The sequence below is a fragment of the Streptomyces sp. NPDC021096 genome, assembly GCF_040641275.1.
Lineage (GTDB): Bacteria > Actinomycetota > Actinomycetes > Streptomycetales > Streptomycetaceae > Streptomyces.
This window is the reverse complement of the sequence record NZ_JBFADG010000013.1, coordinates 112,052-154,186: the sequence shown is the minus strand read 5'-3', so window position 1 is coordinate 154,186 and position 42,135 is coordinate 112,052. Positions and strand designations below refer to the sequence as shown.

The following is a 42,135-nucleotide window of genomic DNA, read 5'->3' as shown; positions in this document are numbered from 1 at the left end:
GTGCGGTAGCCGGCTTCCTCCAGCGTCCAGGCGATCCACGACGCCCATCGCTCGTCGGCCGGTGAGGACACAGCACAGCCAGCCCGTCCGGCGATTGAGGACCGGGGTCCGGGGCGGAGCCCCGGTTACTTCTTCAGCGCCTTGACGATGTCGTCGATGACGACCTGGCTGGCCAGCGGACCGCCCCGCGTGGACCAGACCGAACCGTTCACGGTCACGGCGTGGTTCTTCTTGACCGCGTTCAGGTCCTTGTACGCCGGCTTCTCCTGGACGTCCTTCAGGGCCTTCTCGCCGTCCGAGGTGAGCGTGGAGAGGAAGAGCCAGTCACCGTCGATCTCGTTGATCTTCTCCAGGCTGAGCGCCGGGGTGTGGGCGTTGCCGTCCTTGTCCTGGGCCTTGGGGCGCTTGAGGCCCATGTCCAGGGCGACGCCGCTGGCGAACTGCTTCTTCTCCATCCAGCTGGGGCCGTCCGGGTTCCAGCGGACGATGCTGACCTCGGCGCCCTTGTTCTCGCCGAGCTCCTCGCCGGCCTTCTTGGCCTTGGCCTCGTACTCGGTGATGACCTTGTTGGCCTTGTCGAGGCCGTTGACCGCGTTGGCGATCCCCCGGAAGGAGAGCTTCCAGTCGTCGGTCGGGGCCATCGTGACCACCGTGGCCGGGGTGATCTCACGGAGCTGCTTGAGGACCTGCTGGTCCTGCATGTCACCGGCGAGGATGAGGTCGGGCTTGGCGGCGATGACCTTGTCCATCACCGGCTGCAGCAGGTTGCCGACGACGTTGATTCCCTTGACCTTGTCCTCGAGGTAGGCCGGCGGCTTGTTCATACCCTGGCCGTTGGTGATGCCGACCGGCTTGAGGCCGAGCGCGAGCACCGCGTCCAGGTCCTCCTGGGTGAGCGTCACGATGCGCTTGGGGTTGGCGGGAACCTTGACCGCCGTGCCCGTCGCGTCCTTGACCGTACGCGTCTCGCCGCCGCCGGACGCCGACTCGCCCTTCGCCTTGTCGGAGCCGGAGTCCGAGTCGGAACCGCAACCGGTCAGGAGGAGGGCGGCCGCACCCACAGCGGCGAGAGCCTGGGCCGCACGGCGCGGCGCGGACAGGAGGAAGCGGTCGGGCGAGGTCATCGAAGGCTCCGGGCGTTGAAAAGAACTCAAAAAGAACAGGACAGGCCATCCGTGGGGATCGCTCCCACACCGGACGCTGCGAATATTAGGTTAGCCTTACCTTAAAGTCACCCCACAGGGGGGCTCCCTTTCCTCCGCTTCCTCCGCCGCCCCGCCCGGAGCGGCCCGCCGGGGAGGCGGGCCCTTGGGCGACGGAATCCGGGACGGCGGCTACTTCTGACGGAGGAACAACAACCGGGCGAGCACTTTCGGCCGACGCGACACGGGCCGGACCTCCGCCACCGGATCCCCCGGAGCATCGGTGCGCTCCTCGACGATGACGGGGGCGGGCTCCGGCTCGGGAGCGGGACGGTGGATGCGATAGGCCTCGGCGCGCACATAGGCGCCGAGTGCGCGCGCTGGATCGATGCGCATGATGTAACTCCTGCTGTCGTACCTGCTGGCGTGCCGGGAAAAACGACGACGTCCCGCCCCTGGGACAGGGGCGGGACGCGGTCCCGGTCAGCAGCGCAGGACGGAATGGTGCGCGCGGTCGGTGGCGGCGGCATCGCCGCCCGGCCGGGACGGCGCCTGCCGGCAGGAGGACCCCCCGGCCCCTCCTGCGACAGGCGCCAGGGCCGGCGGGCAGGCGCGCCTGCCGGTCGGCCGCCCCACCCTCCCCGGACGTGGAACCCGCTGCTCGGCCGTACACGCGGCGCACTCGTCGGAGGACCCGTCAGCCAAGGGAGCGGAGGCGGGGACCTCCTCCCGGACGGATGCGAGCTCCATCCCCTCGGACGCCGCGGCGGAGAGCACGAGCAGCACGGAGGTCAGCACGGCGACCACAGCCCGCACCACGGGCTGCAGCAATGCCCCACGACCCCACATCGACACACACCAAGCGTAGGCGCTTGATTACCTTGGGTGCATTCCGTCGAACGAGTGAGATTCCGGGCCCGGGCGCACCCACACGGCCGCCTTCCGTCCGATGAAACGACTGGCCGGAAAGGGTTCCTCCCCTCGAAGGCCCGTCAACGGCGCAGCCCTTGACGGAGTCCAGGGGGGTGCACACGGATCCTTCTGACAGAGAGGCAGTGCGTGATGGGATTACGGACAGTACGCGCGGCGCTGGTGGGTGCGGTGGCGGCCGCGCTGGCCGCCACGGGCCTGGCGACGGCGACCGCGGCCGGCAGCGGACAGGGCGGCGGAGGGCACGGCGCCACCCGGGCGGTCATGGAGGCCGAGGTGAAGGCCGGAATGCCGGGAGTCCTGGGGCAGGTTCAGGACGACCACGGCACCTGGAACGGATCGGCCGGCGTGGCCGACCTCGCCACCCAGCGCCAGCGTCTGCCCCAGGACCGCTTCCGCATCGGCAGCATCAGCAAGGCGTTCGTCTCCACCGTCCTCCTCCAGCTCGAGGCCGAGGGCAGACTCGACCTCGACGACACGGTCGAGCGCAGGCTGCCGGGGGTGGTCCGGGGCAACGGCCACGACGGCAGCCGGATCACCGTCCGCCAACTGCTCAACCACACCAGTGGGGTCTTCAACTACACCGACGACCCCGGCATCGTCGAGAAGCTCACCACGGGCTTCCCCGAGCACCGCTACGACACCTACACGCCCCGGCAGCTGGTCGCGGTCGCCATGAAGCACCGGCCCGACTTCCGGCCGGGCCAGGGCTGGCACTACTCCAACACCAACTACGTCCTCGCCGGAATGATCGTGGAGAAGGTGACCGGCCGCACCTACGCCGCCGAGATCGAAAAGCGCGTCATCGACAGGCTGGGCCTGCGCGCCACCACCCTGCCCGGCACCTCGCCTCGCATGCCGTCCCCGCACGGCCGCGCCTACAGCAAGCTCTCCACGGCGCCGGACGCCCGGATCCACGACACCACCGAGCTCAACCCCTCCTGGGGCGGCGCGGCCGGCGAGATCATCTCCACCACCGGTGACCTCAACCGGTTCTACCGCGCGCTGCTGGGCGGCAAGCTGCTGCCCGAGCGTCAGCAGAAGGAACTGCTCACCACCGTCCCCGTGCGGGACGGCGGCGGCTACGGCCTGGGCATCTCCTCGGCCACGCTGTCGTGCGGCACGACCGTCTGGCTCCACGACGGCGGCATCCACGGCTCCATCTCCCTGGCCGTGTCCACGGCGGACGGACGCCACACCTCCGCCTTCAACCACAACGGCGACTGGACGGAGGGCGACCTCCCCGGACTGGTGGAAGCCGAGTACTGCGGCGTGAAACCGGACGGAGCGGCTCCGAAGACCGGCAGCGCCCTGGCGGCCGTCACCTCCCTGCGCTGACGGACGGCCCGGTCAGCGAACGCACCTGACCGCGTCCGCCGCGCGCGCCCGGGTGGCACGGACTGCGCCATACCCGGGCGCGCGCCGGCAGGCGTGAGGTGTAATACGTGCAGACCTTGCCCGGACGCGAGATCCCGGGCCAAGCGGTTGTCCGAGGTGAGGAGCGCACCGTGGAGAAGCCGGAACGGGAACGGGCGGAGTCGGCGGCCCGGCAGGCCGCCGCGCAGCTCACCGCGCAGGACATCCGCGGCGTCGCCCTCACCTGGGTGGACAACGCCGGCATCTCCCGCGTCAAGGCCGTCCCCACCGGCCGGCTCGCGCACACCGCCCGCCGGGGCGTGGGCGCCTCGCCCTGCTTCGACGTCTACCTCGTCGACGACTCCAGCGTCGGCAGCCGTCACATCGGCGGCCCCGACGGCGATCTGCGGCTGTTCCCCGACCTGGACCGGCTGACCGTCCTGGCCGCACAGCCCGGCTGGGCCTGGGCCCCGGTGGACCGGTACGAGCAGGACGACACGCCCTACGTCGCCTGCCAGCGGCAGTTCGCCCGCCGGATGGCGGAGGCGGCCGCGGCCCGCGGGGTGCGGCTGAGCATGGGATTCGAGACCGAGTGGGTCGTCACCCACGCCGACGGGCACGAGCCGCCGCGCTACGCCTGCTCCGGCCCCGCCTACGGCATGACGCGGGTGATCGAGCTGTCGGACTATCTGCGCGAGGTGCTGGACGCGCTCACCGCACAGCGTGTCGACGTCCTGCAGATCCATCCCGAGTACTCCCCCGGCCAGTTCGAGGTGTCGGTCGCCCCTTCGGACCCGGTCGGCGCGGCCGACCTGTCGGTCCTGGTCCGGGAGACGATCCGCGCGGTGTCGGTACGGCACGGCCTCGACGCCTCCTTCGCCCCCGTCGTGGAGCCGGGCGGCGTCGGCAACGGCGCGCATCTGCACCTGAGCCTGTGGCGGGACGAGCGGAACCTGTGCCGCGGCGGCGACGGCCCGTACGGCATGACGGCCGAGTGCGAGGCGTTCCTGGCCGGGGTGCTGCGGGAACTGCCCGCGCTCCTCGCCCTGGGCGCGCCCACGCCCGCCAGCTATCTGCGGCTGGAGCCCTCGCGCTGGGCGGGGGTCTTCCAGTGCTGGGGCCTGGAGGCGCGGGAGGCCGCGCTCCGCTTCATCACCGGCGCGCCGGACGACGCCGGGGGCGCCAACGCCGAGGTCAAGTGCTTCGACGGGGCGGCCAATCCGTACCTGGTGGCGGGCGGCGTCGTGGCCGCCGGGCTGGCGGGCCTGGACGAAGGGCTGCGGCTGCCGCCCCCGGCGGCCGGCGACCCGGCCGTCACCGGCGGCCAGGAGCGCCTGCCCACCTCCCTCGCCGAGGCGCTGGAGCACTTCCGGGGCTCGGCCCTGCTGCGCACCGCGCTCGGCGATCCGCTGTTCGAGGCGATCGCCGCGGTCCGCGCGGGCGAGGTGAAGCTGTTCGAGGGCCTCGCACCGAAGGACATCGCGGCCGCGACGCGCGGACGGTACTGACATGAGCGGCCTGCCGATTCCCCCGCTGGTGGACCACCACTGCCACGGCGTGGCCCGCTCCGGGCTCTCCGCGCAGGCCTTCGAGTCCTTTCTCACCGAGTCCGACGCGCCCGCCGCGCCCGGCACCTCCTTCTTCGACACCCAGCCCGGCTTCGCCGTGCGCCGCTGGTGCGCACCGCTCCTGGACCTCGAACCGCACTGCCCGCCCGAGGCCTACCTCGCCCGCCGGGCCGAGCTCGGCCCGGCCGAGGCCACCCGGCGCCTGCTCGGCTCCTGCGGCATCTCCGACTTCCTGGTCGACACGGGGCTGCCCGGCGACCTGACGAGCCCCCAGGAGCTGGCGGCCGCCGGAGACGCCGCCTGTCACGAGATCATCCGACTCGAACACCTGGCGGAACGGATCGCCGACGGCGCCGACAGTCCCGCCGCGTTCCTCGACGGTCTGGGCGACGCCGTACGGGACGGCGCCCGCACCGCCGCCGGCTTCAAGTCGGTGGTCGCCTACCGCTACGGCCTGGACTTCGAACCCGGCCCGCCCCGCCCGGCCGAGGTACGGACCGCCGCCGACCGCTGGCTCACCGCCCGTACGCCGGGCACCCGGCTGGCCGAGCCCGCGCTGCTGCGGCATCTGCTGTGGAGCGCCGCCGAGACCGGCGCACCGCTCTAGTTGCACACCGGTTTCGGCGACCCGGACCTGCGGCTGGACCGCTGCGACCCACTGCTGCTCACCGACTTCGCGCGGGCGGTGCGCCCGACCGGCTGCACGCTGGTGCTGCTGCACTGCTACCCCTACCACCGGGGCGCCGGCTATCTCGCCCACGCCTTCCCCCACGTCTACGCCGACATGGGGCTCGCCCTGACCCACACCGGGGCGCGTGCGGGGGCCGTCCTGGCCGAGATGCTGGAACTGGCCCCGTTCGGAAAGCTCCTGTTCTCCACCGACGCCTACGGTCTGCCGGAGCTCTACGTCGTGGGCGCCGCGCTCTTCCGGCAGGCCCTCGGCCGGCTGCTGACGGGATGGGTGGAGGAGGGCGCCTGGTCGGCCGGGGATGCGGAGCGGGTGGCCGCCCTGGTCGCGGCGGACAACGCCCGCCGCGTCTACGGCCTGGGCCCGGCCAAGGCCACGCCGTCCGGCCCCGCTGCCCCACCCGCGCCCCTTTCATCGTTCGGGTGAAGCCGCCCGCCATCCGGTCCTGCGCTCCGGTGGCCTCCGCGAGCATTGCGGAACATGCGACACCCGATCCGCACGCTCGGCGCCATGGCTCTCACAGGACTGCTCACCCTCACCGCGCCGCCCTCCGCGCAGGCGGCCACGGGAACGTTCGTCTACTCCACGCCCCAGGGGGCCGAACGGCACGGGCTGACCAATCCGGTCGACGGCCACTGCTACCCCGTCGGCCACGCCCAGGGCGTCACCGGCAATGAGACGGACCGCAACGCCTACCTCTACGACACACCCGACTGCCGGGGTGCGGCGGCGTACTTCCCGGCCGGGTTCTACGGCCAGCAGTCTTTCCACAGCGTCGTCTTCATGCGGTAGGGCGCACCCCGCGCGGCGTCACTCCTGTGGCGTGACGCGGCCCCATGGGTTCCGCTGATACGGAGGGAACAAGTTCGCTACTCTGGGCGGTCGAGCCGCCGACGCGGGGAGGACCCATGAGCACCGGCACGGTGTGGAGCATCGAGCGCATTCGCGACGTTCTCGGCAGCCCCGACCTCTCGCGGCGCTTCAGCGACGAGATCGGCCGGGCCCCCGCGCACACGGTGCCGGCCGTGTTCGCCAAGTGGCAGGCCATCGCCGAACGGACGCTCGCCTCCGTCGAACGGGGACGGCAGGCGGCGGCCGCCGAGGCCGCGGGCGGCGAGGTGCCGGGCGAGTGGATCGACATCACCCAGAAGGTGCAGGAGGACGCTGCCCTCATTCGCGCCCACGGAGCCCCCTGGAGCTGACACCCTGAGTCGGTGTACGCGCTCAAGTACGATGCGACGATAGCGGCCGTCTGGGACTCCCTTCCGGCCTCGGTGAGCGGGCAGCTCAGCGACGTCCTCGCCGCGGCCTGCGCGAGCCCCCTCTCGGTGACCGTCCCGTACGGCGAGGACGACGGAATCATGAGGATGCTGGTGCTCGACGACGTCTTCGCCGTCATCTATCTGGGGCACCAGACGAAGACGCTGCACATCTACCAGATCGACTACCTCGGCTGAGCCGGCCGCGCGAGGCCGGTCAGCACGCCGACGGCCCGGTCGAGCTCCTCCTCGGTGTTGTAGTAGTGCGGCGAGAGTCTCACCAGCGGGTGGACGCCGCGGTCCTCGGTGTCGAACTGCGACTGCTCGGGGGCCGTGGTGGTCACGTTGATGCCCCGGCCGGCCAGCGCGGCCTTGACCTCGTCCGCGGGCACCCCGTCGACCTTGGCGGTCACGATGGCGCACCGCTGAAGCCCCAGGTCGTACGTGCGCACGCCCGGCACCGCGGCGAGCCGCTCGCGCAGGGCGGCCCCCAGGGCGACGGCCCGCTCGCCGATGGCGTCCAGGCCGAGGTCCAGGGCCTGGCGCACGGCGCTGCCCAGGCCGAGCACGTTGGAGTAGCTCATCTCCCACGTGGCGAAGCGCCGGGCGCCCGGCTGCCAGGTGAAGCCGCGCTTGCCGTCCCAGACCGAGGCGGCGGTCTCGTTGACGTAGGGGTCGAGGCGGTCCAGGATCCCGGTGCGCACCCACAGGAAGCCCGTGCCGCGCGGCCCCCGCAGGAACTTGCGGCCCGTCGCGGTGAGCATGTCGCAGCCGATCTCCTGGACGTCGACGGGGAACTGGCCGACCGACTGCGTGGCGTCCAGCAGGAACGGCACCCCCGCCCGGCGGGTGATGCGGCCGATCTCGGCGGCGGGGTTGACCAGGCCGCCGCTGGTGGGGACGTGGCTGACGCCGACCAGCTTGACGCGCTCGTCGAGGAGGGCGGCCAGCGCCGCGGTGTCGAGGCGGCCGTGGGCGTCGTTGGGGACGACGACGACCTCGGCGCCGGTGCGCTGGGCGACCTGCAGATAGGCCAGCACGTTGCTGCCGTACTCGGAGCGGCCGGTCAGGATCCGGTCGCCGGGCCGGAAGGCGAGGGAGTAGAACGCGGCGTCCCAGGCGTGGGTGGCGTTGTCGAACAGCGCCACCTCCTCGGGTCGCCCGCCGAGGAGTTCGGCGATGGCGGTGTAGACCGCCTCGATGGCCTCCAGGCGCTCGGTCGCGGCCTCGTAGCCGCCGATGCGGGCCTCGAGTTCGAGGTGGCCGGTCATCGTCTCGAGGGTGCGGCGGGAGAGGAGGGCGGCGCCCGCGTTGTTCAGGTGCACGCGGTGCGCGCAGCCCGGGGTGGCCTCGCGCAGTGCGGCGATGTCCATAAGGTGCGCTCCTGGTATCAGAGTTGAGGTGCGTACAGGTGGTGTCCGGGTCGACTCCACGACTCGACCATGCCCATATGCCGGTGGCCGGATGCCGCCCGGCACTCCTGACGCGGGCCCGGGGGTGGTCCCAGTGCCACCCCCGGAACGGAACCCAGCGGGATCGATCACGACGGCGCGAAACGGAAGCATCAGTGATGCAACCGCAATCGCGCAGGAGGATCGATGTTCACGTTCGGGAAGTCACGACGGCCGGCGTCCGCTCTGTCGGGCGTCGTGGCGGCGGCCATAGCCGCCGCCGTCCTTCCGGCGTCCGCCGCCCTGGCCCAGCCGTCCGTACCGGCCCGCTACGCACAGCAGCACCTGGACTGGCAGCAGTGCGAGAAGGACTCGCCGCTGGAGTGCGCGGCCATGACCGTGCCCCGCGACTGGCACCACGCGGACGCCGGGGCGGACATCACCGTGGAGGTCTCGCGGCATCGGGCGAGCGACCCCGCCAAGCGGCGCGGGGTGCTGATGATGGCGGCGGGCGGGCCGGGGGGCAAGGGGCTGATGAGGCCGGCGCGGCTGGTGAAGGAGTCGCCGTCGGTGGCCGCCGCCTATGACGTGGTCGGCTTCGACCAGCGGGGAGTGGGGCGCAGCACGCGGGCGGTGTGCGAGAACGAAGCGGAGTTCGCCGACTTCCTGGACGGGGACTTCCGCGACCGCTCCCCGGCGGCGCTGCGGCGGGTGGTGGACCGTTCGCGGAAGTTCGTGGAGAGCTGCCGGACCCGCAGCGGTGACCTGCTGCCGTACCTGAACACCGATCAGACGGCCCGGGACATGGACCTCTTCCGGTCCCTGCTGGGGGAACGCAAGATCTCCTACTACGGTCCGTCCTACGCCACGATGATCGGCGCCTATTACGCGACGCTCTTCCCGCAGCGCGTCGAGCGGGCCGTGCTGGACAGCAACATCGCCTTCGACGGCTCCTGGGAGAGCTTCTTGAAGGGCCAGCCGATGAGCTTCCAGCGCCGCTTCGAGAAGGACTTCCTGCCGTGGCTCGCACAGTACGACGGCGTCTACCACTACGGCCGTACCGCCGCCGAGGCGAAGGCGAAGTGGGAGCGGCGGCGCGGTGAGCTGGGGCAGCGGCCGGTGACCGTCGACGGGGTCGTCGTCGGCCCCAACCAGCTGGACAGCGGGGCGATCCAGGCGATGTACAACGCCGGCCAGGGCTTCCGGCCGCTGGCGGCGGCGCTCGCGGCGCTCGATCACTGGGACGTCGCGAAGCCGGAGGAGAAGGCCACGGTGCGGCAGCTGTTCGGGGGCTACGCCGACTCCTCCTTCTTCGCCCAGTACTTCTCGGTGACGTGCAACGACACCCCGTGGACCCGGGACATGAACCACTGGATCCGGCGCAGCGGCGAGGACACCCGCGAGCGGCCGCTGGCGGGGGCGCGCGAGCTGGCGTTCGCCTCGGTGTGCGCGGCCTGGCCCACGTCGCCGGCGCCGAAGGTGAAGGTCACCGGTGCCGGCCTGCCGGCCACGCTCATGCTCAACTCGGTGCACGACCCGGCCACTTATTACGAGGCGGCACAGCGGGCCCACCGTGCCCTGCGCGGCTCGCGCCTGGTGACGGTCACGGGCGGGGGCGACCACGGGCAGTACCTGGTGGGCAACGCCTGTGTGGACGGCATCGTCGACGCCTATCTGCTCGCGGGGACGGTGCCCGCGGGCGACACGTCCTGCGCCGCCGGTCCCCTGCCGGTGCCCGAGGGGGCGCGGGCGGCGGCGTCGGCAGCGAAGTAGGCGCGTGCCGTATCCGGTCCGGGTGCCCTGTCGTTGATGCGACAGGGCGGCAGGAAGGTCGGGGACATGCGCATCCAGATCATCACAGCGGGCACGATGGGCTCCGTCGCCCCGTACACGGGCCTCGGGCACCGGCTGTTCGCCGAGGGCCATGACGTGGAGATCGCCGCACACGCGCGGTTCACGGACGTGGTGGCCTGCTGCGGTCTGCGGATGCGGGCGCTGGAGGCCGACCCGTTCGAGGAGCTGCTGGGCGCGCACAGCCGCTTCCGGCGCGCGGTCCGTTCGCCGGCGGCCGTGCTGCGCGTGGTGCGCGCCACCGAGCAGGCGGCCCTCGCGCTCGTGGACGGGATCCTCGCCGCCGTCGACCCCAAGGCGGACGTGGTCCTGCTGTCGTCGATCGCCGCGCCGATCGGCCGGGTCGTGGCGCGCTACCACGACATTCCGAGCATGGGCGTCTTCCTCCAGCCCGACACCCCCACGGCCGCGTTCTCGCCGTGCACGATGCCCTGGAAGCCCCCCGGGTTCGCCAACCGGCTGCGGGGGCATGCCGCGAACGCCGTTCTGGACGCGCTGTACGCCACCGCCAACCGGAGTCTGCACGCCAGGCTCGGGCTCGCCTACCGCAGCGGTCACCGGCTGCGCGTCGAGCGGGAGCGCGGCGGCTGGCCCATCTGGCACGGCTACAGCCCCTCGGTGGTGCCGCTGCCGGCGGACTGGCGTCCCGGGCTGGGCGTCGCGGGGTACTGGTGGCCGCACGAGTGCGCCGACTGGGAGCCGCCCGCGCTGGTCACCGACTTCCTGGCGGCCGGCCCGCCGCCGGTGTTCGTGGGCTTCGGCAGCATGATGCCCGGTGACCCCGGGCGGCTCGCCGACGTCACGGCGCGGGCCCTGCGGGCCTCGGGGCTGCGCGGCATCGTGCAGTCGGGCTGGGCGGGGCTGTCCGTGATGAACGACGACGTCATCACGGTCGGCCCGATCCCGCACGGCTGGCTCATGCCGCGTACGGCCGCGGTGGTGCACCACGCGGGGGCCGGGACCACGGCGGCCGGTCTGCGGGCCGGGGTGCCCGCGGTTCCCGTGCCCGTCCTCACCGATCAGCCGTGGTGGGCCGAGCGGCTGGCGCGCCTCGGCGTGAGCCCGGGGGTGCTGCCGTACGCGGAGCTGACCGCCGGCCGGCTGGCCGAGGCGCTGCGGCGGGCCACGGGCGAGCCCCGCTTCGCCCGGCGGGCCACGCAGCTGGCCGCCCGGCTGGGGCTGGAGGACGGGGCGGGGGCGGTCGCCCGGGCGATCGCGGACATGCCCTGCTGAGGATGTGCCGGGCCGTCGGCACGGCCCGTTCCGGAGAACCGCTGAGACCAGGACGTAAGGACTCCCTGTGACCCCCCACCCGTCCCTGCCCGAACTCGCTTCCTCCGGCCGGACCGCCGAGCGGCCGGCCGCCTTCGCCATGCCCCCGCTGGACGCCTGGCTGTACCGGCACCAGAGCAGTGGGGCGGTGTGCATGACCGCCGGGGTCCTCGCCCGGTTCGAGGGCCCCGCACCGTCGTTGCCGGGCCTGCGGGAGCTGGCGCGGCGCCGGTGGGGGGCGTACGAGCGGCTGCGCTGGACGCCGGGGGCGCCGGCGACCGGGTCCGGTGCGTGGCCGCACTGGACGCCGGGGGCGGAGTTCGACCCCGGGCAGCACATTCCCGACTCGCCCTCGCCGGCCGCGCTGGAGGCCCGTACCGCCCAGTTGCTCGCCCATCCGCTCGGCCCGGCCCGCCCACCGTGGCAGCTGCACCTGCTGCCGGCTCCCGACGGGTTCGCCCTGTTGCTGCGTGCCCATCACGCCCTGCTCGACGGGGTGTCGTTCGTGACGCTGCTGCGCGATCTGCTCGACGCGCCGGCCGCCGTTCCGGGCCAGCGGATGCGGCCCGGTGCCGGGGAGCCGGCCGGGCCGCCCCGGCTCGCGCTGGCCCGGGCCCTGGCGGACCTGCTGCCGAGGGCGCGGCCGCTGCCGTTCCACGGGCCGGTGGACTCCCGGCGGGCGGTGGCGTGGAGCCGGGTGTCGGCGGCGGAGCTGAGCGCGGCCCGGGACGCCCTGCCGTCGGGGCGGGCGTCCGCCAACGCGGTGTTCCTCGCCGCGGCGGCCGGTGCGCTGCGCACCGCGGGCGTCACGGGGCGGCTGCCGGGGCTGCCGGGGCTGTGCGCGATGGTCCCCGTGGACGTGCGCGCCGACGACGAGGGGGCGGTGCTGGGCAACCGCTATGCCACGGTGCGGGTGCCGCTGCCCGCGGGCGGCGGCCCGCAGCGGCGGCTGGCGGCCGTGGACGGCTTCACGCGGCGCGCGGCGCTCAAGCAGCGGGCGCGTGCGCAGGCGCTGTTCGTGTCGTCGCGGCCGCGGCGGTACGGGCTGGTGGGCGAGGTGCTGGGCCGTTACGCGGACTCCCCGCTCTACTCCTCCCTGCTGTGCAGCAGCATGGCGACCCATGCGGGCCCGCTCGCGCTGGGCCCGGCGCGGCTCACCGGCATCGCCGCGCTGCCGCCGCTCAGCCCGGGGCATCCGGTGGCGATGACGATGGCCGTGCACGACACGAGCGCGACGGTGACGGTGACGACCGACCACGCCCACCGGCACCTGGGGGCGCGGCTGTCCGCCCTCGTCCGCGAGGAGATCCTCGCGTTGGTCGTCTGAGGGCCGTGCGCTCGGACGGGCGACGGCCATATGGGCAGTAACGTCCCGCCTCGGTTCTCGTTCCCCCTGGTGAAGTCCCCCCACGAAACGGAGACCGGCCGTGCCGACGCGTACCGCACTCCTTGAAGAGGTCATTCCGCTCACGCTCGACGGTTACGCGTACAGCGGCCGGGTCGTGCACCAGCCGAACGCCAGAATGGCGCCCATCGTCCTCGTGGGCGGGGCGTTCCAGCACCAGAACGCCTGGGGCCGGCTGGAGCAGGGTTTCCTCGAGGCCGCGAGCGTCATCACCGTGGACCTGCCGGGCTGGGGCGGCGCGGACCGGCTGCCGGCGCGGTACGGCTTCGACTTCCTCGCCGAGGCCCTCGACCAGCTGCTGTCCAAGGTCGCTCCGGCCCCGGTCAACGTCCTCGGCGGGTCGTACGGCACGGCCGTGGCCTATCAGTGGGTGCGCGACCACCCCGGGCGGGCCGAGCGGATGGCGCTGGTCGGCACGATGTCCCACCTGGCGGACCATGTGCGCGCCCGCGTCGAGCGGACGCTGCTCATGGCGGAGACGGGCCGGCGCGCGGAGTTCGTCGAGTGCGTCGTCGAGACCATGGTGTGCACCTCGCCGGGTGTCACCGTGGTCCGCCGGCCGTCGATCATCCGGTGCCTGAACCGGGCGCTGCACGACATGACGGCGGACGACATCGCCAAGTACCAGGACAATTCCGAGCGGCTGCTGGCGTCCCCCCGGCTGCCGGGCGGTCCGGCCGTGCGCGTGCCGGCCCTGGTGACGACGGGCGAGCACGATCCCTTGAGCACCCCGGCGCTGAGCCGCGAGGCGGCCACCCGGCTGCCGGACGCCCGCTTCACCACGTTCAAGGACGCCGATCACCTCGTCCACCTCGAAAGGCCGGCGGAGGTGGTGGACCTGATGACCCGTTTCTTCGCCGACGAGCCGCTGGTCGGCCTGGAGTACTGCCATCCGGTCGAGCACGTCCGGCAGCGGCCGATGACCACGCTCCCCTCGCCCCGCCCGGCGGGCGATCGCTGAGGGGGTCCGGCCTCTCCGGGAGGCCGGACCGGTGGGACGGGGTCAGTCCTCGTGGGCGCCGGAGGGCAGATGGCGCAGCTTCATGGCGGTGCGGGTGCGGAAGGCGTAGTCCAGCATCTTCGCGGCGTCCGGGTAACGGCCGGCGGCGTCGTTGAGGATGACGCCGACGACCTTGCGGGAGCCGCGCTGGGCGGCGAAGACCAGGCAGGGGCCCGCTGCCTGTGTCGACCCGGTCTTGAGCCCGATGACGCCCTGGTAGGAACCGAGCAGCTTGTTGGTGTTGTACCAGGTGTAGAGGCGGTTGACGTTGGCCGCCTTCTGCTGGGTGCTCGTCGCCTTCATCACCGTGGCGAGGGTGCCGCTGCTCAGGGCGTGCCGGGCGAGCTTGGCCAGGTCGCGGGGGGTGCTGTAATTGCCGCCCTGGGACGAGATGCCGTCGAACGAGTCGTAGCGGGTGTTGCGCAGCCCCAGTTCGCGGGCCTTGTCGTTCATCGTGGCGACGAAGGAGTCGGTGCGCTCCGCTTCGGTGCCGCCGCTGCCGAAGGTGTCGGCGAGCGCGTAGGCCGCGTCGCATCCGGAGGGCAGCATCAGGGCGTAGAGCAGCTGCCGGACGGTCAGTTTGTCGCCCGTGCGCAGGTCGGCCGTGCTGGCCTGCTTGCGGGTCACCCAGTCGCGGTAGGACTGCTTGACGGCGATCTGCCGGTCGAGCTCTCCGGCGTGGTCGTCGAGGACCACGACGGCGGTCATGATCTTGGTGGTGCTGGCCATCGGCCGCTTGGTGTCCGCCGCCTTGCCCCACGGCTTGCCGTCGGGGCCGCTGTCGAGGTAGGCGCCCTTGGCGCCGATCTCCCCGGGGCCGGCCGCGGCTTCGGCGGTGGCCGTCGGGAGGGCGACCGCGACGGCCGCGGTGGATGCGGTCAGCGCCGTTCCCCAGCGGCGGACCACCCCCCGGCGGAGCCGCACGTCGACACTTCCCCCACATCGCTGCATGGATTCTCCAGATTTCCTCGCTGGTCGGGTTGGGGCGAGCGCATGGTTGCACCCGATGCCGCGCGAGATGAAATCCCTTCACTAATGAGTGAAGACAGTCGGATAATTCCCCGATATTCGAACGCATTTATATGGACGAAAAGGGGAGTGCCCGTACCGGTGTGGTACGGGCACTCCCCCGCTTGCGTTCCGCGCAAACCCGCGGTGGCGCCGGGCTCAGGCCGAGCAGACGCCGCGCGCGTGGTCGAACGTGGCGCCCGCCTGCGAGTACGTCCAGGCGGGGTCGAGCAGCTTGGCCTCCAGCTGCTTGGCGGCTTCCGGGCTCTCCACGATGTAGCCGAAGTCCTGCAGCCACGAGGGGTAGAGGTTCTTGGAGCCGATGTAGAAGGCGGAGCTGTCCACGGACACCATCTTGTGGTGCAGCGCGTACGGCTTGCCGTCGGCCCAGGTGGCGCCCGGCGAGCTGCGGAAGGTGGCGAGCTGGAGGGTGGAGCACATCGCGGCCTTGGCCTTCTGCTGGTCGCCGGTGACCAGGGCGAGGCGGCCGCGGAGGGTGTCGCTGATCTCCGCCAGGGACTTGATCTGCGAGTAGCCGCCGCTGCCGACCGCGCCGCGGTTGGCGGGGTCGCTGACGACGATGCGGACCTTCACACCGGCCGCCATCTTCGCCGCGAGGGCGTCGTAGAGGCGGATGTCGTAGCGGGCGATGGGCGGGCAGGTGGCGTTGAGGTCCTGCTGGGAGATCACGATCTGGCGGTCCGCGCTGGCCACCAGGGCCCGCAGGGCGCTCTCCTCGGGGTTGACCGTGTCGTAGTCACGGTCGGCGTTGGTCTTGTCGGGCAGGCCGACGACGCACTTGGTGTCCGGGGCGGTCGGCAGCTGCGGGGTGAACTTCGAGGCGGGGTCGGAGTCCTTGATGCCCACGCCGAGTCCGCCGACGGCGATCACGGGGACGTCGCCCGTCGGGGCGGCGGGGGTGGGGTTGGCGTCCTTCTCCATCGTGGGCATGCACTCGCCGCCCGAGCCGGCGAACCAGACGCTGGCGATGTTGCTCTTGTTCCGGCACGTCCAGGTCCAGAGCGTGTCCAGGTAGCGTCCCGCGGTGCTCGCGGCCGGGCCGGTGAGGGCCATGTCGACGTCCGTCACCGGGTGCGCGGTGTCGAGGTAGTCGCCCTTCCAGCTGTTGATGCCGCCGGTGATGGCCGACTCGCCGTCCACGACGAGGAGCTTGGAGTGGTTCCAGGAGAAGCTGGTCTTCGACGTGGTCATCGACGCGACGTTCAGCGTGATGCTGTCGGCGGCCTTGCCGAGACGGGCCTTGAGGTCGTCCCGGTACTTCGTGGGCAGCACGTTCATGTGGTAGACCGGCGCGGCGCCGACCAGGACGCGTACGCGCAGCTTGTTCCCGGACTCCACCGAGGCCTTGAGGCCGGCGGCTATCGCGTCCTGGAACGCGCCGTCGGGGAAGGGCGCGAGGGTGGAGATGTCGACCGTGCGCTTCGCCTTGGAGATGTTCTCCGTCATCTTCGCGAGCAGCCGCTTGGTGCCGGGCCGGTCCGCGCACGTGGCGTCGCCCCAGCAACCGGGGCTCTGCAGGAGCCAGTCGGAGGGGTCCGCGGCGGAGGCGTCCAGCTTGTTCCCGGCGGTGCGCTGCCAGATGTCACCTTCGAGACCGGGCGAGACCTGACGCAGCGTCTTCTCGACGGCGTCGAGGTGCGGGGTCGGCGAGGAGCTCGCGAAGGCGGGGGCCGCGGGGAGCGCGGCGAGGACGACGGCCGAGACCGTGGCACTGCGGGTGAGACGGCGTAAACGGCGGAGCCGGTGGCGGAGCAATTGTGCATCCTTAAACGAAGGAACGATTCCGCGAACGGAAGATCAACGCGGAGAAGCTATCAGCTGTCGAACAGTTGAACAGGACACATCGGTCCCCACCGGCGGATTCAGGTCAGCGGCCCCTCCAGAGGGCGCCCTCCGGTCCGCACCGCGCCGTACGTCTCGCGTATGACCCTCCGCCCTGCCACCAGCCCACAGAGGTACGGCAGACCGCCTGATGGATGGACGTCCGGCCCCGCCCCACGGCCATAGCTTCGTGATGAGCTTCTTGATCACATCCGTCAGGAAGACCGGAAGTCCGTCACGACGGAGGCAGACATGTACGGCAAGGCATTTGCCCCCGAGTACCGCGGCGCGCTGGGCGAGCTGTCGGTCAACTCCTCGCTGGAGGAGGTATTGGACAAGGCCGTGGAACAGCGGCGCAGGGCCGAGCTGCGCGGTGTCGCCCTGGAGTCGGCGCACGCGTCGCTGGCCGTCGCCGAGGCCAGCCGCCGCCTGGGCCGGATCGCCGAGGCCGAGCAGGCGTGGAAGGCCAGCTACCGGGCGGCCCGGCAGGCCGGCGACGAGGGCGCGATGGCGTGGGCGGTGTGGAGCGGCGGCACCCTGGCCCGCCAGCGCGGCGACCTCGCCCTGGCCCGGCGGTGGCTGGCCATCGCCGCCGAACTGGCCGAGCGCGGCGGCGACGTCGTCGCCCGCGGCTACTCCCTGGCCGGGCTCGCCGAGACGGGCCGCATCCAGGGCGACTACCGTGCCGTCGGCGAGCTGCACGAGAAGCTGCTGGCCGAGGCCAGACGGCGGGGCGAGGCCCGGCACACGGTGTGGGCGCTGGAGGGCATCGCGCAGATGCACCGCAACACCGGCTCGTACGACACGGCCCTGGCCATGTTCGAGGAGGCCGCCCTGATAGCGGCGCGGGCCGACGACGCCCGCGGCCGGGCGTGGGCGCTGCGCGGCATAGCCGACGTGCTGTCCCTGCGCGGGGAGACCGGCCGGGCCCTGGAGCTGTTGTCCGAGGCCGAGCGGGCCTGCCGCGACATGCGGCTCGTCAGCGCGCTGGCCTACAACCACAAGATGCGGGGCAACGTGCTCTTCCGCGCCGGCCGCTACGAGGAGGCGCGGGCGACCTACAGCGGGGCCCTGGAGGAGTTCCGTGCGATGGGCGAGCCGCGGGGCACGGCGCTCGCCACGCTCGGCCTGGTCAAGGCCCGGGCCCGCCTGGGGCGCGACGTGGCCGGTACCGCCGCCGACCTCGACGCGCTGCACACCACGCTCGGCGGCCTGGGCCTGCTGCACGCCCGGGAGATGGTCGACCGGGCGCGGGCCGAACTCGGGATCGCGCCCGTGCCGGCGGCCTCGGCGCCCTGAGATGGCCGCCGCCTTCGCGGCCGTGCCCACCGCCCCCGCATCCCACCGGACGAGAGAAGCCCCCGCCATGACGTCACAGACCGGCCTGCAGGTGCCCCCGATATCCCCGCACCATGTGCTCGAGCGCTGCCGGGAGCTGGTCGAACCAGCCTTGAGGGAGGCCGTGCAGGGCCTGCACCCCTGGCCGCGGCTGATGGCCTCGTTCTCGCTCGGCTGGTGCGACGCCGAGGGCACGCCGGGCGCCTTCGCCGGCGGCAAGGGGATGCGGCAGGCCCTGGCCGTCGTGGGGGCCGAGGCCGCGGGCGCGCCCGTGGGGGCGGGGGTCGCGGGGGCGGTCGCGGTGGAGTTGGTGCACACCTTCTCGCTGGTGCACGACGACATCATGGACCGCGACGAGCGGCGGCGGCACGGCGCCAGCGCCTGGAAGGCGTTCGGCACGGGCCCCGCGGTGCTGGCCGGCGACGCGTTGTTCGCCCTCGCCGTCGAGACGCTGGCGGCGGCGGACGGCGGGCAGAGCGCGGCGGCCCTGCGGTATCTGGCCGGGGCGCTGCGGGAACTGGTGGCGGGCCAGGCCGACGACCTCCTCTTCGAGGCCCGGCCGTGGACAGGCCCCGATGCCGTGGACCTGAAGGAGTACGAGGCCATGGCGGCCGGCAAGACCGGTTCCCTGCTCGGCTGCGCGCTGGCGCTGGGCCCGGTGCTCGCCGGGGCCTCGCCGCTCGTGGTGGACGCGCTCGCGCGGGCGGGCCGGCATCTGGGGGCGGCGTTCCAGGCGGTGGACGACCTGCTGGGGATCTGGGGCGACCCGGGCGCGACGGGAAAGCCGGTCCACGGGGACCTGCTCCGGGGGAAGAAGACCCTGCCGGTGCTCACGGCCCTGGCCACGGATTCCCCGGCCGGCCGGCGGCTCGCGGACCTGCTGGGCCCGGCCGTCCCGCTGGACGCCGCGGGCGCGCGCCGCGCGGCCGGGCTCGTCGAGCGGGCCGGGGGCCGGGATGCCGCCCTGGCGCAGGCCCGCCGCCATGCGGCCGCCGCGCGCGAGTGCCTGTACGGGGTGCCGCTGGCACCGCGTGCGACGGACGAACTTCTCGCGCTCACCGGCTTCCTGGTGGAGCGGCGGCTGTGACGGGGGCGGGCCCTGCCGGGCGGGGTGCTCAGGCGGTGCGGTTCACGACGACGCTGCCCGCCGCCTTGTCGTGGAAGCACTGACGGAAGGGCTTGTCCCAGCAGCAGGACAGCACGTTGATCAGGCCGCCGAGCGGGATGAAGCCGATCAGGAGGTAGACCAGCCACCGACCGAACGCGGCGCCGAGGGTCAGGTTCTGGCCGTCGGAGAGCCGGGCGACGCGCAGACCGCAGATGCGCTTGCCGAACGTGGCGCCGTACTTCCAGGTCAGCACCGGCTCGTAGCACAGGACCATGAGGATGCCGGCGATGCCGAGGACGGCTCCGATGGCGGGTGTGGCGCCGGACGCCTCCATCAGCGCCACGTTGATCAGGCTCACGACGAGCATGGGCACGACCATGAAGATGATGTCGAGAACGCGGGCGCCCAGGCGGGCGCCCTGGTTGGCGAGGGCCTGCTCGGGCGGGCCGGCGGGGCCCATCGGCGGCATGGACGGCGGGTAGTACTGGGGCGGCGGGGCGTTGTAACCGTAGGGGTTCTGGACGCCGGGCTGCTGCTGGTATTGACTCACACAACTGATCCAATAGGAGAGGCGGCCGATCGTACAAATCGATGATTGCGCGTCAGATATTCAATTCCGCATCGGTGGCCTTTGCAGGTTTATGCGGAGCGTCGGCGGATGACGACACCGTGCGCGGTCGCCGGCCACGGTCCATTTCCTTCCATTCCGGTCGCAGGGCGGCCAGATTGGTCGTACAGAAATACGCCGCCGCCCCGGCCAGGAGCACCGGCATCAGCCCGAGCGATGCCACGGCGGCGCCCGCCAGCAATCCTCCGAGAGGAATACCGGCCCAGGCGCATGAATCCCCCAGGGCCCGTACGCGGCCCAGGAGTTGACGCGGCACGCGCTCGAAGGAGATCGCGCCCAGGATCGGATTGAGAAAACCCGCGCCGAATCCGGAGAGCGCGAACACCGCCACCACCGCCCACACCGGGGCCCCCGAGGCGAGGATCAGCCAGCGCGGCGCACCGGCCAGCAGGAATCCGGCGAAGAACACCAGCCGGCGCGGCAACCGGTGGGCCACGGCGGCGGCGATGAGGCTGCCGCAGACCGCCGCGATCCCGGCCGTGGCGGCGGTCAGCCCGATCACCGCCGGCCCGCCGCCGCTCTCCCGCGCCCAGACCGGCACCAGCACGGCGTTGAACGCCGCGTCCAGCAGGTTGGTGATGCCCACCATGACGATGATGGTGAGCAGCAGGCGTTCACCGCGCAGGAACGTGAAGCCCTCGCCGAGGCGCCGCCAGTAGCCGGCCCCTCCCCCGCCGTCGACGGACGCGGCGTCGTCGCCTACGGGCCGGCCCATGCCGCGCGGCAGGACCAGCGCGATGACGACCGACCCGAGGGCGAACGACACGGCGTTGACGACCAGGCCGGTCAGCGGGCCGATGAAGGCCACCAGCGCGCCGCCGGCCGCCGGGCCCACCGTGGAGGCCAGGCGCTCGGTGACGCCCGCCAGGCCGGTGGCCCTCTCCAGCGGCACCCGGCTGCGGTCGGCCGCCTCCGGGACCATGATCTCCTTGGCCAGGTCTCCGGGGCCGCGCACCGCACCCACCACCGCGACCAGCGTCAGCAGCAGCCAGAAGGGCAGCACGTGCAGACTGTGCGTCAGCGGGATCAGCAGGACGGCCACCGCGCTGACCAGGTCGGTGCTCCAGGACACGACCCGGGGGCCGACGCGGTCGACGAGCGGGCCCGTGAGGGCCTTGACCAGGACGTAGGGGGCCATCTCGCAGAAGGCGACCAGTCCGGTGAGGGTGGCGCTGCCGGTGGTGACGAGGACGAACCACGGCAGGGCGATCGCCGAGACGCGCGTACCGGTCAGGGACACGGCCGTGGCGGCCAGGACGCCGGCCAGTGGGCGGAGGCGGTGCGGGCCGGTCTTCCGTACGGGGTCGATCTCGTCGGCTATGCGGCCCGTGTGGTGAGGAGGGGGCGGTCCGTCGCCCGGTCTGTTGCGATCTGCCATGCCCTTGACATTAGACGGCCGTTTCGTGGCCGCAGAAAGCGTTTTTCGGCTAGCTGACGGCCGCGTACGTGCCCAGGGCGATTTCCGCGAAGTGGCGCAGCGAGCCCGTGCCGGGGGCGAAGTAGTCGCTGTGGCCGTGGGCTCCGTCGGACGGGACGAGTCGGGCGCCGAAGTCCGGCGACGTGGGGTCGGCGCCGTGGCCGAGGCCGAAGAGCCGGAGGTGGGGCACCCTGCCGATCCAGTCGGCGGCGTTGCGGCGCGTCGCCCACACCCGGGCGCCGGTGTGCAGCGCGGAAGCCGAGTCGGCGCGCATGCCGGGGCTGCCGAGGGCGACGACGTCGGCGACCTCGGCGCCGTCCAGCCCCCGGGCGGCCAGCCCGCAGACGACCGAGCCGTAGCTGTGGCAGAAGACGGCGGGCGGTGCGGCGGGGGCGAGGGCGGAGAGGCCGGCGAGGAAGCGGTCCAGGCGTGCGGCACCCGCTTCGGCGAGGCGGCCGGTGGCGGCGTCGAGGCCGACGCCGACCGGGGTGGTGTACCCGGCCCACGCGATCACGGCGGCAGGGGTGTCCGGCGCCTGCCGGGTCATCTCGGCCAGCAGTGAACGTGCCATTCCGGCGGGGGTGCCGAACCGGTCCTTCGTACGGTCGAAGGAGGCCAGGTCGATGTCCGAGCCGGGGACGACGACGGCGGTGCGGCGGGCCGCCGCCCAGTCGCCGTAGACCTCGGCGAGCTGCCCGCGCCCGCGCGGGTCGAAGGCGAGGATCTGCCGGCCCGGCGCCAGCAGACGCTCGTACCGGCCGGCGAGCTCACCGGCCCGCTCGCGCTCGTGGGCGGGGAGCAGCCGGTCGGCCGCCCGGGCCCGCTCGCGCTCGCGCTCGGCGGTGAGGGCCAGTCTGTTGGCCTCGTACCGCAGGGGTATGGGGGTGCCGTCGAGGTTGCCGACGACCAGCGGGTGACGAGCCGCCAGGTCGTGCCGGCGCGTGTCGTCGAGGACGGCGAAGAAGCGCGCCACCTCGCGCGGGGTGGCGGTGGCCGGATCCGGCAGCGGGCGGTGCAGGAAGTGGTCCGCGCGCCACGCGGCGGCGCCGGCCGGGGGGCCGGTCACGGCGGTCTGCTCGCCGCCGACGGCCCAGCCGGCCGTGCCCGCCATCACGGTCGTCGTGAGTGCTGCGGCGACCAGTGTGCGCTTGAAGCGGCGCATGCGTGAATTCCCCTCGTCTGCTGCGGTGACGAGGGGAAACGTAGGAAGCAGGTGTGTGGCGCGGCGTCACACCACGGGGCCAACCGAGGGGTGATACCGGGGTATGAGAAGCGCCCGGTCCAAGGTCAGGAGGGTTCTACCGTAGGGGAATGATCACTGACGACCGCTCGCACACCATCGCTCCGGGCATCCTGCTGCGCCCGGTGACCACGGACGACGCCGAGGCCCTCGCCCGGGCCTACCGCGCCAACCGCGCACATCTGCGGCCCTGGGAGCCACGGCGCGACGAGGCGTTCTTCACCGCCGAGGGACAGGCGGAGCGGCTGCGCGACCTGGCCCAGCTGCGGCGGGCCGGGCGGGCGATGCCCTGGGTGCTGGTGGCCGGTGACGGCGGCGAGGTGGTGGGGGTGATGAACCTGTCCAACATCGTGCAGGGGGCCTTCCGCAGCACCAACCTCGGGTACTGGATCGCCGCCGGCCATACGGGCAAGGGCCTGGCCAGTGCCGCCGTCAGCGCCGTGTGCCAGGACGCCGGCGAACGGCTGGGACTGCACCGGATCGAGGCCGGGACGGTCGTCAGCAACTCCGCTTCCCAGCGGGTGTTGGCCAAGTGCGGCTTCGAACTGATCGGCACGGCACGGAACTACCTGCACATCGACGGGCAGTGGCGGGACCACCTCCTCTTCCACCGGATCCTCAACGACCGCGACCTGTCTGCCCCTGCCTGACCCGGGCGGAGCCGGCCGGACCCGCGCGGCGAGGCCGGGCCGGGCCTCGCCGCGCTCCTGCTCCTAGGCCCAGTTCTGGCGCTGCAGCCAGAGGTTGCGCTCGGGTCCGGAGCCCTGGGTGAAGACATAGAGCAACCCCACCCGGTTCATGATCACCGGACTGACGTGGACGTCCCCGATCTCGCCGTCGAGCGACCGGAACTCCTCATAGGCAGCGCCGTTCGCCGACGTCTGCACCGTGACCAGCAGCGTCCTGTCCGTACCCTTGGCGAGGACGGTGATGCGGCCGTCCTGCCCTAGGCACGCGGTCGGCCGGTCGGTTATCTGCCCCTTGAGCGAGGCCGAGCGCTGCCAGTTGTCGTAGTCGTCGCTCTGCCCCACGCGCCAGGCCGAGCCGTCGGACCCCCGGTAGAAGATGTGGACCCGCGACGCGGCGTCCGCGATCGCCGAGGGGCGGCTGGTGACCCCGGTGGTCTGTCGCTGGAACGCGTCCCAGGCGTCGGCGGCGTTCGACGCCTTCTGCTGAATGGTGTGCAGCGTGTCGTCGGCGCCCCTGACGGCCACGACGATCCGTCCGGAGCCGTCGAGAACGGGCGAGGGGGTCGCGAAGATCGCGCCGCCCAGCGAGGCGGGGGCCGTGTACGACTCATAGCTCAGCGCCTGGTTGCGCGTGTACCACAGGGCGCCGTCGGTGCCCCGGAAGAAGATCTGCAGGCGTCCGTCGGAGTTGAGCGCGGCGGCCGGGTCGCCCCCGATGTTGGTGACGATGCGCTGCGGCGGGGCGAAGCCACCGTTGACGACGCCCTGGGTGACCGCTTCCAGATGGCCGTCCGGGGTGCGGTAGAAGACGCGGATCCGTCCGTCCCTGCCGCGGATCGCGCTGGGCGCGCCCGCGATCCGCGTGCCTTCGTGCCGCAGCCACGAGGACCAGCCCCGGTCGCGCGTCTCCCATATCGTCCACAGCGAGTTGCCCCCGCCCTGCACGAAGGCCTGGACGCGGTTGTCGGAGTTGAGGGCCGCCGAGGGCTCGCCGTGTACGGAGCCCTGCAGGTTGGTCCAGTTGCCCCACTTGGTGCCGGGAGCGGTGGAGACAGGCATGCAAACTCCTCGATCGTCGATGTGCCGAGTTGTCGCGCCGGGCTCCAACTTAGCCACGCCCGGCAGGAAGGCCACAGAGCGGAATGAGCTGGCGCGATATCGGCCGTGCCGGCGCCGTCAGCGACGGCTGCGGGCCTCGGCCCGCCCGGCGGCGTCCGAGGCCAGGACGAGGGCCACGCCCAGCACCACGAGCACCCCGCCGGCGTATATCTCGTGGCCGTGGAGGAAGCCCAGGTGGCGGAGGAGGCCGAAGTCCCGGAACCAGCCGGTGGTGTCGTGGAGGATGCCGGCCAGGCCCTGCAGCGCGAGGAGGACGCCGAGGCCCTCGAAGAGTTTCTTCATGCCGCCATCGTGGTCCGGCCACCCGGCCCCGGTCGTCGGCCGGAGGGCTGTACGGCCGCGACGGAAGGAGCCACGCAGCCGGGTGGCCCGCGTCCAAAGTCTCGACCTCCCCGACTTTGGTCGACGGTCACCCCGTGACGGGCCGGCGGAGGACGTCCGGTCCGTAGATTGATGGCATGAGCAGCGGAAAGACGACCGGGGATGCGGGGCGCGCGGCGGGCCAGGAGTACGGATGGCTGCTGCCGTCCGCCGTCGCGGACCCCGCGGGGAGCGGCGCGGCCGCGGGCCGCTCCCGGCGCACGGTGCGCGACTGGGCCGTCGACATCCTCTGCCTCGCCGTGGCCGCGGTGGTGGGGCTGCTCGCCGCCGAGCCGCTGCGCGCGGATCCGCACACCTCCGCCTCGGTGTTCCTCGCCGATCAGATCGTCGGCGCCCTCGCGGTCACGGCGTTGTGGACGCGCCGGCGGTGGCCCGTGGGGCTGGCCGTGGCGCTGGCGGCGGTGAACGCCGTCTCTCCGCCCTCGGCCGGCGCGATGCTGGTGGCGGTCTTCACCGTCGCCGTCCACCGGCCCTTCAAGGTGACCGCGTCGGTGGGCGCGCTCGCGCTGGTGAGCACCCTGGTCTCGGCCGTCGTGCGCCCCGACCGCGATCTGACGTTCATGGCGTCGGCGGTCATCGGGACGCTGCTGGTGCTGACCCCGATCGGCTGGGGCATGTTCGTACGCTCCCGGCGGCAGTTGCTGCTGTCGCTGCGCGAGCGGGCGCAGCGCGCCGAGGAGGAGGCGGCGCTGCGCGCCGAGCGGGCGCAGCGGCAGGCGCGGGAGCGCATCGCACGGGAGATGCACGACGTGCTGGCGCACCGGCTGTCGCTGCTGTGCGTGCACGCGGGAGCGCTGGAGTTCCGGGCGGACGCCAGCCCCGTGGAGGTGGCGCGGGTCGCGGGGGTGATCCGCGCCAGCGCGCATCAGGCGCTGCAGGAGCTGCGGGAGGTGATCGGTGTGCTGCGGGCACCCACCGGTGCCGACGCCGGCGATCCGGGCCGGCCCCAGCCCACGCTCACGGCGTTGGAGGGGCTGGTCGAGGAGTCACGGCAGGCGGGGGCGGCGGTCGTCTTCGAGCAGCGGGTCGCCGATCCGGCGGCCGTGCCGGCCGCGACGGGCCGCACCGTCTACCGGATCGTGCAGGAGGGTCTGACCAACGCCCGCAAGCACGCGCCCGGTTGCGAGGTCACGGTTGTCGTCGAAGGTTCCCCGGAAAGAGGGCTGACGGTCGAGGTGGGCAACCCCGCAAGCGTGGCGGCGAAGGACGGGGCCCCGGCCGTCCCCGGTTCCGGACAAGGCTTGATCGGGCTTGCCGAACGGGCCGCCCTGGCGGGTGGACGGCTGGAACACGGCCCCGCCCCCGGCGGCGGTTTCCTGCTCCGGGGCTGGATACCGTGGCGGCCATGAACGCGTCACCGCCACCGCAGTCTCCCGCAGGGTCCGGGGCCCCGCCCGAGGCGCAGTCCCCGCCGATCCGTGTGCTCCTGGTCGACGACGATCCGCTCGTGCGGGCCGGGCTGTCGTTCATGATGGGCGGGCTCGCGGACATCCGGATCGTGGGCGAGGGCGCGGACGGCAGCGAGGTCGCCGCGCTCGTCGACCGGCTCGAGCCCGATGTGGTGCTGATGGACATCCGCATGCCGTCGATGGACGGGCTGGCCGCCACCGAGCGGTTGCGCGGGCGCGACCGGGCCCCGGAGGTGATCGTCCTGACCACCTTCCACGCGGACGAGCTCGTGCTGAGGGCGCTGCGTGCCGGCGCGGCGGGCTATGTGCTCAAGGACACCCCGCCCGCCGAGATCGTGGAGGCGGTGCGCCGCGTGGCGGCCGGTGCCCCGGTCCTCTCCCCCACCGTGACCCGCCGGCTCATCGCCCAGGTCACGGAGCGGGGGCAGGACGCCCGCGGCAGCCGGGCGCGGGCCCGGCTGGCCGGGCTGGGCGAGCGTGAGCGGGAGGTCGCGGTGGCCGTGGGCCGCGGGCAGTCCAACGCGGACATCGCCGCCGCGCTGTACATGAGCGTGGCGACGGTCAAGGCGCATGTCTCCCGCATCCTGACCAAGCTCGGTCTGAACAACCGTGTGCAGATCGCCCTGCTCGTCCATGACGCGGGGGAGCTGGACGACGCCGAGGACTGAGCCGCCCGACACCGCACGCCCCACCAGCGGGACCCGTCGTAACCCACGGTAGTGACCCCACAGCACCGGGCATCGCGTTGCCTGATCGCCTGGGAATCTATGCCTCGCCGTGGCACGGCTGTTACACGACCGCAGGGAAACAGGGGGTTGCGGATCATAAGATCGAACTCTTGATCAGCGGGCGATTAAGTGCTAATCGCCCGCTTCCGCGTACTACCGCGCTCACTTGGCGCAGGGGATGGGAGATACGCCTGTGCCAGGGCGAATACCGCGTCGGCGCATGCTCCAAGCGGCCGGTGGCGGCCTGGTCGTCGGAACGGGCGCGGTGGGTGCCTGGCAGTGGCTGGCCCCCGACGCACAGGGGGGCCGCAGCTCCAAGGAGTTCTCGGCGCGGCCGGCGAAGGCCGCGCTCTCCGAGTCGTTCGTCCACATCATGGCCCACGCCGACGACTCCCTGTACTTCATGAACCCGGAGCTGGAGCAGGCCATACGCAGCGGCGCCCCCGCCGTGACCGTCTGCATGACCGGCGGCGAGTCCGACGGCCGCAACGCCCTCAGCCGCAGCCCCGGTTACGCCCAGCTGCCCGAGAAGCGCGCCGAGTTCGTCCGCGCGCGGATCAACGGCCTGCGTGAGGCGACCGCCCACATGGCCACCGGCGACTGGCTCAGCCCGTGGACGGTGGAGAAGACGACGCTCCTGCCCGGCTTCGAGGTCGAGCTGCAGACCCTCAAGGCCGCTCCGCAGGTCCAGTTGATCTTCATGGAGCTCGTCGAGGCGCGGGTGATGCGGGCGCCGCGCAAGGACAGCCTGCGCGGTCTGTGGCTCGGGGCCACCCCGGGCCTCACCACGCTCGTGCCCGCCGCGAGCCCGGTCGAGCGCACCTTCCAGTACAGCCGTCAGCAGGTCGTCGACTCCCTGACGGCCGTGCTGGAGCGCTACCAGCCGACGGTCGTACGGACCCTCGACCCGAACCCCACGCACCTGCCGAAGCAGCCGCACTACGCCGACACCCCGCCCGTCCTGCAGGGCATATCCACCCACGACCACCAGGACCACACGGCCTCCGCCCACTTCGCGCAGGCCGCCCTGGCCCAGTACTGGGGCCGCAAGCACGCGCGGCCCACGGCCGTGGACAGCTACGTCGGCTACGAGGTGGCGACGCTGCCCAACAGCCTCGACGCGGCCACCACCGCCCACAAGGTCGAGATACTCGACATCTACGGCTGGGCCGACGGCAGGGACTGCGGCGACCCGGCCGGCTGCGGCGACCGCAAGGTGGGCAACCGCTCGAAGGACACCCGCTGGTCGGACAACCTCCGCCACCGGGCCACCGGAACCCAGCGGTGGGTGCAGCCGCTCACCGACGGCCGGCTCGCGGCCTTCGCGATCCTCGACGGCCAGGCGCAGTGCTGGACCGAGACCAGGGCCGGCAACGGCATCTGGTCCAAGGCCGTGCCGGCCGGCGGCTCCATGCTCGAAGGCCAGATCCAGGCTCTGCGCCGCGCCGACGGCACGCTGCGGCTGTTCTCGGTGCGGACGGTCCTGCCGACGCCGGACTCGGCGCACCGGCGCGAGATCGTGACCGCGGCCCAGACCGGCGCGACGCCGGGCGGTGCCCCGTCCTTCGGCTCCTGGGAGTCGCTCGGTGCGCCCGAGGACGAGCCCGGGCGGTCGATGGAGATGGGCTACCCCGTCGCGGTGGAGGAGCAGGACGGCACCGTCCACGTCTTCGTCAAGAACTGGGCCGGCGGCGTGAGTGTGCGCTCCGGCGCGGGCGGCCGGGACTGGACGGAGTGGGAGGAACTGGCCACCGACACGGACCGGCCGGTACGGGTGGAGGACGGCCTGGACGCCGTGGTCGACGCCAAGGGCCGCGTCCACGTGGTCGCCGCCGACACCAAGACCGTCCACCACTGGATGTCCGCCGGACCCGGCGCGCCGCTGGAGCCGGCCGGCCCGACCCGGCTGCCCGCCGCCACCGGACCGCTGACCCTGGCCCCGCTCTCCGGCGGGGGCGTGCGCCTGGCCGTGCGCCAGCCGACCACCGCCCGTGTGGTGATCGCCGACCGGCAGGCGGAGGGCGGCTGGCGGGTGACCGCCCAGGGCCGGTCCATCGCGGGCTACGGCCGGGTCGCGCTGGCCCAGGTGGGCGGCACCACGGTGCTCGCCGCCCGCGACGGCAAGGGCATGATGCGGCTGTCCGCCGGCGCGGGCCGCCCGGGCCCCTGGCAGGACGGGGGCGTGCCGCACCGCGGGACGGCCGGCATCGCCCAGGACGCCAAGGGGCGCCCGGTCGTGGTCGTGCTCGGCATGGACGGCCGGCTCAGCAGCGCCCGCGGCAGGGGCACGGGCGCGTCGGCCTTCACGGACTGGGTCGCGCACGACGGCAGCGTCCTGAGCGATCTGCAGACGTCGTAAGCACGTCGGCCGCCGTCCGCCGTCCCGCCCGGTCGCGTACCGGGCGGGACGGCGGACGCGTTCGTCAGGAAGCCGAGACGTCCTGCTGGATGATGCGCTCGATGTTGCGCTCCGCCAGGGCCGTGATGGTCACGAAGGGGTTCACGCCGATGGAGCCCGGGATGAGGGACCCGTCCGTCACATAGAGGTTGCGGTATCCGGAGACCCGGCCGTAGAGGTCCGTGGCCTTGCCGAGGACGCAGCCGCCGAGCGGGTGGTAGCAGAAGTCGTCGGCGAAGTTCTTGAGCTTGGCGCCGAAGAGGTCGTACCGGTACATCGTCGTGTTGGCCTTGTTGATCCGGTCGAAGAGCGACTTGGCGGCGTTGACCGCGGGGGTGTTCTGGTCGCGGGTCCACCGCAGGTTCGCCCGGTCGTTGGCGCTGTCGTACACGAAGGTGCCGCGCTCGGGGTTCTTGGTGATCGCCAGGTAGAGGCTGACCCAGGTCTCCAGGCCGGCCGGCATGGGGGCGATCTCGGCGAAGACGGGGGCGGCGGCGTTGTTCCAGTCGTCGATGCCCAGGGCGGGGATCGAGGACTGCTTGGCGCCGGTGGGGTTCCACATGTGGTTGGCGCGGGCCGTCATGATGTTGCCGTTCGGGCCCCAGCCCGCGCCGACCTCGCCGCTGAGGTCGGGCAGCGCGCCGGTCTCGCGGGCGCGCAGCAGGAGTTCGGTGGAGCCGAGGCTGCCGGCGCCGAGGAAGAGATAGGTGCAGGTGATCTGCTTGGTGGCGAGCCGCTTGCCGTAGGCGTCCTTCTCCTCGACCGTCAGGACGTAGGAGCCGTCGCGCTGCCGGCCGATGGCCTTGACCGTGTGCATCGTGCGGATGGTCACCTTGCCGGTGCCCAGGGCCGAGGCGAGGTAGGTCTTGTCGAGGCTGAGCTTGCCGTGGTTGTTGCCGTAGATGACCTCGGTGCCCAGCGCGGACTTCGGCACCTCACCGGCCGCTTCGCGCCGCATGTAGTCGAAGTCGTAGACGTTGGGGACGAAGGTGGTGCCCAGGCCGGCCTTGCCGGCCTGCTCCCGCGAGACGCGGGCGAACTTGTACCACTCCGTGTCCTCGAACCAGCCCTTGTCGATGTGGTTGACCCTGAGCGTGGAGTTGGCGCGCGGGAAGTACCGGTCGTACATCTCGGCGGCGTCGACCCGCGGCAGGACCTCCTCGAAGTACGAGCGCTTGGGCACCACGGCCATGCCGCCGTTGACCAGCGAACCGCCGCCGACGCCGCGTCCGACGTACACGGACATCTGGTCGAAGTTGACCCGGTCCAGGACGCCCGCGTACGGGGTGATGTTCTTGTTGACGACGTCGAACCACAGGAACGAGCCGAGCGGGGCCTCGGTGCGGCTCTTGAACCAGCTGGAGCGCTCGTCGGGCTTGAGCATGTTGCAGAAGGTGTTGCCGTCCGCTCCCGGCTTGTCCCACTGCTGCCCCATCTCGAGCATCAGCGTCTCGACGCCGGCCTCGCCCAGGCGCAGCGCGGAGACGGCCGCGCCGTAGCCGGTGCCGATGACCACGGCCGGCACGAAGGAGCCGTCGTCCGCCCTGGTGGCGGCGTGCGCGCGCGAGGCGGTGCTGATCGTCGTCGCTCCGGTGAGGGCGGCGGCGCTCAGGGCCGCCATGCCCAGCAGGCGGCGGCGCGAGAGGTGCTGGTTCATGACCATGCGGGGATACCTGACCTTTCGGATACTGCTGACGGGCCGCCGGGGTTGCGGCCTTGGTGAAGCGTGGTGGTCTGTGGGGCCGGGGGCGGGCGGGCCGCCGCTACCAGGCGACCGGAAGCCGCAGGACGCCGTGGACCTGGGCGTCGTGCCGGAGGGGGACCTCCGCGGCCGGTACGGCCAGGCGCAGGCCGGGGAAGCGGTCGAGGAGGGCGGTGAGGCCGGCGCGCAGCGCGATGCGGGCGAGCTGTCCACCCAGGCACCGGTGGATGCCGTGGCCGAAGGCGAGGTGGCCGGTGGCGTCGCGGGTGACGTCGAGGCGTTCGGGGTCGGGGAACCGCCCGGGGTCGCGGTTGGCGGCGGCGAGGCTGACCACGACGACCTCGCCGGCCCGCACCGTGGTGCCGCAGACGTCGACGTCCTGCCGGGCCGCCCTGGTCGGGCCGTGGTGGACGACGCTCAGATAGCGCAGCAGTTCCTCGACGGCGCCGTCGGTCAGTGAGCGGTCGGCGCGCAGCGCGGCGAGCTGGTCCGGAGCGCCGAGGAGGGCGAAGACGCCGAGGCCGAGCTGGTGGGCGGTGGTCTCGTGGCCGGCGAGCAGCAGCAGGAAGGCCAGCGCGGCCAGTTCCTCGTCGGTGAGGGCGGGGTCGGCGTCGATCAGGCCGCTGAGGACGTCGTCGCCGGGCCGGGCGCGCTTGAGCTCGACGAGCCGGTGGAGGTACGCGCCGAGCGAGGCGAAGGCGGCGGTGATCTCCTCGGCGGAGGTGCCGTGGCCGCTCCAGACGGCGGCGTCGTGCCCGAAGCGCTCCCGGTCGGCGTGCGGCACTCCCAGCAGTTCGCAGATCAGCAGGGCGGGCAGCGGCAGGGCGTAGTGGGCGAGGAGATCGGCCGGGGAGCCCGCGCGCTCCATGGCGTCCAGCAGCTCTCCCGCGGCCTTCTCGGTCCGTTCGGTGAGCCGGCGGATGCGGTGGGCGGTGAACTGGCCAGCGAGCAGGGTGCGGTAGCGCTGGTGCTCGAGGTTCTCCGGCCGGACCGGCATGCCCGGCGGGGCGGCCGGGAATTCGGCCAGGGTGACGGCGCGCGGCACCGCCGGATGCTCGTTCTCCCCCCGGGCACCGAACCGGGGGTCGGTTAACACGGCGCGGGCGGTGGCATGTCCGGTGGCGAGCCAGCCGAGGCGGCCGTCGGTGAAACGCAGCCGGGTGAGCGGCTCCTTCGCGCTGGATTCCCGGGCCGGGACCGGCGGGTCGAAAGCGTTCCCACGAGCAGTGGGGAAGGCCACCGGCACGCCCTGGGTCATGTCCCGCCTTTCAGGGGAGCGCGCCGCCCGGACTCCTCTTCGGCCCTGCCGACGGCACTTCACATACGCACGAGTCGTTCACGGCGCGCCGAGACAACGCTGTCAGCCGCCGGAACGACCGTATGGAGGCGCCGAGAAGGCTGTCAACGACTTCGGACACCGGCGGCGTTAACCCTGTGGGGGCCGACGCGGGGGTTCGGTTCCCACGGGCCGGCCGGGACTTCGGTTCGGTACGGTTCGGTACGGTCCGCCGGGGAGGGCGGGGGCCACCGCGCCGGGTCAGGGGCGCCCGGAGTTGGCGGCCGAGCTGGGCAGCAGGTGGGCCATGGCGGCGAGCTGGGACCTGCCGGCCACGTTCAGCTTCCGGTAGGCGTGGGTGAGGTGCTTCTCCACCGCCCGCGAACTGACCTCCAGCCACTCGGCTATCTCCTTGTTGGACGCCCCGTGCGCGGCGAACCCGGCGACGCGCCGTTCGGTGCGGGTCAGCGCTGCGACGGCGACCGAGGCCGTGGAGCTGGCGAAGTTCTGCAGTTCCCGGTCGGCTCCCTCGGCGAGCCAGGACGCACCGCAGGCAAGCGCCTGGTCGCGGGCCAGGCGCAGCTGGGTCTCGGCCTCGGACAGCCCGGCGCGCAGCAGCCGCCGGCCGAGCAGCAGGGAGGTCCGGGCCCGCTCCATGGCGTTGACGGAGGCCGCCAGGGTCGCCGCGGACTCGCGCAGCAGCTCGATGCCGCGCTCCCCCGTGGTGAGGGCGCCCTTGACGCGCTGGGCGCGGCCGATGGCGACGGGGGTGCCCCAGGCCACGGCGCGGGCGTATTCCTCCTCGATGAGGTCGTGGGCCCGGTGGGTGTCGCCCATGCGATAGTGCAGCCCCGCCGCCCACGCCCGCCAGGGGAAGACGGCGGGGTTGCGCCAGTCGGCGCGCTCGGCCGAGCGGCCCCAGTCCAGGAAGTACTCGAGGGCGGTGGGCAGGTCGCCGCGCTGGGCGGCGGACGAGCCGCGGATGAGCTGGAGGGAGGAGGGGCGGTAGCCGTGGTCGGCGCCCTCGCGGCGGAAGGCCAGCAGGCGGCGGGCCAGTTCGCTGTCGCGGCTCTCGATGGCGAGCATGACCACGGCGGTCATGCCCTGGAGGGTCGCCCAGTCGGCCGCGCCCAGTTCGAGCGCCTCGTCCGCGCAGGCCCGGGCCTCCGCGAGGCGGCCCTGGGCGAGCCTCACATGGGTGAGTTCGACGGCCGTCACGGCTTGGGGAACGGTGGCGTGGTCCCGGCGGGCCCGGTCGCGCGCGGTCTCGAGCCAGGGCCCGATGGCCTCGAGGGAGTCGGCGGCGATGAGGGTGTTGGTCAGCAGGGGCAGGGCGGTGTGGGCGTGCTCGGGGGAGGCGGGCTCGTACTGCAGGACGCGGTTGGCCAGCGGCGCCACCTCCGCCGCGGACATGCCCTGCGACATGGTGGTGCCGTGCAGCAGCACGGTGACCAGCTCGCGCTCGGCGGCGGTGCACAGCCGCGGTGCGGGTCCCATGGCCCGCAGGCGGTCGGCGCACAGGGGCAGTTGGCCCGGTCCGACCACGGCCACGTGGCGCAGCCGCGCCTCCAGGCGCAGGGCCAGCTCGCGGTCGTCGCCGGTGAGCAGCCCGGGGTCGCCCAGTTCGGCGGCGAGCCCGGAGACCGCTTCGACGGTGGGCCGGGGGGAGCTGCCGAGCAGGGACGGGGGGATGCGGACGGCGGCCTTGGCGCGCTGTGCGGCGGAGGGGAGCAGCAGCAGGGCCTGGGAGATGTGCCGGACCGCGGCGGGCGGGTCGAAGGACCGCTCGATGGTGGCCAGGTCGACGAGGAGGGCGGCCCGCTCGCATCCGGTGGGCGCGCTGCCCAGCAGGGCGCGGCGCAGGTAGCGGGCGGCGTCCTCGGGCGCGCCGCGGCGCAGGGCCGCGCTCGCGGCGGCCCGCAGGACCTGGACGGCCCAGGCGTCCTGGCAGGAGGTCGCCGCGAGGAGCTGGGCGGCGGCCCGTTCGGCGGGGTGTCCGCCGCTGTGCAGGAGGAGGGCGGCGTAGACGTGGATGTCCTCCTGTTCGGCGGGCGTCATCAGCTCTTCGACGGCGTCGCGCACGGCCGGGTGGACGAAGGCGAGGTCCACTCCGTCGGCGAGCAGCCCGAGCCGGTGCAGTCCGCGCGCGGCCTCCTCGCGGCCCGTGTCGTCCAGTCCCGCGAGGCGGCCGACGAGTTCGGGGTCGGTGTCCTCGTCCAGGACGGCCAGGGCCTTGGCCAGCTCCTGTACGGGGCCGGGCTGGGAGCGCAGCGCCACGGCGAGGCGGTCGCGCAGGGCGGGCAGGCGCGGTGCGCGGACGGTGTGGGCCTGGGCCGCGACGGGGTCGCCGGTGCCGGCGAGGGCGGTCAGGGTGGCGCTCAGGAGCATCGGGTGGCCGCCGGTGGCCTCGTGGAGGGCCGAGGCGTACTCGGGGTCGGCGGGGCGGCCGAAGCGGTCGGCGGCGAGCGCGGCCGTGCCGGCGGGGCTCAGGGGGCAGGGGCGCAGGATGTGGGCGGCGCGGTCGGTGATGTCGTGGATGCGGGGTTCCTCGGCGCCGGGGTCGCCCTCGCGGACGGCGACGACGACGGTGACGCGCAGGTTCGTCAGCCGTTTGGCGAGGTAGCCGAGCCAGCGCAGGGAGGGCGCGTCGGCCCAGTGGAGGTCGTCGACGAGCAGCAGCAGGGGCTTGTGCGCGCTGCGGTCGGCGACGAGGGCGAGGAGTTCGCCGTGCGGGTCGTCGCCGGGCGGGTCGAGGAGGGCGTCGGGCCGCAGGGGTTCGAGGAGCTGGGCGACCACGCCGAAGGCGAAGTCGCGCTCGAGCGCCGCGCCGCTCGCGGTCAGCGCCTGGATGCCGCGCCGCTCGGCGAGGGCGGGCAGGGCCCGCAGCAGGGCGCTCTTGCCGATGCCCATGCCGCCGGTCACGGCCAGCAGCGAGCCGCCGGCACCGGCTTCGGCGGCCTCCAGGGCCGCGGTGATCAGGTCCAGCTCGTGCCGCCGGTCGAGCAGGGGTGTCATGGGTTCTCCCTCGGTGCGCGTCCCAGCGCGTCGGCCAGCTCGGGGCGTCCTTGGATGCCCAATTTGCGGTACACCTTCGTCAGGTGGAGTTCGACGGTGCGCGGCGTCACCGCGAGCTCGGTGGCGATGGCCCGGTTGGCGAGCCCCTGGACGGCCAGGGTGGCGACGCGCAGTTCGGCGCCGGTGAGGGTGCCGGGTGGTGCGGGGGTGCGGGCGGGCGGGGCGGTGTCCTCGGCCGGGGGGTGCTCGGGGCCGGGCGCCCCGGCTTCGCCGGCCCGGGCCTGGCTGCTGAGCAGGGGGCCGATGGTGTCCGGGCCGGAGAGCGGTGCCGTGGCCAGGGCGACGAGGGCCTGCCGGTACTGCCAGCCGGCCGGTGTCGCGGTCCCCGGGCGCAGGAGTGCGGGGCCGCCGGTCCCCCCGGTGGCGAACAGGGTCCTGGCGAGCACGCCGGGTGCGCCCCAGGACAGGGCGAGGCGGCGTTCCTCGGCCAGCAGGGCGGCGGCGGTGCCGTCGTGGGGGTCGGAACCGCGGGCGGCGGCCGCGGCCGAACGCCAGGGCAGCAGGGCGGGGTTGGCCGCCTGCCGGGCGAGCAGGAGGCGGCCGCATTCCAGCAGGTCGGCCAGGGCCTGGTCGCGGTGTCCGGCGGCCAGACGGGTGCGGCCACGCGCGTAGAGCAGGAAGGCCCAGCCGAGGCCGCCCTCGGCGCAGCCGGTGCGGGCGAGCCCGATGGACCGCTCGGCGTTGGGGACGTTGCCGTTCTCCAGGTAGATCAGCGTCTTCAGGGCGACGAGGAGGGAGGTCATGCGGGGGTGCCAGCAGTGCGGGGGCATCAGTTCCTGGGCGCGGTCCAGGGCGGCGGACGCCTCGTCGGGCCGTCCTTCGTACAGCCGGGCGAGGGCTCGGATGACCAGGGTGGCGCCGGCCACGGCGCGGGCGTCGGCGTGTTCGGCGCGCAGCAGGACGGCGTCGAGTCCGGCGTGCGCCGCGGTGAAGTCGTCGGCGAGGACGAGGGCGCAGCAGGCCGCGGCCTGGGCGGCCAGCGGGGTGGTGCCGGCGGCGGCCGGGGCCAGGGCGGTGCGGGCGAGCCGGCGGGTGCGGGCGATGTCGCGGCCCTGGAGGGCGGCGCGCCAGGCGGCGACGGCGGCCTCCGCGGGGTGCTCGGGGTGGTCGGCGAGCGGGGGCATGGGGGGCCGGTCCAGGGCGTGGGCGGTGTCGCACTGGCCGTGTTCGCTGAGCCAGTACAGCGCGCGCAGCGCCGCCTGTTCGGGGGCGCGCAGCTGGGGGCGGGCGGCGACCTGGGCGATGAGGGGCTGGGCGGCGCCGACGTCGCCGCGGGCGACGAGCAGGTCGGCGGCGCGTACCCAGGCGGGGCCGGCTGCGGCGTCGGCGGGGGTGAGCAGGGCCTGGCGCAGGTGGCGGTCGGCGGCCTCGGGCGCGGAGGGCAGGACGGCGGCGGCGAGTTCGGCGAGGGTGCGCACTCTCAGGTGCGGGGCCATGGGTTCGCGCAGGGCGCGCTGCAGCAGGCGGGCCGCTTCGGCGGGTCTGCGGGTGGCGCGGTGGCGGGCGGCTTCCCGGCGCAGGACGTCCACCGCCCAGGAGGCGCCGAGCACGCGTGCGCCGAGCAGCATGCCGGCGAGCGCGCCGTCGGGGACGGCGGCGCGCTGGGCGCGTTCGGCGGCGCGGGCGTACAGCTCCTCGCGGCGTTCGGCGCTCATGCGGGCGAGGACCACGTCGGCGGCCTTGGGCTCGCGGAAGGCGGGGCGGTCGGGGCCGGTCAGCAGGCCGGTGCCGCACAGCAGTTCCAGGGCGCGGCGGGTGCTCATGGTCCGGGGTGCCGCGATGGCGGCGACGGTGTCGGCGGTGGCGGCCGGCCCGCAGACGGCGATGGCGCGCAGGACGTCGAGCAGTTCGCCGGGGAGGGCGGTCAGGGTTCTGGCGGCGCGTTCGCGGACGACCTCGGCGGCGCTGTCGATCAGGTGCGGGAGGTGGTCCACGCGCGGTTTCCAGCCGTGCCGGGCGAACCGTGCGGCGACCGCGCGGAGCACGGCGGGGTTGCCGTCGGTGACGCGGGCCGCCGCGTCCCGGAAGGCCGGCTCGGCGGGCTCGCCGAACGCGTCGGCCAGCATCCGGCCCACGCCGTCGGCCGACAGGGGGGAGAGGTCGAGGGTGTGCCGGGCGACGGCTCGTCCGTCGTCCAGGGTGCGCACCTCCACGCGGTCGTCGGGTCCGGCCGGGGTGACGGTGCTGCGGGCGGTCAGCAGCAGCAGCGGGGCGGCGGACAGCCGGCGGGCCAGGGCCTGGAGCCAGCGCAGCGAGGGCGTGTCGGCCCATTGGACGTCGTCGACGACGATCATCAGGGGGTGGGTGCGGGCGGCGGAGAGGAAGGCGTGGCACAGCTCGGCGGTGAGCCCGGGGCGGGGCCGCAGGTCGTGGGCGGGCGGCAGGTCCACCACGGCCGGCGCGAGCGCGGCGGTCAGCTGGGCGACGACGCCGTGGCGCAGGTCCGTCTCCTCCCAGGAGGCCTGGGCCGCGGCGACGTGGACGCCGGCCCCGCGGGCGAGGTCGGCGGCGTGCTCCAGCAGGGTGCTGCGGCCCAGGCCGGGGGCGCCGTGGACGTCGACCAGCGCGGAACGGCCGGAGCCCAGGGCGGCCGTCAGTTCGCCGAAGAGCCGTTGTTCCCGGTCGCGTCCGATGAGTGGCGGGGTGGTGCAGGGGCCGCCGACCGGGGGGCGCCTGGGCGGGCGCTCGTCTGACACCTGCGACTTCACCCGTCTCTCCTCGTGGCTTGGATGCTAGTGGCTGGGCGCGGGGACGCCGGGGGGCGCTCCCCGGCGGTGGGGTGCGGGCGGGCCGCCGGGGCGCAGTCCGCCGGGCAGGTCGGCGCGGCCGCGGACGTCGAGCTTGCGGTAGACGTTGGTCAGGTGCATCTCGACGGTGCGGGGGGTGATGAACAGCGCCTCCGCGATCTCCCGGTTGCTGATGCCGCCCTGGGCGAGGGTGGCGATCCGGCGCTCGCTGTCGGTGAGCGAGTCCAGCGGGCTGGCGGCGATCTGGGGCATCCGGCCGCCGGCGGTGACGAGCAGGGTGCGGGCGACGGCGCTGAGCGCGTGGTAGCCGCAGCGGGTGGCCAGTTCGATGGACTGCCGCAGGTTGCGGCGGGCGCCGCGGGCGTCGCCGCGGGCGAGCAGCTCGTGGCCGAGCTGGTAGGCGGCCTTGGCGTGTTCCAGGCGGGCGGGGGAATCGGCGAGGACGTCCACGGCCTCGGCGAGCCGGTCCACCCGGGTCCGGCCGTCGGCGACCACGGCGGCGGCGATCAGGCCGATGCCGTGGGCGCGGGGGGTCCCCCAGCGTCGTATGTGCTCCTCGGCCCGCTCGACGATGCCGATGGCCTCGGCCGTGCGGCCCAGGCGGACGAGGGTGGTGGTGGCCGGCAGCCACCAGGGGGCGAGGACGGGGTTGGTCACGCCCGCCTCGTCCAGGCTGCGCCCGCAGCGCAGCCACAGCTCCAGCGCGCCGTCGAGGTCGCCGAGTTCCCGCAGCACCCGGCCCCGGGTGTGGAGGTAGTGGTGCCACTCCCAGATGTGCCGGTCGGCGCCCGCGCGGCCCAGCGGCTCGAGGAGGGCGGCGGCCTCGCGGGCCTTGCCCTGGGAGAGCAGGGCGGTGCTCAGGGCGATGTGGGGCAGCGGGGAGCCGGCGGTGCGCTCGCCGTGTTCGCAGATGTCGACGGCGGCCCGGGCGTCCCGGGCGGCGCCGGTGACGTCGCCCACGCTGTGCAGGGTCAGCGAGCGGCCGGCCAGGGCGGCGACGTGCATGCGCGGCTCGTAGCGGGTGCGGCTGCCGGCCAGGGCCCGCTCCAGACCTGCCAGCGCGTCGTCCACCTCGTCGGCGAGGCCGAGGACCAGGGAGGAGCCGAGCACCCACCATCCGGAGGGCGCGGTCTCCTCGACCCGCAGGGATCGCCGGGCGAGCGAGGCGGCCTCGTGGGCGCTCCCGCCGTCCAGGGCCGCGTAGGTGCTCATGGCGGACAGCAGGCGGCGTTCGGCGGGGCTGTCGCCGTCGGGTACGGGCCAGGAGCGGGCCCGTTCGCGGACCGCGGTCATGGCCGCCTTCTCGTTGACGGCGGTGACCAGGAGGGCGGATTCGACGGAGGCGCGCAGCTCCCGTGCGGCGGGGGCGGGTTCGGCGCCCAGGGCGGTGTGCAGGCCGTCCAGGACGCGCCCCAGGATGCGGACGGCCTCGGGGGCCCTGCTGGTGTTGAGGGCGGCCAGGCCGTACTCGACGGCGATGGGCGCCTGGTCGAGGGGGCCGGTGGCGGCGTCGAGGGCCGCGCGCAGGTGCCACAGCGCCATGGCGGGGGCGACGCGGGCGCAGGCCCTGGCCAGTTCGACGCGGATGTCCTTGTGCTGGGCCTCGGTGCGGGCGGCGGCCAGGGCGCGCTGCAGATAACGGACGGCGGCCTCGGCGGCGGCGCGGCCCGGGGCCTCGGCGGCGGCGTCGCGCAGCACGTCCAGCATCCAGGGCTCGTCGAGTTCGGCCAGCAGCACCAGCTGGTCGGCCACGTCGGCGGCGGGGCGGCCGGTGTCGTTGAGGATGCGGGCGGCGCGGGCGCGCAGTTCCTCCAGCTCCGGCGCGGGCAGGTCGGCGAGGACCGCCGTGCGGACGGGGTCGCACATGGTCAGGGGGGTGCCGGGGCCGGCGGGCACGAGGACCTCGTGGCGGCGCAGGGCGTCCATGGCGGCGGTCATGCGCGTTCCGCTCACTCCGGACAGGGCGGTGAGCAGGTCGGTGTCGGCGTGGCCGAGGACGGCGAGGGCCCGGGCGAGCCGGCGCACCGGGCGGGGCTGACCGGCCAGGCACTCGGGGATGATGGAGGCGACGACGCCTTCGCCGGCGGCCTCGAGCCGGTGCACTCCCGAGGCGTCGGGGCGGACCCCGGCCTCGCGCAGCCGGGCCAGGAGGCGGTGCAGCAGCTGGGGGTTGCCGCCGGTGACGTCCGCGCAGCGGGCGACGAACCGCTCGTCGGGGCCCGGGCCCAGGGCGCGGGAGACGAGCTGGGCGGTGGCGCCGAGGCCGAGGGGGCCGAGTTCGACGAGGGACAGGCGGTCCTGGGCGAGCATCTCGGCGAGGACGTCCGTGCCGGGGCCGTCGCAGTCGGTGCGCTGCGCCAGGAGGACGAACAGGGGCCGGGCGGAGGCCCTGCGCAGGACGAAGTCGAGGCATCTCAGGGAGGCTTCGTCGCACCACTGGGCGTCGTCGAGCACGAGCGCCAGGGGATTTTCGGCCATGAGTTCCACGGCCTGTCCGTAGACCCGGCGGTGGGCGGCGTAGGCGTCGTGGGGGCCTTGGGCGGGGAGGCCGTCCGGGGAGCCGGGGGTGGCCGGCGACGCCGGCCCGAAGAGGGCGTTCACTCCACGGCAGTCGCGAAGTCGCTCGCCACCGGGGCGTCCGGTGTGGTGACGGACAGTGAACCCGGCGGGGCGCAGACGGTCGGTGACGGCGCCCAGGAGGGTGGTCCGGCCGATGCCGGCGGGGCCTCGTACGAGGACGGCCCGGGCGGTTCCCTCGCGGGCCCGCACGGCCAGCCGTATCAGGCCGCTCAGCTCGACGGAACGGCCGGCCGGGCGCCGGGGACCGCCCTGACCTGCATCGAAGGTGACCGCCATGGCGTTCCTCTTTCGTGAAGCCACACTGGACCTCTACTGATCGACGTGCCAGGACACGACCCTTCGGAGGCCGACTTGCACGATCAAGATCGGAAACGACGGTAACAGTACCCCTAATGAGGACCCATCACGTTTGAGCCAGAATGCCAAGCACCGTCGGCCAAGGGGAAACGCCGGGTAACCGCCTGCCCAGAAGGCGTACCCCAGCGACTGCCTTTGTCAACGCAATTACCCTTCTTGATAGACAGAGCCCGAAAATGCACGCCTTACGTGAGGCTGATATCCGGCAGACATATGACTGATGTACGCTGCGGCGTTCTGCCCGTCCGGCCGGGTACGTCCCCGCCGACCGCTGCCCCGGCCGGGTATCCGTCGCGGCCGCCACCGCCCGGCCGCCACCGACAGACCGGAGCGACCTGTGCACCTCCACATGGACCCCGCCGGCACCCTCCGCCAGGGCACCGGCCTCGACGTCCCCTGGCCGCGGACCCTGGACGCGCCGCACGAGGGGACGCTCGACCTCTGGCTGCTGCACACACCCGCCGCATGGCTCGCCGCCAACCCCCTGGACCCGGCCCCGCTCGACGAGCGGGAGCGCGAGCGGGCCGCCTCCTTCGTCCGGCCCGCCGACCGCGCCGTGTACACCGCCGCCCACCTGATGCTGCGCAAGGTCCTCGGCGCCTACCTGGACGTACCGGCCGCGGAGGTGCGCTTCACCCGCGAGACGTGCCCCTGCTGCGGCGCACCGCACGGCAGGCCCGCCGTCGCCGCGCCCGGCGCCCCGCACTTCTCCCTCTCGCACGGCGGCGAGCTCGTCCTGCTCGGCGTCGCCGCGGCGCCCGTCGGCGTGGACACCGAGCAGCTGCCCGCCGAGCACACCGTCAGCGACGTCGCCGAGGCGCTCCACCCCGACGAGCGCCGCGAGATCATGGCGGCGCCGCCGGAGCGGCGGGCGGCGGTCTTCACCCGGCTGTGGGTCCGCAAGGAGGCCTACCTCAAGGGCCTGGGCACAGGGCTGGGCCGCTCCCCCGACCTCGACTACCTGGGCAACGGCGGTCCGGGCACCCCGAAGTGGCCGGCCGGATGGACGATCGTCGACGTGCCGGTGGGCGCGGGGCACGCCGCGGCGGCGGTCCGCGGCGAGCTCGACAGCCGCTACGACGTCAGGCGGCTGGCCCCGGAGGGCCTCACCGCCTGAGCCACGGGCCCGCGGATCAGCCGCGGGCCGGACGCCTCGTCACTTGGCGACCTTCCACTGGCCGGTCTCCTTGGCGAACCCGGAGTCGGGGGTGAAGGTGACGGCCTGGGGCTT

The 42,135-nt window shown here is 73.7% G+C and carries 32 protein-coding genes and 1 pseudogene (1 of these 33 running past the window's edge); 17 read left to right on the top strand and 16 right to left on the bottom strand.

Annotation, left to right across the window (positions count from 1 at the left end; all coding sequences use genetic code 11):
- Nucleotides 1–125: 125 nt before the first annotated feature.
- Entirely contained in the window at nucleotides 126–1,124 is a 999-nt protein-coding gene (locus tag AB0G59_RS18980; protein WP_071963766.1) for an ABC transporter substrate-binding protein, read from the bottom strand.
- Nucleotides 1,125–1,334: 210 nt separating this feature from the next.
- Entirely contained in the window at nucleotides 1,335–1,538 is a 204-nt protein-coding gene (locus tag AB0G59_RS18975) for a hypothetical protein (protein ID WP_071963767.1), read from the bottom strand.
- Nucleotides 1,539–2,204: 666 nt separating this feature from the next.
- On the opposite strand from AB0G59_RS18975, the gene AB0G59_RS18970 reads away from it, so the two are divergent.
- The 6 genes and pseudogenes from AB0G59_RS18970 to AB0G59_RS18945 all read left to right on the top strand — a co-directional run bounded on the left by AB0G59_RS18970 (nucleotide 2,205) and on the right by AB0G59_RS18945 (nucleotide 7,141).
- Nucleotides 2,205–3,410, top strand: a complete 1,206-nt coding sequence (locus tag AB0G59_RS18970; protein ID WP_360912954.1) for a serine hydrolase domain-containing protein — start codon at nucleotides 2,205–2,207, stop codon at nucleotides 3,408–3,410.
- Between the two features lie 170 nt (nucleotides 3,411–3,580).
- Entirely contained in the window at nucleotides 3,581–4,936 is a 1,356-nt protein-coding gene (locus AB0G59_RS18965; RefSeq protein ID WP_360912952.1) for a glutamine synthetase family protein, read from the top strand.
- A gap of 1 nt (nucleotide 4,937) precedes the next feature.
- Nucleotides 4,938–6,110 (top strand): annotated as a pseudogene (locus AB0G59_RS18960) (amidohydrolase family protein).
- 84 nt (nucleotides 6,111–6,194) lie between these two features.
- Entirely contained in the window at nucleotides 6,195–6,476 is a 282-nt protein-coding gene (locus AB0G59_RS18955) for a hypothetical protein (protein ID WP_360912950.1), read from the top strand.
- A gap of 116 nt (nucleotides 6,477–6,592) precedes the next feature.
- Nucleotides 6,593–6,886 carry a hypothetical protein gene (locus tag AB0G59_RS18950; protein ID WP_071963773.1) on the top strand — a complete coding sequence of 98 codons (294 nt, stop codon included), beginning with the start codon at nucleotides 6,593–6,595 and terminating at the stop codon, nucleotides 6,884–6,886.
- Nucleotides 6,887–6,898: 12 nt separating this feature from the next.
- Nucleotides 6,899–7,141, top strand: a complete 243-nt coding sequence (locus AB0G59_RS18945) for a hypothetical protein (RefSeq protein ID WP_360912948.1) — start codon at nucleotides 6,899–6,901, stop codon at nucleotides 7,139–7,141.
- On the opposite strand, the gene AB0G59_RS18940 is transcribed toward AB0G59_RS18945, so the two are convergent.
- Entirely contained in the window at nucleotides 7,129–8,316 is a 1,188-nt protein-coding gene (locus AB0G59_RS18940; RefSeq protein ID WP_360912946.1) for an aminotransferase class V-fold PLP-dependent enzyme, read from the bottom strand. The two genes, AB0G59_RS18945 and AB0G59_RS18940, sit on opposite strands and share 13 nt — an antisense overlap.
- Before the next feature lie 225 nt (nucleotides 8,317–8,541).
- Between AB0G59_RS18940 and AB0G59_RS18935 the strand changes: the two genes are divergently transcribed.
- The 4 genes from AB0G59_RS18935 (at nucleotide 8,542) to AB0G59_RS18920 (ending at nucleotide 13,823) form a co-directional block, all read left to right on the top strand.
- A complete protein-coding gene (locus tag AB0G59_RS18935; protein WP_360912944.1) occupies nucleotides 8,542–10,107 on the top strand; it encodes an alpha/beta hydrolase in 1,566 nt (521 codons plus the stop codon).
- A 66-nt stretch (nucleotides 10,108–10,173) separates the two neighbouring features.
- Complete coding sequence (locus AB0G59_RS18930) at nucleotides 10,174–11,418, top strand: glycosyltransferase (protein ID WP_360912942.1); 1,245 nt, start codon at nucleotides 10,174–10,176, stop codon at nucleotides 11,416–11,418.
- A 67-nt stretch (nucleotides 11,419–11,485) separates the two neighbouring features.
- Nucleotides 11,486–12,784: a wax ester/triacylglycerol synthase domain-containing protein gene (locus tag AB0G59_RS18925; protein WP_360912940.1), complete on the top strand. Its 1,299-nt coding sequence runs from the start codon at nucleotides 11,486–11,488 to the stop codon at nucleotides 12,782–12,784.
- A gap of 100 nt (nucleotides 12,785–12,884) precedes the next feature.
- Complete coding sequence (locus tag AB0G59_RS18920) at nucleotides 12,885–13,823, top strand: alpha/beta fold hydrolase (RefSeq protein ID WP_360912938.1); 939 nt, start codon at nucleotides 12,885–12,887, stop codon at nucleotides 13,821–13,823.
- Between the two features lie 42 nt (nucleotides 13,824–13,865).
- Here the strand turns inward: AB0G59_RS18920 and AB0G59_RS18915 are convergent, their stop codons facing one another.
- The gene (locus AB0G59_RS18915; protein WP_360912936.1) at nucleotides 13,866–14,786 is read right to left on the bottom strand and encodes a serine hydrolase; all 921 of its coding nucleotides are present in this window, start codon (nucleotides 14,784–14,786) and stop codon (nucleotides 13,866–13,868) included.
- 243 nt (nucleotides 14,787–15,029) lie between these two features.
- Entirely contained in the window at nucleotides 15,030–16,646 is a 1,617-nt protein-coding gene (locus tag AB0G59_RS18910; RefSeq protein ID WP_360912935.1) for a phospholipase D-like domain-containing protein, read from the bottom strand.
- Between the two features lie 318 nt (nucleotides 16,647–16,964).
- Here AB0G59_RS18910 and AB0G59_RS18905 point away from each other — a divergent pair, with 318 nt between their 5' ends.
- Nucleotides 16,965–18,011: a tetratricopeptide repeat protein gene (locus AB0G59_RS18905; protein WP_360912933.1), complete on the top strand. Its 1,047-nt coding sequence runs from the start codon at nucleotides 16,965–16,967 to the stop codon at nucleotides 18,009–18,011.
- Nucleotides 18,012–18,078: 67 nt separating this feature from the next.
- Nucleotides 18,079–19,137 carry a polyprenyl synthetase family protein gene (locus AB0G59_RS18900; protein ID WP_360912931.1) on the top strand — a complete coding sequence of 353 codons (1,059 nt, stop codon included), beginning with the start codon at nucleotides 18,079–18,081 and terminating at the stop codon, nucleotides 19,135–19,137.
- Nucleotides 19,138–19,165: 28 nt separating this feature from the next.
- Here the strand turns inward: AB0G59_RS18900 and AB0G59_RS18895 are convergent, their stop codons facing one another.
- Genes AB0G59_RS18895 through AB0G59_RS18885 form a run of 3 tightly spaced genes read right to left on the bottom strand, consistent with a single transcriptional unit; the run spans nucleotide 19,166 to nucleotide 22,365 of the window.
- A complete protein-coding gene (locus AB0G59_RS18895; RefSeq protein WP_177338008.1) occupies nucleotides 19,166–19,708 on the bottom strand; it encodes an RDD family protein in 543 nt (180 codons plus the stop codon).
- A gap of 52 nt (nucleotides 19,709–19,760) precedes the next feature.
- Complete coding sequence (locus AB0G59_RS18890) at nucleotides 19,761–21,164, bottom strand: MFS transporter (protein WP_360912929.1); 1,404 nt, start codon at nucleotides 21,162–21,164, stop codon at nucleotides 19,761–19,763.
- A gap of 49 nt (nucleotides 21,165–21,213) precedes the next feature.
- On the bottom strand, nucleotides 21,214–22,365 hold the full coding sequence (locus AB0G59_RS18885) for an alpha/beta hydrolase (protein WP_360912927.1): 1,152 nt from the start codon (nucleotides 22,363–22,365) through the stop codon (nucleotides 21,214–21,216).
- Nucleotides 22,366–22,514: 149 nt separating this feature from the next.
- Between AB0G59_RS18885 and AB0G59_RS18880 the strand changes: the two genes are divergently transcribed.
- The gene (locus AB0G59_RS18880) at nucleotides 22,515–23,093 is read left to right on the top strand and encodes a GNAT family N-acetyltransferase (RefSeq protein WP_360912925.1); all 579 of its coding nucleotides are present in this window, start codon (nucleotides 22,515–22,517) and stop codon (nucleotides 23,091–23,093) included.
- Nucleotides 23,094–23,156: 63 nt separating this feature from the next.
- Here the strand turns inward: AB0G59_RS18880 and AB0G59_RS18875 are convergent, their stop codons facing one another.
- Both AB0G59_RS18875 and AB0G59_RS18870 read right to left on the bottom strand, forming a co-directional pair.
- Nucleotides 23,157–24,191, bottom strand: a complete 1,035-nt coding sequence (locus tag AB0G59_RS18875; RefSeq protein WP_360912923.1) for a hypothetical protein — start codon at nucleotides 24,189–24,191, stop codon at nucleotides 23,157–23,159.
- Between the two features lie 117 nt (nucleotides 24,192–24,308).
- On the bottom strand, nucleotides 24,309–24,533 hold the full coding sequence (locus AB0G59_RS18870) for a hypothetical protein (protein ID WP_360912921.1): 225 nt from the start codon (nucleotides 24,531–24,533) through the stop codon (nucleotides 24,309–24,311).
- Between the two features lie 176 nt (nucleotides 24,534–24,709).
- Here AB0G59_RS18870 and AB0G59_RS18865 point away from each other — a divergent pair, with 176 nt between their 5' ends.
- The 3 genes from AB0G59_RS18865 (at nucleotide 24,710) to AB0G59_RS18855 (ending at nucleotide 29,128) form a co-directional block, all read left to right on the top strand.
- Nucleotides 24,710–25,981: a histidine kinase gene (locus AB0G59_RS18865; RefSeq protein WP_360912919.1), complete on the top strand. Its 1,272-nt coding sequence runs from the start codon at nucleotides 24,710–24,712 to the stop codon at nucleotides 25,979–25,981.
- On the top strand, nucleotides 25,978–26,709 hold the full coding sequence (locus AB0G59_RS18860) for a response regulator transcription factor (protein WP_360912917.1): 732 nt from the start codon (nucleotides 25,978–25,980) through the stop codon (nucleotides 26,707–26,709). Before AB0G59_RS18865 ends, AB0G59_RS18860 begins: the two co-directional genes overlap by 4 nt.
- A 280-nt stretch (nucleotides 26,710–26,989) precedes the next feature.
- Entirely contained in the window at nucleotides 26,990–29,128 is a 2,139-nt protein-coding gene (locus AB0G59_RS18855) for a PIG-L family deacetylase (protein WP_360912915.1), read from the top strand.
- 64 nt (nucleotides 29,129–29,192) lie between these two features.
- Here AB0G59_RS18855 and AB0G59_RS18850 read toward each other — a convergent pair whose 3' ends face one another.
- The 5 genes from AB0G59_RS18850 to AB0G59_RS18830 form a co-directional block, all read right to left on the bottom strand.
- Nucleotides 29,193–30,830, bottom strand: a complete 1,638-nt coding sequence (locus AB0G59_RS18850; protein WP_360912913.1) for a GMC oxidoreductase — start codon at nucleotides 30,828–30,830, stop codon at nucleotides 29,193–29,195.
- A gap of 100 nt (nucleotides 30,831–30,930) precedes the next feature.
- A complete protein-coding gene (locus AB0G59_RS18845; protein ID WP_360912911.1) occupies nucleotides 30,931–32,127 on the bottom strand; it encodes a cytochrome P450 in 1,197 nt (398 codons plus the stop codon).
- A gap of 279 nt (nucleotides 32,128–32,406) precedes the next feature.
- The gene (locus AB0G59_RS18840; RefSeq protein WP_360912909.1) at nucleotides 32,407–35,160 is read right to left on the bottom strand and encodes an AAA family ATPase; all 2,754 of its coding nucleotides are present in this window, start codon (nucleotides 35,158–35,160) and stop codon (nucleotides 32,407–32,409) included.
- Entirely contained in the window at nucleotides 35,157–37,928 is a 2,772-nt protein-coding gene (locus AB0G59_RS18835) for an AAA family ATPase (protein WP_360912907.1), read from the bottom strand. The genes AB0G59_RS18840 and AB0G59_RS18835 overlap by 4 nt, the downstream gene beginning before the upstream one ends.
- Before the next feature lie 24 nt (nucleotides 37,929–37,952).
- Nucleotides 37,953–40,823: an AAA family ATPase gene (locus AB0G59_RS18830; protein WP_360912905.1), complete on the bottom strand. Its 2,871-nt coding sequence runs from the start codon at nucleotides 40,821–40,823 to the stop codon at nucleotides 37,953–37,955.
- 418 nt (nucleotides 40,824–41,241) lie between these two features.
- On the opposite strand from AB0G59_RS18830, the gene AB0G59_RS18825 reads away from it, so the two are divergent.
- Nucleotides 41,242–42,021: a 4'-phosphopantetheinyl transferase superfamily protein gene (locus AB0G59_RS18825; protein WP_360912903.1), complete on the top strand. Its 780-nt coding sequence runs from the start codon at nucleotides 41,242–41,244 to the stop codon at nucleotides 42,019–42,021.
- A gap of 39 nt (nucleotides 42,022–42,060) precedes the next feature.
- On the opposite strand, the gene AB0G59_RS18820 is transcribed toward AB0G59_RS18825, so the two are convergent.
- A protein-coding gene (locus AB0G59_RS18820; RefSeq protein ID WP_360912902.1) for a DUF4352 domain-containing protein crosses the window boundary here: on the bottom strand, nucleotides 42,061–42,135 show its end. The gene runs 543 nt beyond the window's last position; the window shows 75 of its 618 coding nt (coding positions 544–618); its start codon lies off the right edge, out of view; its stop codon occupies nucleotides 42,061–42,063.

Coding starts and splice junctions, on each gene's coding strand:
- AB0G59_RS18955 (WP_360912950.1), top strand. CDS start 6,195: ATGGCTCTCACAGGACTGCTCACCCTCACCGCGCCGCCCTCCGCGCAG.
- AB0G59_RS18935 (WP_360912944.1), top strand. CDS start 8,542: ATGTTCACGTTCGGGAAGTCACGACGGCCGGCGTCCGCTCTGTCGGGC.
- AB0G59_RS18850 (WP_360912913.1), bottom strand. CDS start 30,830: ATGGTCATGAACCAGCACCTCTCGCGCCGCCGCCTGCTGGGCATGGCG.
- AB0G59_RS18900 (WP_360912931.1), top strand. CDS start 18,079: ATGACGTCACAGACCGGCCTGCAGGTGCCCCCGATATCCCCGCACCAT.
- AB0G59_RS18885 (WP_360912927.1), bottom strand. CDS start 22,365: ATGCGCCGCTTCAAGCGCACACTGGTCGCCGCAGCACTCACGACGACC.
- AB0G59_RS18890 (WP_360912929.1), bottom strand. CDS start 21,164: ATGGCAGATCGCAACAGACCGGGCGACGGACCGCCCCCTCCTCACCAC.
- AB0G59_RS18940 (WP_360912946.1), bottom strand. CDS start 8,316: ATGGACATCGCCGCACTGCGCGAGGCCACCCCGGGCTGCGCGCACCGC.
- AB0G59_RS18930 (WP_360912942.1), top strand. CDS start 10,174: ATGCGCATCCAGATCATCACAGCGGGCACGATGGGCTCCGTCGCCCCG.
- AB0G59_RS18875 (WP_360912923.1), bottom strand. CDS start 24,191: ATGCCTGTCTCCACCGCTCCCGGCACCAAGTGGGGCAACTGGACCAAC.
- AB0G59_RS18905 (WP_360912933.1), top strand. CDS start 16,965: ATGTACGGCAAGGCATTTGCCCCCGAGTACCGCGGCGCGCTGGGCGAG.
- AB0G59_RS18840 (WP_360912909.1), bottom strand. CDS start 35,160: ATGACACCCCTGCTCGACCGGCGGCACGAGCTGGACCTGATCACCGCG.
- AB0G59_RS18855 (WP_360912915.1), top strand. CDS start 26,990: ATGCTCCAAGCGGCCGGTGGCGGCCTGGTCGTCGGAACGGGCGCGGTG.
- AB0G59_RS18860 (WP_360912917.1), top strand. CDS start 25,978: ATGAACGCGTCACCGCCACCGCAGTCTCCCGCAGGGTCCGGGGCCCCG.
- AB0G59_RS18880 (WP_360912925.1), top strand. CDS start 22,515: ATGATCACTGACGACCGCTCGCACACCATCGCTCCGGGCATCCTGCTG.
- AB0G59_RS18865 (WP_360912919.1), top strand. CDS start 24,710: ATGAGCAGCGGAAAGACGACCGGGGATGCGGGGCGCGCGGCGGGCCAG.
- AB0G59_RS18950 (WP_071963773.1), top strand. CDS start 6,593: ATGAGCACCGGCACGGTGTGGAGCATCGAGCGCATTCGCGACGTTCTC.
- AB0G59_RS18845 (WP_360912911.1), bottom strand. CDS start 32,127: ATGACCCAGGGCGTGCCGGTGGCCTTCCCCACTGCTCGTGGGAACGCT.
- AB0G59_RS18980 (WP_071963766.1), bottom strand. CDS start 1,124: ATGACCTCGCCCGACCGCTTCCTCCTGTCCGCGCCGCGCCGTGCGGCC.
- AB0G59_RS18870 (WP_360912921.1), bottom strand. CDS start 24,533: ATGAAGAAACTCTTCGAGGGCCTCGGCGTCCTCCTCGCGCTGCAGGGC.
- AB0G59_RS18970 (WP_360912954.1), top strand. CDS start 2,205: ATGGGATTACGGACAGTACGCGCGGCGCTGGTGGGTGCGGTGGCGGCC.
- AB0G59_RS18830 (WP_360912905.1), bottom strand. CDS start 40,823: ATGGCGGTCACCTTCGATGCAGGTCAGGGCGGTCCCCGGCGCCCGGCC.
- AB0G59_RS18975 (WP_071963767.1), bottom strand. CDS start 1,538: ATGCGCATCGATCCAGCGCGCGCACTCGGCGCCTATGTGCGCGCCGAG.